We start from the raw sequence: 48,535 nt of genomic DNA, 5'->3' as shown, positions 1-48,535 counted from the left end.
CGCGCAGGCGCCCGATGTCCATGGCGGCAAGACCTATGAAGTCGCCGGCCCGCAGGTCATGTCCTTGAAGGATATCAACGCCTGGATCGCCAAGGCTATCGGCCGCGACAGGGCACTGGTGGACGTGCCCGGCCCCTTCGCCTCGCTGCTGGCCATGCTGCCCGGCGGACCCATCACCCGCGACCAGCTCGCGATGCTCGGTCGCGACAATATCGCTGCGCCGCAGGCGCAAGGTCTCGCCGCGCTCGGCGTGTCGCCCACCCCCCTCGCCGCGGTCGCGGACCGCTGGCTGGTGCGCTATCGCCGCCATGGCCGCTTTGCCGGCCGCGCGAAGGCCTGATCGACTGCGTATCGAACCTCTTTGATCGCGCCGGACCCGTTTGGGCGGGATTGGCGCGATCGTTTGTTGCGAACCCTTCCTGTCGAGGAAGCGAGAACGGGAGCACGCCTGCATGGACCATATCCTGACCGTCATCCTGCTCGGCATCGTGGAGGGGCTCACCGAATTCCTGCCTGTCTCCTCGACCGGCCACCTCATCCTGGCCAGCGAGCTGCTGGGCTATGACGCGTCCACCTGGGCGATGTTCAACGTCATCATCCAACTGGGCGCGATCCTGGCGGTTGTCGTGCTCTACTGGCGCACCTTCTGGGCGGTGGGCATGGGCCTGTTGCGGCGCGATCCCGTCAGCTGGCGCTTCCTGCGCAACCTGCTCCTCGCCTTCATCCCGGCGGCGGTGATAGGCCTTGCCCTGCACGACTATATCGAAATCCTGCTCGGCGCGCCGCACGTCGTCGCCTGGGCGCTGATCGCGGGCGGCATCGCCATCCTTCTCATCGAACGGGCGGTGAAGGACCAGCGGTTCCACGGCATCGCGGACATCCCGCTCGTCCGGGTTGCGGGGATCGGCTTCGTCCAGTGCCTGGCGATGATCCCCGGCGTCAGCCGGTCCGGCGCGACGATCATGGGCGCGCTGATGCTGGGCGTGGAACGGCGCACCGCCGCCGAATTCAGCTTCTTCCTCGCCATCCCCACCATGTTGGGCGCGACGGCGCTGGAATTGCTCAAGAAAGGCGACCAGCTGACCAGCGCCGCAGTCGGCTGGGGCAGCATCGCGCTGGGCTTCGCTGTCTCCTTTGTCGTGGCAATCGTCGTCATCAGGGCCTTTGTCGGGCTGGTGTCGCGCCATGGATTTGCGCCCTTCGCCTGGTATCGAATCATCGCCGGCGCGGCAGCGCTGATCTGGCTCGCGGCGCGATAGGTCCGACGCGGCCCGATATTGCGCAAGATTATTGCAGGGAAAATCGAATAAATTCAAAATGGCCCGTTAATTAGGTAATATATACTGTCGTTATTTGCAGAATCCGCGTGACTCCGTGGGTTTTTCTGCTATCCGCGCTCTGTCATTCAATGAGAGGCGCAGTCATGGCCGACAATCCGATGCTGAAATTCGTGGGCTTGGGCCAATCCTACCCGGACAAGCGCGCAGCCGACGATCGTGCCGACGATTTTCTCGAAATCAGCCGCACCTTCCTCGTGGAGAAGGCAGAGGAGCAGGCATCGCGCTGTTCGCAATGCGGCGTGCCCTATTGCGCCACCCATTGCCCGCTGCATAATCACATCCCCGACTGGCTGCGGCTGACCGCGGAGGGACGGCTGCGCGAAGCCTATGAGCTTTCCAACCTCACCTCCACCATGCCGGAAATCTGCGGCCGCATCTGCCCGCAGGACCGCCTGTGCGAAGGCAATTGCGTCATCGAATTTTCAGGCCACGGCGCCGTCACCATCGGCTCGGTCGAAAAATTCATCACCGATACCGCCTGGAAGGAAGGCTGGGTCGAACCGCTCGTCCCCGGCGCGGCCACTGGCCAGTCGGTCGGCGTCATTGGCGCTGGCCCCGCTGGCCTCACGACCGCTGAATATCTGCGCGCGGCGGGGCATGACGTGCACGTCTATGACCGGCACGACCGCGCCGGCGGCCTGCTGACCTACGGCATCCCCGGTTTCAAGCTGGAGAAGGACGTCGTCATGCGCCGCATCCAGCGCTTGAAGGACGGCGGCATCGTCTTCCACGAGAGCTTCGAGGTCGGCCGCGACGCCAGCCTGGAGGAACTGCGCCAGCGCCACGACGCCATCCTGATCGCCACCGGCGTCTACAAGCCCCGCGACATCAAGGCCCCCGGTGTCGGCGCGGCGGGCGTGGTCAAGGCGCTCGACTATCTCACCGCATCCAACAAGGCGGGCTTCGGCGGCGCGGTGCCCGAACATGAGGACGGCTCCCTACTCGCGACCGGCAAGAATGTGGTCGTCATCGGCGGTGGCGACACCGCCATGGACTGCGTGCGCACCGCCATCCGCCAGGGCGCGAAGTCGGTGAAGTGCCTCTACCGCCGCGACCGCGACAATATGCCGGGGTCGCAGCGCGAAGTCGCCAATGCCGAGGAGGAAGGCGTCGAGTTCGTCTGGCTCACCGCCCCCATCGCCTTTGAAGGCACGGAACATGTGACCGGCGTCAAGGTGACGAAGATGCGCCTCGGCCAGCCGGATGCGTCCGGTCGCCGCGCGCCCGAGCCGGACCCCGGCAGCGAACACACGCTGGAAGCCGATCTCGTCATCAAGGCTCTGGGCTATGATCCCGAAGACCTGCCAAAGCTGTTCGGTTCGGACGACCTGTCCGTCACCCGCTGGGGCACGTTGCGCGTCGATCACAAGACGATGATGACCAGCGTGGACGGCGTCTTTGCCGCCGGCGACATCGTGCGCGGCGCGAGCCTCGTCGTCTGGGCGATCCGCGACGGCCGCGACGTGACGGACCATATGCACCGTTATCTGCGCACCAGGGCGAAGATAGCGGCAGGCGAGAGGGTCGCGGCGTGAAGCATTTGCTCGCCATCCCGCTGCTGGCGCTGGCCGTACCCGCATTGGCACAGACACCGGCTGCCACCACCTCCGCCGCGCCTCTTGCGCCCGTTGATCCTGCCTTGCTCGCCAAGGCCCGTCCCATCGCCGCCGTCATCATTCCCGATGGCGTCATGGTCCGTATGATGGGGCCCCTGATGCAGAAGATGATCGGTCCGATGCTCGACGGCATGACGAAAATGCCGGTCCGCGATCTTCTGAAGGCGGGCGGCATGGACCCGGCCCAGTCCGATCACCTCAATCCCGCTACGATCGAGCAGGTCATGACCATCGTTGATCCTGCCTATCGCGAGAGGATGCAGATCATGATGGGAGGCATGATGCCCGCTCTCGGCCGGTTCATGGGCCGGTACGAACCCGACCTGCGCGAAGGCATGGCCGAAGCGTTCGCCAGCCGGTACACCGCCGCCGAACTCGACCAGATCGGGGCGTTCATGAGGACGCCGGCCGGTGCGCGGTTCGGCGGGGGCTTCATGGAGCTCGCGACTGACCCCCATTATATTGGGAAAGTCACCTCGATGATGCCCGCTTTGATGCAGGCCATGCCCGACATCATGAAGGAGTCGCAGGCGCAGCTCGCAAAGCTGCCCAAGCCCCGCTCCTTCAAGGACCTCACCCCAGCCGAACGCCAGCGCCTCGAAACGCTGCTCGGCGCAGACCCCAAGAAGGTCGCACAATGATGGACCACATGGAATCCGAACGCCTCCGCCTCGCTCGCGAAGGCATGTACCGCCCCGAATTCGAAGGCGACGCCTGCGGCGTGGGCCTGGTCGCCGCAACGGACGGCCGCCCGTCCCGCAGGGTCGTCGCCTCCGCCATCGATGCGCTGAAAGCCGTGTGGCATCGCGGCGCGGTGGACGCGGACGGCAAGACCGGCGACGGCGCGGGCATCCATGTCGACCTGCCGGTCCGCTTCTTCGACGACGCCATCGCCGATTCGGGCCACAAGCCGCTGCCCAACCGGCTGGCCGTCGGCATGATCTTCCTGCCGCGCACCGACCTTTCGGCCCAGGAAACCTGCCGCACCATCGTCGAGGCGGAAATCATCGACGCGGGCTACACCATTTATGGCTGGCGGCAGGTGCCGGTCGACGTGTCCGTCATCGGTGAAAAGGCACAGCGCACGCGCCCCGAAATCGAGCAGATCATGATCGCCGGCCCCATGCCGGAGGAGCGCGACGTCGCCGAATTCGAGAAGGATCTCTACCTCATCCGCCGCCGGATCGAGAAGAAGGTGATCGCCGCGCAGATCCAGGATTTCTACGTCTGCTCGCTGTCCTGCCGCTCGATCATCTACAAGGGGCTGTTCCTCGCCGAATCGCTGTCGGTCTTTTACCCCGACCTGCAGGACGAACGGTTCGAAAGCCGCGTCGCCATCTTCCACCAGCGCTATTCCACCAACACCTTCCCGCAATGGTGGCTGGCCCAGCCCTTCCGCACGCTGGCGCATAATGGCGAGATCAACACGATCCGCGGCAACAAGAACTGGATGAAGAGCCACGAGATCAAGATGGCCTCGCTGGCCTTTGGCGAACAGTCGGAGGACATCAAGCCCGTCATCCCCGCCGGCGCGTCCGACACCGCGGCGCTCGACGCCGTGTTCGAGGCGATCTGCCGTTCGGGCCGCGACGCGCCCACGGCCAAGCTCATGCTCGTTCCCGAAGCCTGGCAGTCGAACAGTGCCGACCTGCCAAGGCCCCATGCGGACATGTATGAATATCTCGCGTCGGTGATGGAGCCGTGGGACGGCCCCGCCGCGCTCGCCATGACGGACGGACGCTGGGTCGTGGCCGGCGTGGACCGCAACGCGCTGCGTCCGCTGCGCTATACGCTGACGGGCGACAATCTGCTGATCGTCGGTTCGGAAACCGGCATGGTCGTGGTTCCCGAAACCACGATCGTTAAGAAGGGCCGGATGGGTCCCGGCCAGATGATCGCCGTGGACCTCAACGAAGGCGAAATCTATGACGATCGCGCGATCAAGGACCGGATCGCTGGCGAACGTCCCTATGGCGACCTCATCAAGGACTTCCTGACCGTCAATGATCTGGCCGACGCGCCCAGCGCGTTGCCGGCTTGGGACAAGACGGAACTCACCCGCCGCCAAGTCGCCGCCAACCTGACGCTGGAGGACATGGAGCTGATCCTCAGCCCCATGGTGGAGGATGCGAAGGAAGCGGTCGGCTCCATGGGCGACGACACGCCGCTCGCCGTGATTTCCGACAAGCCGCGCACGATCAGCCATTTCTTCCGGCAGAATTTCAGCCAGGTCACGAACCCGCCGATCGATCCGTTGCGCGAACGCTATGTCATGAGCCTCAAGACGCGCTTCTCCAACCTCCACAACATCCTGGAGGAAGGGGCGCAGAACAGCCATGTGCTGGTGCTCGATTCGCCTGTCGTCACCAGCGCCGAATGGGCACGGCTCAAGGCCTATTTCGGCCCGGCCGTGGCGGAGATCGACTGCACCTTCCCGTCGAGCGGCGGGCAGGAACAGCTGCGCGCCGCGATCCGCCGCATTCGCGAGGAAGCGGAGCAGGCCGTGCGCGAAGGCCGCACTGAAATCTTCCTGACCGACGAGGGCGTCGGCCCCGATCGGGTGGCGATCCAGGGCGTGCTCGCGGCCGCCGCCGTACACACCCATCTGGTGCGCAAGGGGCTGCGTTCCTACGCCTCCATCAACATCCGCTGCTCCGAAGCGATCGACACCCATTATTTCGCGGTTCTGATCGGCGTGGGTGCGACGACGGTGAACGCCTATCTGGCCGAAGCCAGCATCGCGGATCGGCATGCACGCGGCCTGTTCGGCGACCTGTCCTTCGACCAATGCGTCGAACGCTACCGCACCGCCATCAACGAAGGCCTGCTGAAGATCATGTCCAAGATGGGCATCGCGGTCATCAGCTCCTATCGCGGCGGCTATAATTTCGAAGCGGTGGGCTTGTCCCGCGCGCTGGTGAACGATCTCTTCCCCGGCATGCCGGCGAAGATTTCGGGCGAAGGCTATGCCTCGCTCCACCACAGCGCGACGCTGCGCCACGAAGCCGCCTATGACGCCGCCGTAGTCCGCCTGCCGGTCGGCGGCTTCTACCGCCAGCGCAACGGGGGCGAAAGCCACGCCTATTCGGCGCAGCTCATGCACCTGCTCCAGACCGCCGTGGCGACCGACAGCTATTCGACCTATCTGCAATTTTCGCGCGGGGTGCGCGACCTGCCACCTGTCTATCTGCGCGACCTGATGGAGTTCAACTTCGCACGCGAGGCGGTGCCGATCGACGAGGTGGAAGCCACCACCGAAATCCGCAAGCGCTTCGTGACGCCGGGCATGAGCCTTGGCGCGCTCTCTCCCGAAGCGCACGAAACGCTCGCCATCGCGATGAACCGCATCGGCGCCAAGGCCGTGTCGGGAGAGGGCGGCGAGGACGCCAACCGCTTCAAGCCCTACGAAAATGGCGACAATGCCAATTCCGTGATCAAGCAGATCGCGTCGGGCCGCTTCGGCGTCCATGCGGAATATCTGGGGTCCGCCGAGGAGATCGAGATCAAGGTCGCGCAGGGTGCCAAGCCCGGCGAGGGCGGTCAGTTGCCCGGCTTCAAGGTGACGGAATTCATCGCGAAGCTGCGCCATTCCACGCCGGGCGTCACGCTCATTTCGCCGCCGCCGCATCACGACATCTATTCGATCGAGGATCTCGCCCAGCTCATCTACGACTGCAAGCAGATCAACCCGCGCGCGAAGGTCTGCGTGAAGCTGGTCAGCCAGGCCGGCATCGGCACCGTGGCCGCGGGCGTGGCGAAGGCGCATGCCGATGTCATCCTGGTCGCCGGCCATGTCGGCGGCACCGGCGCTTCGCCCCAGACCAGCATCAAATATGCCGGCACGCCATGGGAAATGGGCCTCAGCGAAACCAATCAGGTGCTCACCCTCAATGGCTTGCGCCACCGGGTGAAGCTGCGCACGGACGGCGGCCTCAAGACCGGGCGCGACATCGTCATCGCCGCGATCCTGGGCGCGGAGGAATATGGCATCGGGACATTGAGCCTCGTCGCCATGGGCTGCATCATGGTGCGTCAATGCCACAGCAACACCTGCCCGGTGGGCGTGTGCGTGCAGGACGAGAAGCTCCGCCAGAAGTTCACCGGCACGCCGGAGAAGGTCATCAACCTCATGACCTTCATCGCTGAGGAAGTGCGCGAGATCCTCGCTCGCCTCGGCTTCCGCAGCCTGGACGAGGTGATCGGCCGCACCGAACTCCTGAAGCAGGTCAATCGCGGGGCGGAGCATCTCGACGATCTCGACCTCAACCCCATCCTCGCCAAGGTGGACGCGCCGGACGACCAGCGCCGCTTCAGCCTGGGCGGGCGCAATCCGGTGCCCGACAGCCTGGATGCGCAGATGATGAAGGACGCGCGCGCCGTGTTCGAACGCGGCGAGAAGATGCAGCTCACCTATACGGTGCGCAACACGCACCGCGCCGTGGGCACCCGCCTGTCGGCCGCCGTCACCGAACGGTTCGGCATGTCCACGCTGGCGGACGGGCACCTGACGGTCCGGCTTCGCGGATCGGCGGGCCAGTCGCTCGGCGCGTTCCTGTGCAAGGGCATCACCCTGGAAGTGTTCGGCGACGCCAACGACTATGTGGGCAAGGGGCTGTCGGGCGGCATCATCAAGGTACGCACAACCGTCTCTTCGCCCCTGTCGTCGAAGGACAATACGATCATCGGCAACACTGTCCTCTATGGCGCGACTGCCGGCAAGCTGTTCGCGGCGGGCCAGGCGGGCGAGCGGTTCGCCGTCCGCAACTCGGGCGCGCAGGTCGTGGTCGAAGGCTGCGGCGCGAACGGGTGCGAATATATGACCGGCGGCACGGCGGTCATCCTGGGCAAGGTCGGCGCAAACTTCGGCGCAGGCATGACCGGCGGCATGGCCTTCATCCTCGACGAGGACGGCAGCTTCGCCGCGCAGGCCAATCCGGAAAGCATCGTCTGGCAACGGCTCGACAGCGCCTATTGGGAAGCACTGGTGAAGGGGCTGATCGCGGAACATGCGGTCGCGACCGACAGCCGCTGGTCGAACACCATCCTCGACGACTGGGACCGCTGGCGTCGCTACATCTGGCAGGTGTGCCCCAAGGAAATGGTGAACCGGCTGGCCCATCCCCTGAGCGACACGTCGGCAGCGACGGTCGCCGCCGAGTGAGTCAGGGCATCGCTGCTGCCGCCCTCCTGACGAGCGGCGGCGGCGATGCCGATCCGTCGCCGCCAGGCACTTTACTTTCGGGAACGGGGCGCCCAGCCACATCGCTGCCGGCGAAGCGCACGATATTGGCCGGCAGTTGCTGTATTGACGGCGGCGCGGGGGGCGCACTCTCCTCGGCCGGCTCATCGGCCAGATAATCACGCACCACCGGGTCGGCACTGTCGCGGCCGATACCATCCGGATCCCAGCCGACCATGTCCGCGCGCCATTGCCGTTCCGCAAGCGTCGGCCCGCATCCCGAGCACTTGACCTCCGCCGGTCCGCGCATGTCCTGCGCCCCATAGGGCACCGCGTCCTGCGCGACGAAATCGACCCCTGCGTCGGCCACAGGCTCGTCAGCCGGCGATTGCGCCTGCGGGCTGGTGGCGTACGTCCCCAGTCCCAAACCCATTGCAACGGCGGCCGTCATCGTCATGCCCGCCATGATCCAGTTCGATCGCGGCATCACCCTGTCTCCCAGCGCCTGCGGCCCTCTCCTGCCGCCCTGCATCATCGTCTCCGATGGATCATAACGCAAAGTACGATCGGTTGTTGCATGACCCAAAAGCCTTTGCTAAGGGCCGCCTCCTACCAAGGCACCGGCCCCGCCGGTTTCCCTGTTGATGTGCGGTCGTGGCGGAATTGGTAGACGCGCAACGTTGAGGTCGTTGTGGCCGAAAGGCCGTGGAAGTTCGAGTCTTCTCGACCGCACCATCACTCCTGACAGCATGACGAAACACGGGCCTGGCAGCTTGCTCCGGCTCGCTTGTCGGCGTCGCACAGCATAGGGCCGGCGGACCCCGAAAGTCCCGCCGGCCACTTCACAGCATCTTGCGTGATATCAGATCGTTCGCACCCAACCGGCCGGATCGGCCACCGTGCCGCGCTGGATGCCGGTCAGTTCCGCGCGCAGGCTTTCGGTCACGATGCCGCCGTCGCCATTGCCGACCGTGAAGTCGCCGCCCACGCTCTTGACCGTGCCGATCGGCGTCACCACCGCCGCGGTCCCGCAGGCGAAGGCCTCGCGCAAGCGACCGCTCGCCGCATCCTCACGCCACTGGGCAAAGCTGTAGGGTTCCTCGCGCACGTCATGCCCCTTCGCACGCGCCAGGCTGATGATCGAGTTGCGGGTGATACCGGGCAGGATGGTGCCGGTCAGCGGGGGCGTGACGATCGACCCGTCATCCATCACGAAGAAGACGTTCATGCCGCCCAGTTCCTCGACCCATTTATTTTCCGCCGCGTCGAGGAAGACGACCTGGTCGCAGCCATGGCCGATCGCCTCCTTCTGCGCCACCAGGCTGGCGGCATAGTTGCCGCCGCACTTGGCAGCGCCCGTGCCCCCCCGCGCCGCGCGGGTATAATGTTCCGATACCCACAGCGTCACCGCCTTCTTGCCACCCTTGAAATAAGCACCCGCGGGTGAGGCGATCACGCAGAAGATATATTCGTTCGACGGGCGCACGCCCAGAAACGCCTCGCTGGCGAACTGGAAGGGGCGCAGGTACAGGCTACCCTCGCCACCGGGTATCCAGCCGGCGTCGATCTTCACCAGCTCCTCGCACGCTTGCAGGAACAGCTCCTCTGGCAGCACCGGCATGGCGAGCCGCTCGGCGGACTCCGCGAAGCGCCGGGCATTTTCCTCCGGCCGGAACATGGCGATTCGCCCGTCCGCCAACCGATAGGCCTTCATGCCCTCGAAAATTTCCTGCGCATAATGGAGCACGGCGCAGGCCGGGTCCATTTCGAAGGGCTTGCGTGGCTCCACCTTATGGCTGTGCCAGCCCTGCCCCTCGGTATAGCGGATCGTCACCATATGGTCGGTGAAGAGCCGCCCGAAACCGGGGTCCTCAAGCAGTACAGCGCGCTCGTTCGCCGCGACAGCCTGGCTGTTGCGGGTGACGGTAAAGCGCGACATCTGCTCGGCTGCCATAGTGAGTCTCCTTGGTCTGGCTCGAAGGGGCCGCCTATGTCACAGAGCGGCTTGCGAAACAATGGGTCATATATGCTGACCAATTTGGCCCGGCCAGGGCCAACCGGGCGGCGCCGGCCTCTTCCCGCCCGGCTGCTCCACCGCTATCGCTCGGTTCCATGCACTTTTTTTCCGACAATATGACGCCCGTCTGTCCGCCTGTCATGGCCGCGATCGCCGCCGCCGATCCCGCCGACCATGGCTATGATGGCGACGCGTGGAGTGCCCGGATGGACGGCGTCTTTTCCGAACTGTTCGAAACGGAGGTGAAGGCGCTCTGGGTTGCGACCGGCACCGCGGCGAACTGCATCGCGCTGGCCACCCTTTGCCCCCCTTATGGCGGCATCCTCGCCCATGAAGAGGCCCATATCGTCGTAGACGAATGTGGGGCGCCCGGCTTCTTCACCCACGGCGCCACGGTGATGACCCTGCCCGGCGAAGGCGCGAAGCTGACGCCGGACGTGGTGGCCGCCCGGCTTGCGACGATCCGCGCCGATGTTCATCAATCGCCTGCCCGTGCGATCAGCATCACGCAGGCGAGCGAATATGGCCGCGTCTATATGCCTGCCGAAGTGGCCGCGCTGGGCGACATCGCCCGCGCCCACGGCCTTGGCTTCCACATGGACGGCGCGCGCTTCGCCAATGCGGTCGCGCATATCGGCTGCGCGCCCGCCGACGTCACCTGGCGCGCCGGGGTCGATGCCCTGTCCTTCGGCTGCGTCAAAAATGGCGGCATGGTGGGCGAGGCGCTGCTCTTCTTCGGCCCGCAGGCGAAGGATCGCGCGGCGGAAGCAAAGCGCTGGCGCAAGCGCTCCGGCCATCTCTTCTCGAAGGGCCGCTATCTCGCTGCCCAGATCCTTTGCCTGGTCGAGGGCGACCTCTGGCTCGCCAACGGCCGCGCCGCCAACGCCGCGGCGCAGGCGCTGGCGCAGAGCGTCCCCAACCGCCTGCTTCACCCGGTGGAGGCCAACGAACTCTTCATCCGCCTCAGCGCGCCGGAGGCCGCGCGGCTGCGGGACGCGGGTTTCGATTTCTACGACTGGGGCGAAGGCGCAGCCCGGCTTGTCACCAACTGGGCGCAGGACGCCACCAGCGTCGCTCCGCTTGCCGTCGCGTTAAGGGCGCTCGATCCATGAGCGCACCAAGGAGCAGCGTCGCCCTGCCCTTCATTCTTGTCACCCTGATCTGGAGCTCGACCTGGATCGTCATCCGCGACCAGATCGGTTCGGTTCCCGCCAGCTGGTCCGTTTGTTATCGCTTCCTGGTCGCCGGGGTCGCCATGGCGATCTTTGCAAAGATACGACGGGTGCCGCTCGGGATCGGCCCCGCCGGGCTGTTGTTCGCCGCCGCGCTCGGCGTCGCCCAGTTCGTCCTGAACTTCAACTTCGTCTATCGCGCCGAACATTTCCTGACCTCTGGCGTGGTCGCCGTCCTCTATGCGATGTTGCTCATCCCCAATTCGATTCTGGCCTGGCTGATCTTCCGGCAGCCGGTCAGTCGCGCCTTCATCGGCGGATCGGTCGTGGCGGTGTCGGGCATCGTCCTCATGCTGCTGCATGAATATCGAGCAGCGCCATTGGCCGGTCATGCGGTGCTGCTGGGCGCGGCCTTCTCGATCGCGGGACTGCTCAGCGCATCGGCCGCGAATGTCATGCAAGGCATGCAGATCGCCCGGCGGCTGCCGATGGTGGCGGTCCTGACATGGGCGATGCTGATCGGCGCGGCGCTGGATGCGGCGCTTGCCTGGGCGACGGTCGGGCCGCCCGTGTTCGACACCCGGCCCGCCTACCTGCTGGGCGTCGCCTGGCTCGGCATTGCCGGGTCGGTCGTCACCTTCCCGCTCTATTTCACGCTGATCCAGCGCATGGGCGCGGGACGCGCCGCCTATACCAGCGTGCTGATCCCGGTCATCGCCATGCTCATCTCGACGCTGGCGGAGGGCTATCGCTGGTCGCCGCTTGCCATTTCAGGCGCGCTTCTGGCGGTGGCGGGCATGGCCATCGCCCTGCGCGCGAAAGCCGCCTGACGATCCGATCTCAGCGCAGCTGATAGCGCTGCTTGGCGGCGTTCACCCGGTCGATCAGGCTGGCGATGGAGGGCGGTTGCCCCCCGGCGCGGCGGGGCGCGGACATATCGCTCATGCGGTGGCTGAGGGCAGCGAAGCTCTTGTCGAAACGGGTCATGCCCCGCTTGTCGCGATCGCTGGTTAACGCCGCGTAAACCACGCGACGAACCGCATCACAGGCACGCCCGCAACCCTTGCGCATAGGTCGGATAGCGCGGCGACCAGCCCAGCAGCCGCTTCGCTCGCCCGTTCGCGACGCGCCGGTTTTCCGCATAGAAGCCGCGCGCCATAGGCGACAGCTGTGCCTCGTCCATCGTCTGCAATCGCGGCCAGGGCAAGCCCAGCAGGTCGCACGCCGTCTCTATCACCCGGTTCTGGCCGCACGGCAAATCATCCGCCAGATTATAGATGCCCGCCGGCCCGTCGAACGAGGCGATCATGCCGGAAACGATGTCGTCCACATGCACGCGGCTGAAGACCTGGCCCGGCAGCGCGATGCGATGCGCGCGCCCTTCGCGTACCCGGTCCAGCGCCGATCGCCCCGGCCCGTAAATGCCCGGCAGCCGGAAGCGCCGCATGTCAGCGCGCAATGCGCCCCATTGCAGGTCCGCCTGCGCGCGCGCCGTCCGCCGCCCGATGCCGACCGGGCTTGCTTCATCCACCCATGCCCCTCCGGTGTCGCCATAGACGCCCGTGGACGACAGATAGCCGGTCCATAGCGCCGGCGCCGCGGCAATCGCTGCGCCATAGCGTTCAAGGACGGGATCGCCTTCCCCCTCGGGCGGCACGGACGACAGGATATGGCTCGCCCCGGCAATGGCCGCGCGCACCGCCTCGTCGTCATCGAATGCTAAGGTCTCGGGTCCAGCCGCACGCCGCACCCCGGTCACCCGCCAGCCCTCGCCCCGCAGCCGTGCTGCCAGCAGCCCGGCCGTATAGCCCATGCCAAGGATCAGCAGATGGGGCACAACCGGCGAAACGCGCGTCAGACCGTGAAGCTCTCGCCGCAGCCGCAGCTGCCCTTCGCGTTTGGATTGTTGAAGACGAAGCCGGCAGTGAAGTCGTCCTCCACCCAGTCCATCGTCGATCCCACCAGATAGAGCACCGATCCACCGTCGATGTAGAAGGTGCCGCCGGGCGTCTCGATCTTCTCGTCGAACTTGGCTTCCTGCGTCACATAGTCGACCGAATAGGCAAGGCCCGAACAGCCCCGGCGCGGCGTCGACAGCTTGACCCCGATCGCGCCTTCAGGGGCCTGTCCCATCAATTCTGCGATGCGCGCCTCCGCGCTCGGCGTCAGGATGACGGCAGCGGGCCGGGCGCGGGTCTTGGTCTCGACAGTCATCACAGCATTCCCAGTTCGAGCTTCGCCTCGTCGCTCATCTTCTGCGGGTCCCATGGCGGATCCCAGACAAGGTTGACTTCCACGTCCCCCACACCGGGCACCGCGCCGACGCGCAGTTCGACCTCGGCGGGCATCGATTCCGCGACCGGACAGTGCGGTGTCGTCAGTGTCATGGTGACGACCGCATGACCGTCATCCGTTACATCGACCCCGTAGATCAGGCCAAGATCATAGATGTTGACCGGAATTTCAGGGTCGAAAATTTCCTTCAGCGCCAGGAAACCGTCCAGATAGTCGCGCTGGCGCGGGCCGGCTTCCACCTCTTCCACGCGTGCCTTGGGCGGCGCGTCCACCGCCTCGACTTCTTCCACCATGATCTTGCGTTCCTCGGTCATCCGAAGATCTTCCTTACCCGTTCCAGTCCCGCGACCAGCGCGTCCACGTCGCCCTCGTCGCTATAAATGCCAAAGCTCGCCCGCGCGGTCGCCTCGACGCCCAAATGCCGCATCAGCGGCTGGGCGCAGTGATGGCCCGCACGGATCGCCACGCCCGTCTCGTCCAATATGGTGCCGACGTCGTGCGGATGCACCCCCTCCACTTCGAAGGAAAGAATGCCCGCGCTATCCTCCGGCCCGAAGACGCGTACGCTGTTGATCTGATCCAGCGCCGTGCGCGCCTTCCCAACCAGCGCGCATTCATGCGCGTGGATGCGGTCAAGACCTATGGCAGCCACATAATCGATGGCGGCGGAAAGACCGACGACGCCGGTGATATGCGGCGTCCCTGCCTCGAACCGGGTGGGCGCGGGGGCATAGGTCGTCTTCTCGAATGTCACCTTGTCGATCATCGATCCGCCGCCCTGATAGGGCGGCATCGCGTCGAGCAGCTCCTTGCGCGCCCACAGCACCCCGATCCCGGTGGGGCCGTAGAGCTTGTGCGCGGAAAAAACGTAGAAATCGCAGTCCAGTGCCTGCACATCCACCGCGATGCGCGGCACTGCCTGGCACCCGTCGATCAAAATCTTCGCGCCATGCCGATGGGCAATATCCGATGCACGCCGCACGTCCAGCACGCTGCCCAGCACGTTCGAGACATGGGCCAGCGCCACCAGCTTGTGCGCGGGCGTGATCATCGCCGCCATCGCATCAAGATCGATCCGCCCGTCCGCCGTCAGCGGCACCACGTCGATCGCCGCGCCCACCCGCTCGGCCACCATCTGCCACGGCACGATATTGCTGTGATGCTCAAGGCAAGAGAGAAGGATGCGGTTTCCCGCCTCCAGCTGCGTCCCCGCCCAGCACTGCGCGACGAGGTTGATCCCTTCGGTTGCGCCGCGCACATAGACGATCTCGCTGTCCGACGCTGCGCCAATGAACCCCGCCACCTTGCGCCGTGCCGCCTCATAGGCGAGCGTCATGTTCGCCGACCGCTCATAGACGCCGCGATGCACCGTCGCATAATCGGGACCATAGGCCCGCGCGATGGCGTCAATCACGGCCTGCGGCTTCTGCGCCGTCGCCGCGCTATCCAGATAATGCCAGTCGCCCACGCCGGGAAAATGGTGGCGCAGGGTCAACGCGGACGTGACGCTCATACCAGCGCCTCCAGCTTGGCCATCGCCGCCGCCTCCAGGGCGTCCTTCACGCCCTCGTCGGCAACGTCGTCGAACACCCCCGCGACGAACGCCTTCAGCAGCAAAGTCTTGGCCGTCGCCGGGTCCATGCCACGCGACGCCATGTAGAACAGCGCCGCTCTGTCCAATTCACCCACCGTCGCGCCATGGGCGCACTTCACGTCATCGGCGAAAATCTCCAGCTCCGGCTTGGCGTTCGCCGTCGCCGTGCGGTCCAGCAACATCGCCTTCACCGACTGGAACGCGTCCGTGCGCTGCGCGTCGCGCGCCACGTTGATGGAACCGAGATAGCTGCCTGTCGCATGGCTGCCCAGGATCGAGCGGATGGTCTGGCCACTGGTCGCGTCGGGTTGCGCATGAACGACCTTCGTCACGATCTCCAGCACCTGATCCCCGCCACCGATGATCGCGCCATTCAGTTCGAAATGGCTGCCCCGACCCAGCGTCACGTCGAAGGTCACGCGCCCCAGCTTGCCGCCGACATTCAGCACGTGGAAATCGCACCGCGCCCCGTCCGCGACGTCGATGACATAGTCATGCACCGCCGCTGCACCGTCGGCCGCATCCTGCAGCAAATGGTGGCGCGCAGATTGACCGGCCGCCACGTCAATGTGCGTTGCCGCGGGCGTCGGCCAGAGGGTCGCCAGCGCATCAAGGTCACTGTAGCGCCAGGCTTCGTCCTTGCGGGTCGGCAGGGTGAGAGCGTTCACGCGGCCACCACCTCGGCATAGCCTTCGCGCTCCAGTTCCAGCGCCAGTTCGGGGCCGCCCGACTTGACGATCCGGCCGCCGGCCAGGACATGGACGAAGTCCGGCTTCACATAGTCTAGCAGGCGTTGATAGTGAGTGATGAGCAGCACCGCCTTGTCGGGTCCACCCTCTTTCTGGCGCATGATGGCATTGATGCCCGAGCCCACGATCTTGAGTGCGTCGATGTCGAGGCCCGAGTCCGTCTCGTCCAATATCGCCAGCTTCGGGTCGAGAATGCCCATCTGCACCATTTCGGCCCGCTTCTTCTCGCCGCCTGAAAAGCCGACATTCACCGGGCGCTTCAGCATCTCCATGTCGAGGCCAAGCAGCCCGGCCTTCTCCTTGGCCAGCCGGATGAACTCCCCGCCATTCAACTCCGCCTCGCCCCGCGCGCGCTTCTGACTGTTGAGGGATTCGCGCAGGAACTGCAGGTTGGACACGCCCGGTATCTCGACCGGATATTGGAAGCCCAGGAACAGTCCGGCCGCTGCGCGCTCATGCGGCTCCATATCGAGCAGGTCGGCGCCCTCGAAGGTCGCAGAGCCGCCTGTCACTTCATAGCCTGGCCGCCCGCCCAGCGTGTAGGCCAGCGTTGATTTGCCCGCGCCGTTCGGCCCCATGATCGCATGGACTTCGCCCGCGTTGATGGAGAGCGACAGGCCCTTCAGGATCGCCTTGCCGTCAATCTCGTTGGACAGGTTTTCGATCGTCAGCATCATTCAACCCTTATGTGCGCGCTGGAGTGTCCGCGCGGTCCAGAAGGCCATGTCGCGCACGTCGCCCGGCGCGGGGAACAGCGTGTCGATATGGCGCTTGATGGGCATATAGGGCCACCAGTCGGCCCCGGCTTCGGGCGACCCCTTGTCGAGCAGCCCGGTCACGAATTCAGTCACCGGCCCCATGCGGGCGAGATTGGGGGCCTTCGCCTTGTGGAAAGCCTTGTCGCTCTTCAGCTTCTCGGTAAAGGCGACATCGCCCTTCTCCAGTGCGTCGCGGCATTCCGCCTGATAAGCGTCGAGATCGCCAAAATCCTTGCGCGCCCGCGCCTCAAGCTCGCCCTCTTCCAGCTCATAATCCTCGGTCAGGATACGGATCGCGGCGGTCCACGCCTGGCCATTGCCCACATCTTCCGCGAAATCCGCCAGGGCATCCTGAATATCGTCTTCGTCGCTCAAGTCTCTTTCCTCATCATTCCGTTTTCGTCACCCCGGCCTTGACCCCGCGGCCCGCTGCCCTCGAAGACAAGCGGGATGCCGGATCAGGTCCGGCCTGACGTGCAATATTATCCCACGCTGCCTTCAAGACTGATGCCCAGCAGCTTCTGCGCCTCGACCGCGAACTCCATGGGAAGTTGCTGCAGCACCTCGCGCGCGAAGCCGTTGACGATCAAGCCGACCGCCGCTTCCTGATCGAGGCCCCGCTGCATCGCGTAGAACAGCTGGTCGTCGCTGATCTTGCTGGTCGTCGCCTCATGCTCGATCTGCGCGCTCGGGTTGCGCACCTCGATATAGGGCACGGTATGCGCGCCACACTGGTCGCCCAGCAGCAAGCTGTCGCACTGGGTGAAGTTGCGCACCCCCTCCGCCCCCGGCCCGACGCGCACCAACCCGCGATATGTGTTGTTGCTCCGCCCCGCACTGATCCCCTTCGACACGATCGTCGACCGCGACCCCTTGCCGTTATGGATCATCTTCGTGCCGGTGTCGGCCTGCTGCATGTTATTGGTCAGCGCGACGGAGTAGAATTCGCCGACGCTGTTCTCGCCATTGAGCACGCAGGACGGATATTTCCAGGTGATCGCGCTGCCCGTCTCCACCTGCGTCCAGCTGACCTTGGAGTTGCGCCCCTGGCACAAGGCGCGCTTGGTCACGAAATTATAAATGCCGCCCTTGCCCTGCTCGTCGCCGGGATACCAGTTCTGGACGGTCGAATATTTGATCTCGGCGTCGTCCAGCGCGACCAGTTCCACGACGGCGGCGTGCAACTGATTCTCGTCGCGCATCGGCGCGGTGCAGCCTTCGAGGTAGGAGACATAGGCCCCTTCGTCCGCGACGATCAGCGTCCGCTCGAACTGCCCGGTATTCTCCGCATTGATGCGGAAATAGGTGGACAGCTCCATCGGGCAGCGCACGCCCTTGGGAATGTAGACGAACGTCCCATCGGAAAAGACCGCGCAGTTCAATGTCGCGAAATAATTGTCGTGCATGGGCACGACCTTGCCCAGCCATTTGCGGATCAGGTCGGGATATTCCTTCACCGCCTCGCTGATGGAGCGGAAGATGACGCCTGCTTCTTCCAGCTCCTTGCGGAAGGTCGTGGCGACCGAGACGCTGTCGAACACCGCGTCCACCGCGACCTTGCGCGCGCCCTTTACGCCGGCCAGCACTTCCTGCTCGGCGATCGGGATGCCCAGCTTCTTATAGGTGGCGAGAATCTCGGGATCGACCTCGTCAAGGCTGTTCAGCTCCGCCTTCTTCTTGGGCTCGGCATAATAATAGGCGTCCTGATAGTCGATCGGCGGCACGTTGAGCTTTGCCCAGTCGGGCGCCTCCATCTCCTTCCACATGGCGAACGCCTTCAGCCGCCAGTCGAGCAGCCATTGCGGTTCGCCCTTCTTGGCGGAAATGAAGCGGACAGTGTCCTCGTTCAGCCCCTTGGGCGCGAAATCCTGCTCGATTTCCGACGACCAGCCATGCTCGTATGTCGAGGCGCGCTGCGCCGCGTCGAAAGCTTCCTGATTACGCACTGCGGTTGCTTCGTCGGTCATGCCATTTCTCTCGTCAAACTCGCGATCGTCACCCCCGCGAGCGCGGAGCGGATCGCATTGTTCGCCACATTCATGTGCGGGCGGATACGGCAGTCCGTCTCCAGATTGCAGTCATGCGCGCCCATTTCCGTGCAGGCGGTCATGGCGATGGGGCCTTCCACCGCCTCCACCACATCGGCCAGCGTGATCGCGGCAGGCGGGCGCGACAGGCGCACGCCGCCGCCGGTTCCCCGGCTGGATTCAAGCAGCCCCGCCGCCGACAGGCGGCTTACCAGCTTCTGCGCGGTGGGCAGCGGAATACCGGTCTCGGCGCTCAGCGTCGTCGCGTTCATCTTTGCAGCACCGCAATGGCGCGCGGCCGCGCTCATCAATACCACGGCATAGTCAGCGAAACTCGACAGACGCATTGCAAACCATTCTCAAATCAGATCGATTCGATCCGATTGCGCATGTGGTCCCCTCGAGCCCCGGAATCAAGGGCCAATCCGCTGGATCAGGACAGACGGTTGAGCACGGCGACATCGCCGCCGAGCGACCGGCGCAGCAGGGTGAGCTGCGCCACCGCGCTCGGCTCGGTCTGCAGCTGAAGCGGCGTCAGGCCGATGAAATGCTTGATTTCCCGGATGAAATGCGACTGGTCGTAAAAGCCGCCCTCGTCGCACAATTGCTGCCAGCTTTCCCCGTCCAACGCGATCTTGGCCGAACAGCGCAACGCCCGATATTTGCGCGCCAGCAATTTGGGCGGCGCGCCATAATAACGGTTGGTCAGCCGGGCGAGCTGGCGCTGAGACAGGCCGGTTTCCTCAGCCAGCGCCTCGACCCGGGGCGATCCTTCCCCCATCAGCCACTGGTCCACGGCCGCCAGCAGTTTCCACACCGCCTGCTGCGGCGGCCGGATCAGCCGCTCCAGTTCGCTCCAGCACAGCTCCGCCATCGCGTCCGCATCCTCGTCCATCGCCCGCAGCCGCTCCAGCAGCGTGCGATACACCTCTCCGCGGCCGCCCATGTCGCACAGCCTGTCCGCCATCAGGCTGGCGTCGCCACCGTGCAGCGCCAGCCAGCCGGCCGGCAACAGCGACAAGCCTAGAACGCGCGATGGCCGGTCCAGCTGGAACCGTGTCGCGCCCATGGTCGGACCCAGCAGGCAGACTTCCGGCGTCGCCGCCACCCCGCCGTCCTGAAAAAAATAGTCGCCGCCACCCTCCAGCATGAAACGGAGTTGCGGCACGTCGGCTCGCGTGAAATCCGCGAAGCGGTCCGCGGATACGGTAAAGAGATAGAGTGAACCGATATAAGGCGTGAGATACGCCGGAGGCGCAACATAACGGAGCCGGACCGGCCCCTGCGCCGCGTCGACTCGATAGGATAATGGACCCTGCTCGTCCGGCAGTGCGACCCCACTGCCGGGCGTATCCCCGTTAACCATCCCCATTAATCACCCCGGCCCACTATGCGCTATCAGTCACGGCGCGCAAGAGCCCGCAAAACAAGGGATAAAAAATCTTTGGCAGGCACGGATGAAAAAAATGACCCGGCGATGTCTCGCCGGGTCAGGAAAAGGTCTCATCGGCCAAATGGCCTAGAGCCTTCGGGTCGCAAGCGCGCCTTACGCCCGACTCAGAGACATTTTATTGGACGAAACGGACATTTGACGGAGCGGACCATTAGGATGGACCCACTTTTTTATAATGATCTGTCAAACTGGGAGCCCTGTGCCTTTTGTGCAACAGCGACTCGACGTTCCTGGTCGGGACTGGCATAGGCACGCCATGTCCTACCGCCTGCTTCGCCCGCTGCTCTTTGCGCTGGATGCCGAACGCGCGCATCATCTGTCGATCGCCGCGCTCCGCTTACTGCCAACCCGTGCGGCACTGCCACAGGACCCGATGCTGGAAAGCAGCGTCGCGGGAATCCGCTTCCCCAACCCGGTCGGACTCGCCGCCGGCTATGACAAGGACGGGCGCATCGCGCACAAGATGCACGGCCTGGGCTTCGGCTTCGCGGAGCTTGGCACGCTGACGCCGCTGGCGCAGCCGGGCAATCCCCAACCGCGCCTGTTCCGGCTGGTGGCGGACCGCGCCGTCATCAACCGGTTCGGCTTCAACAATGGCGGGCAGGGCGCCGCGGCGGATCGCATCGCCCGCTATCGACGGCCCAAGGGCGACGGCCCGATCATCGGCGTCAATATCGGCGCGAACAAGGATGCGACGGCGGCCGGGCGTGGCATCGCCGATTATGTCACGGGTGTCCGGGTGATGACCCCGCTCGCCGATTATCTCACCGTCAACATCTCCTCGCCCAACACGCCGGGCCTGCGTGCGCTCCAGGGGCGGGCCGCGCTCGACGATCTGCTCGGCGCGGTGATGGCGGCGCGGGGGGGGGATACGACCCCTGTCTTCCTCAAGGTCGCGCCAGACCTGGAACCCGTCGATGTGCAGGATATTGCCGCCGCCTGTCTCGACCACCGGGTCGACGCGCTGATCGTTTCCAACACCACGATCACGCGGCCCGCGCTGCGTTCACCTCACGCTGGGGAAGCGGGCGGCCTCTCCGGCGCGCCGCTCACCGACCTCTCGCACCAGCGGCTCACGGACTTTCGTCGCTTGCTGGGCACGCAGTTGCCGCTGATCGGCGTCGGCGGGATCGCTACCGCGGAACAGGCCTATGCCCGCATCCGCGCCGGCGCGTCGCTGGTCCAGCTTTACAGCGCCATGGTCTATGAAGGCCCCTATCTGGCGAAGCGCATCAATGCGGGGCTTAAACGGCTCCTGCAGCGCGACGGCATCGCCAATGTCGCGCAAGCGGTCGGCATCGACGCCTGACGCCTCTTCATGGCAAACAGGTTGCAGAGCGGAACCTTATAGCTATCGTGCCACCGATGACGTCCCGCTTCCTGAGCCTTCTGGCCCCCTTCGCTCTTGTCGCCCTCCTTCCCCAGCCGGCGACTGCCCGCACGCCGGTCTCCGCCAATGCCACCGTGTCCGCGGCCGATCCGCGCGCAGCGCAGGCGGGTCAGGAAATTCTGCGCAAGGGCGGTAACGCCACGGACGCCGCCATCGCCATGATGCTGACGCTGGGCGTGGTGGAACCGCACAACAGCGGCATCGGCGGCGGCGGCTTCATTCTGCACCATGACGGCCGCACCGGCGCGCTCGACACGATCGACGGGCGGGAAACCGCGCCCGCCGCCGCCCGGCCCGACCGGTTCATGAAGGACGGCAAGCCGCTTTCCTTCCGTGACGCCTGGCCCGGCGGCTATTCGGTCGGCGTGCCGGGCAACCTGCGCATGGCATGGGACGCGCACCGGCAATGGGGCAAGCTCCCCTGGGCCGACCTGTTTCAACCCGCGATCCGCTACGCGCAGGACGGTTTCCAGCTGGGCGAGCGCACCGCGACCGCCCTGCGCGCTACCCAGTCTGTCTGGGCCGACTTCCCCGAAATCCAGAAGCTCTTCTGGGTAAACGGCGCGCCGCCGCCGGTCGGCACAACACTGAAAAATCCGCCACTCGCCGCTCTTTACAAGCGAATCGCCGCCGAAGGGCCGGACGCCTTCTACACTGGTGAGAACGCCAAATTACTGAGCGCAGCCGTCACCAATGCGCCCAAAAACCCCGTGCCGATGACGGAGGCCGACATCGCCGGCTACAAGGCGATCCCGCGCCAGCCGATCTGTGGCAAATATCGCGTGTGGAAAATCTGCGGCATGGCCCCCGCCTCGGCTGGCGGCATAACCGTGCTGGAAATATTGGGCATGGTCGAACGCTTCCCGCTGAAACAATGGGGCAAGGACGATCCGCGCAGTTGGCACGTCATCGGCGAAGCGATGCAACTCGCCTATGCCGACCGCGAAACCTGGCTGGGCGATCCGGCCTTCGTCTCCGTGCCGGCCAAAGGTATGATCTCCCCCGCTTATCTAAAGCAACGCTCGGCCCTCATCCGCGTGAACAAGGCGCTGAACGACTACAGGCCCGGCACGCCCCCGGGCGCGCAGCCACGCACTGCCGCAAAGCCGCAGCCCGAAGAAGGCACCAGCCATTTCGTCGCCGTGGACCGCAACGGCGACATCGTCGCCTGGACCTCCACGATCGAAAGCTTCTTCGGCAGCCAGCTGATCGCCAACGGCGTGATCCTCAACAACGAACTCACCGATTTCAGCTTCACGCCCGAACGCAGTGGCGCGCCCGTCGCCAATCGGGTCGAGCCGGGCAAGCGCCCGCTTTCCTCCATGTCGCCGACCATCGTCTATGACGCCAAGGGCGTGCCCGTCTTCACCGTTGGCGCGGCGGGCGGCAAGACCATCATCATGCAGGTAGCAAAGGCGCTGATCGCCCATTTCGACTGGGGCCTGTCCGCGCAGGAATCCATCGCCCAAGGCCTCCTGTTCTTCAACGGCGACGGTCTCGTGCTCGAACAGGGCACATCGCTCGAAGCGATGAAGGCCCCGCTCGAAAAGCTCGGCCACCGCGTCAGCATCTCCCGCCTCGGTCTCAAGGCCAATGCCGCCGAACGCCTGCCCGACGGCCGGTGGCAGGGCGCCGCCGATCCTCGCAGCCCTGGCGTGTCCCTGCAGGAATGAGCCAACCCTGCTTCCGTTAATCCTGGGCGAGCAAAGGGCTTGGGTCAGTGCGAACGGCGACAGGTCGAATTCACCCCTTCAAATCCAACCCGGCCAGGTTGAACGTGAACGGCGCGGTCTTTTCCTTGCCGTCCACCACCAGATCGACCTTCAGCGTCTTCGCGCCTTTGATCGCGGCATAGGCCCCCTGCGACGGCGCGATGGTGATGCCATCGTCATTGGTCGCAACCCGGCCTTGCCATTCCTCCACCTCGCCCCCATCCACGCTGGCCCGCACGCGGCAATCGGACAGGTCGCAGGTGAAAGGCGCGCCGACCAGCTTCACGGTCACATCCGCCGTCCCGTTCTTGAGCGGCTGGACCAGCAGCACCGAAAAAGTGTCGGGCGCGGTCATCGTCTGCACCGTGTTGGTGCTGCCGATATAGGCGACCTTCGCGCCCTTCGCGCCGCCGCCTTCGCCACCTTCATATTTCCACGTCTGGCCGATCTGCTCGCGCTGGGTCGGCCCCTCGTCCTTCTTGCCCGAACAGGCCGCCAGCGTCAGCGCAACTGCCGCGATCGTCAGGATGGCGCGCATCGCCCGTCTCCTTGCCATTGATTACGCAAGGACAATGTTCGACGACTGGATAGGTTGCCTTCAACCGTACCGCGCGGCGGTCTCGCGAATGAGGGCGATCATGTTGGGAATGCCCTGCGTCCGATTGGAACTGAGCTGGTTCTTGAGGTCGAAGGGCGCAAGCGCGCCTTCTATGTCCGCCCCGACGATCTCCGCCGGACTTTTGTCCTGCACCGTCAGCAGGACCAGCGCGATGATGCCCTTCGTGATCGCGGCATTGCTGTCCGCCAGGAAATGCAACCGCCCCGGCTCGGGCGCGGTCGGATAGACCCACACCGCCGCTGAACAGCCCCGCACCAAAGTCGCGTCGGTCTTCAATGCGTCCGGCATCGGCTCCAGCCTGCGCCCCAGGTCGATCAGCAGCCGGTAGCGGTCGTCCGCGTCCAGAAATTCATATTCGTCCTGCAGGTCGGCGAGAGAAGGCAACTCGGTCATGTCCGCCATATAGGGCGAAATGTGACGCGCGAAAGCCGATTCCAGCCCTACCCATCATCTGCTCCCGCGAACACAGCAACCGAGTCCCGCCGCAAAGGCGCGCTCCTTCATCCTAGCTTGCAACTCTTCGCGGACGCCAACCCCCTCAGATAGCCGCGCCGCGCGATTCCCGCCGTCACCGCCGCTTGCAGTCGGCGCTCGGCCGGGGCCGCGCCGCTGATCTCGCGCACCAGCCCGCGGAAGGGGATCAGCGAGTTGACCACCGTCTTGCCGACCGCCTCCGCGATCTTGCCACTGCGGTTCTCATTGGCTTCTTTCCCGACGGTGAAGTCCTCGCCCAGCACGGCGTTCAGTTCCTTTATCGACGCGGTCAGCCCCTTGCAGGTCCGCGACGGCGGCGGGGCATAGGGATTCTCCACCGCTTTCATCAGAATCGGCGGAATTTCGGCCTTGTCGATGCCGACATCCTTGGCCGGCTGAGTGGCGATCTTGCCTGCCTTGTCGAGCGTGCCGTCCCGCCGTCCCTCTTCCTTCTTTTGCTCCTGCTTGTCCTGCGCCTGCGCGGCGGCGGGAAGCAGCAGCATCAGCGACAGCGTGGCGGCCATGGCGATTGTCTTCATGTCATCATTCTCCCTGCCCGCCAAACCGATGGCCGGCGCAACGGTTCCCGCTGCGAAACGATCATGCCGGGGGGCAGACAGCCGCACGCCGCCGCGCTACCACGACCGTCCCTCTCAGGAGCCTCCATCTTGCCCGAATCCAGCAACCGCCTCTCCATCGCCTCGCCCGCCCTTTCGGCCAGCATCGCGCCCGAAGGCGCGGAACTCTGGTCGCTCACCGATGCGGACGGACGCAACCTCATGACCGACGCCGATCCGCGCTGGTGGACCGGCCATGCGCCGCTTCTCTTCCCCTTCGTCGGCCGCTCGCGCGGCGACGTCTATCGCCTCGACGGGCGCGACTATTCCATGCCGCAGCACGGCTTCGCCCGCCGCAAATGCTTCGCCCTCGTCCACCAGTCCGAAGCCCGCGTCACCCTCCGCCTCCAAGCCGACGACGAAACCCGCGCCGTCTACCCCTTCGACTTCCGCCTCGACATGGATTTCGCGCTCGACGATGCGACACTCCGCATGACCGCCACGGTCAGCAACAGGGGCGAAGCGAACATGCCCTTCGCTTTCGGCTACCACCCCGCCTTCGCCTGGCCGCTTCCCTATGGCGGCGGCGTGGAGGACCATCGCATCGTCTTTGAAAAACCCGAACCCGCGCCGATCCGCAAGGTTGGCCACGAACCTGGCCTCATCGCCCGCGAATCTTTTCCCTCGCCGGTCGAAGGCGACACGCTCGCCCCGACCCACGCCATGTTCGCGGGCGACGCCCTCATCTGGGACGATCTCGCCAGCCGATCGCTGACCTGGGGGGTGCCGGGCAAGCCGCACCTCAAAATCGACTTTCCCGACACGCCCTGGCTCGGCCTGTGGCAAAAGCCCGGCGCCCATTATCTCTGCGTCGAGCCCTGGGCCGGCATGGCCGATCCGGTGGGGTTCACTGGCGATGTCTGGAACAAGCCCGGCATCATGGCCCTTCGCCCCGGCGACAGCCGCAGCTTCCGCATGGACGTGACGCTGGTCGGCGTGTAACGGGCTGTCAAAATTCCGTTCGGGCTGAGCCTGTCGAAGCCAGCGCGTTACGCCCTTCGACAGGCTCAGCCCGAAGGGCCGTTTGCAAGAGCCTCTGACAATGACCATCCCTTCCCGCCGCACCTTCGCCATCATCTCGCACCCGGATGCGGGCAAGACCACGCTCACCGAAAAGCTGCTGCTCGAAGGCGGCGCGATCCATCTTGCGGGCGAGGTCAAGGCGCGCGGGGCCAACCGCCGTGCCCGCTCCGACTGGATGAAGATCGAGCAGCAGCGCGGCATTTCCGTCACATCCTCGGTCATGACGTTCGAGCGCACGCGCGACGGCGAAACCATCACCTTCAACCTGCTCGACACGCCGGGCCACGAGGATTTTTCCGAGGACACCTACCGCACGCTGACCGCCGTCGACTCCGCCGTCATGGTGATCGACGCCGCCAAGGGGATCGAACCGCAGACCCGCAAGCTGTTCGAAGTCTGCCGCCTGCGCAACGTCCCCATCATCACTTTCGTCAACAAGGTCGATCGCGAAGGCCGTGAAATCTTCGGCCTGCTCGACGAGGTTGCCGACCAGCTCCAGCTCGACGTCTGCCCGATGAGCTGGCCCGCCGGCATGGGCGGCGAGTTTGAGGGCATCTATGATTTCGCCACGAACCGCCTGCGCCAGCCGACCGGCCCCTCGCGCGAGTTTGAGGGCAAGGAAGCGCATCTTTCCGGCCTTGCCGATCCGCAGCTTGCCGACCTGCTCTCGCCCCAGGCGCTCGACCGCCTGCGCGAAGAGGCCGAACTGGCACAGGGCGGCTACGCCGAATTCGACCTCGCCCGCTACCGCGCCGGCGATCTCACCCCGGTCTATTTCGGATCGGCGCTCAAGCTCTTCGGCGTGACCGAACTGATCGACGCGCTGGCCGCCCATGCCCCGCCGCCCCGGCCACAACCCGCCGAACCGGCCGCCGTCGAACCCGACCAGAACGAAGTCACCGGCTTCATCTTCAAGGTGCAGGCGAACATGGACCCCATGCACCGCGACCGCATCGCCTTCATGCGCCTCGTTTCGGGCAAGTTCCGCCGCGGCATGAAGCTGACACCGTCAGGCTCGGGCAAGCCGCTCGCGGTCCATTCGCCCATCCTCTTCTTCGCGCAGGACCGCGAACTGGCGGATGAGGCTTTCCCCGGCGACATCATCGGCATCCCCAATCATGGCGCGCTGCGCGTGGGCGACACGCTTTCGGAAAAGCCGGGCCTGCGCTTTACCGGCCTGCCCAATTTCGCGCCCGAAATCCTGCGCCGGGTGGCTTTGAAAGACCCCACCAAGACCAAGCAATTGCGCAAGGCGCTGGATGACCTTTCGGAAGAGGGCGTGATCCAGGTTTTTTACCCCGAAATCGGAAGCCAGTGGATCGTCGGCGTCGTCGGCCAGCTCCAGCTTGAAGTGCTGATTTCGCGGCTGGAAGCCGAATATAAGGTCACCGCCGGCCTCGAACCCTCGCCCTTCGACACCGCTCGCTGGATCAGTGGCGATGAGGCCGCGATCAAGGATCTGGTCGCCTATAATGGCGCGAACATGGCCAAGGACCGCGACGGCAATCTCGTCTTCATGGCCCGCAGCGCCTGGGACATCGGCTACCAGCAGGAACGCCATCCCAAGGTGAAGTTCAGCGCCACGCGGGAACGCTAGGTAAGCTGGGGGAATCCATATTCGGTCCTAGGCCCAGAATGTCGCCAGCCGCCGCACCCACTCCTGCGCCGCTGCATGGTCCGGTTCCTCATTGGCGTCGCCATAGCCGAACCATTCGTCCTGCCCTACCTCCTGCACGACGATGCCGTCGCGCCGCGCCAGCATCGACAGCGATCCGTAATAGACGCCATAGGTGACGCCCGGCTGAGGGATCAGCCAGGCGATCTGCCCGCGCACGGGCACGATGCTCTCGTCGCGCCAAAGGGCGCGCGCGCCATAGCCGGTGCAATGGATGATGGCCGGCTGCTTCAGCTTGGCGACGTCGCCCGGCGCATGGAATTCCATCGGGACGATCGATCCGCCTGAAAGTCTGAAATCGGTCGTCAACTGGCGCGTCAGGTCGGCGACGTTGAAGGTCAGCGAACTGTTGCGCCGCGCATAGGCCGCGCGAAAAGGATGCGTGCCGGGCGCAAGATCGACGCTGCGCGGCATGATGTCGGCCAGCCGGCTTTCCAGATGGAGGAAATCGTCGGGCCGCTCCATAGTGGGAGCGGACACACGCCGGGGGCCGAAGGGCGTGTCGGACAAGGCATAGCGATCCGTCCATTCGACCGGATCGCCCGCCATCCCCAGCAGGCTCTGGAAATAGGAAAAGGACGCGCGCGCCATCGCCTCCCACCGGTCGCCGAAACCCGGATCCACCGCCTTCTCCATCGCGACCCGGCTGTCTGGGGACCAGGTGCCGGTCGCGCGCGCCGAGCGGACGAAGGGGAATTGCTCCTTCGCATAGATGGTGACCCGCGCGCCCGCGCGCTGCGCCGTCAGCGCGGCGGTCAGCCCCAGCGCGCCCGCGCCGATCACCGCCACGTCGCGCACCCCGTCGGCCAGCGCCAGCGCGACCGCCGCCTCTGCCGACCCCCAACTCAGCGACCAGCCGCTGCCGCCATGACCATAATTGTGGACGACGCGCTTGCGGCCGACCTGCTCTACCTCGATGCGTGGCCCTGTGGCGCGGAAGGGACGCAGGCACACGGTGGTGCGGAAGATGCGGTCCGGCGTCGCGCGCACCGGCTCCACGCCCGCGAACGGATCGAACGCCGCGCCGGCCTTGGCTGCAAGGGGCAGCGCCGCTGCCATGCCTGCGGCCCTGCCCATGAATGCCCGTCTGTCCATCCGCGCCTCCCGCTTCGTTCGCCCTGTCCAACGAAGCAAGGCATCGGGACCGCAACCGGCCCGTCGCATCCCGAGCGCACGCCACCGTCGAGCGCGACGGGTTCGGCAATCGCTGACCGGCCTCTCCTCATCCGCATCGCTGTCTCACTGCGCCACCCAGTCCCGCCGCAACGCCTTGCCCGCAAGCGCCATGAACAGCCCTGCCAGCAGATAGAATCCCAGCGCCGCGACGATCGCGTAGCGCAGCGCTTCCGTCCCGAACTGCGGCGTCAGCGCGTCCGACAGGCTGCCCACCGCCCAGCTCCCCAGGCCGAGGCCCACGAGATTGTTGATGAGGAGGAAGCACGCCGCCGCGCTCGCGCGCATGTGCGCGGGCACCAGATGCTGCACGGCGGTCAGCACCGGCCCCAGCCAGACATAGACCAGCGCCTGCGGGATCAGGAACAGGAGGAAAGCGAAAGTGACGCTGGAGGAGAGCACGCCAACGACGAACAGCGGCATCCCCACGACATAGCTGACCGCCGGCACCCAGGCATAATAGGCCCGGTCGCCATTCCCCATCCGGTCGCCCAGCCATCCGCCCAGCAGCACGCCGGCGACCCCGCCGATCAGCAGCAATCCGCCCAGAAACTGTCCCGCGCCGACAAGATCGAGACCGAAGCTGCGCATGAGGAGGCTCGGCAACCAGAAGGCGACGCCATACCCGCACATCGAACTGCACGCCGCGCCCAGCGCCAGCAGCCAGAAGCTGCGCTTGGCGGCAAGGATGCCGAACACGGCCGACACCGGCACGGCTTGCGCGTCCTTCGCCGGCCGCGCCGGCTCCCGCACGACGAGGCGAAAGACCGGCGCGATCAGCAGGCCGAGCAGCCCCACCAGAATGAAGGCCGTCCGCCACTCCACGGTCTGCGCGATATAGCCGCCCAGCAGAACGCCGCCTGCCGATCCCAGCGGGATGCCAAGCGAATAGACGGATAGCGCCCGCGCCCGCTGATGCGCCGGAAAATAATCGGAGATGACGGCATAGGAGGGCGCGACGCCGCCCGCCTCGCCCACGCCCACGCCGATGCGGAACAGGAACAGCTGCGCGAAGCTGCCCGCCACGCCGCACAAGGCGGTGAAGCCGCTCCACACGGCCAGGCTGACGGTGATGACCCACGTCCGGCTGGTCCGGTCGGCCAGCAGCGCCAGCGGGATCGCCAGCGTCGAATAGAGCAGCGCGAAGGCGATGCCCCCCAGCGCGCCGAGCTGCGTATCGCTCAGCCCCAGCTCCGCCTTGATCGGTCCGGCCAGGATGCCCAGGATCTGCCGGTCGAGAAAGTTGAACGTATAGACCAGCAGCAGCATCGCCAGCACCAGCCTGGAATAGCCGGGGCCGTAGCGGGGGGAGGTTTCGCTTGTCATGGGCAGCCCCTTAGCCATCCGTTCGTTTCGCGCGAAGTCGGGAAACGCTTCCCGGCATGGCCTGCCCCGAGCGGCGTCGATGGGCCCGAAGCGAACGGATGACGGGGTTCATCTCAAAACTTCACCGTTCCGGTCACGAACACCTGTCGCGGATTGCCGTAGAAGGCGGTCAGCGTCCCTTCCCGCCCGAGCGAGGGCGTCGGGAAACCGGCGGCATTGTTGATGATAGCGCCCGTCACCGGGTTCGCCGCGACGAAAGTATAGCCCGACGTCTTATATTCCTTGTCCAGGATATTCTTGCCGTGGACGCCGAGCGACCAGCGGTCGTTGGGGGCGGTATAGACGATGCTCGCGTCCCACAGAGCATAGCCCTTTTGATCGATATAGGGATTGGGGATCTCGAACTGGTAGGTTTTCGACCGCCAGGACACGGTCGTCCCGGCATAGAGGCTGCCGTCCCCCACCGGCGTCGAGTAGGAGAATGTCCCGCTCGCGGTCCATTTGGGGGTGTTCTGCACCTTGCGGAAGGCCGCGACATCGGTCGGCACCCCGCCGATATTGGTGATATATTCGCGATACTCCGCGTCGATATAGCCCACCGCGGTCTGCAGGTTCAGCCGGTCGCCCGGCGTCATCATGTCGCGGCCCAGCCGCGCATTGCTCTCGAACTCCAGCCCCTTGAACCGCGCCTTGCCCGCATTGGACACAATGCCGCAGAAGGAAGGGATCGGGCGCGGCGGCGTGCCGCCGACGACGGTGCAGGCGACCGATCCCGGAATCTGCACATCCTTGTAATCGGCGTAGAAGCCCGCCAGCGCGACATAGAGCGCGCCGTCCATCAGATTGCCTTTATAACCGACTTCGTAACTGTCCACTTCTTCGGGACGGAAGGCCAGGAAGGATGCGACCTCGCTGTCCTGCCGTATGCCATCGCCGTTCAGATCCGGCGCGTTGGTGCCCACCCCGCGCGGGTCGAAACCACCGCCCTTGAAGCCCTTGGAATAGCTGGCATAGATATTGTGATCCGGCGTCGGCTTGTAGCTGACCGAAAAGCGCGGCGTGAATTTCCTGTACTTGGCCGTGCCCCGGAAATCGGTGCTCGGCGCGCCGAAGGGCAGGCCCGCGCCGCCGAATACGGGCGACCCGCCGCCCAGATAATTCTGGCGCAGAATATCTGCCGTCCGCTCGTCCCACGTATAGCGGCCGCCTGCCGACACGCTGAACTGCGGGCTGAAATCATAGGTGAAGTCGCCGAAGATCGCGTAGGTTTCCGTGTCAACGTCCGCCTGGGTGAAGGCGGTCAGGCCGGCCAGCGTCGTGAAGATGCGCGTGTCGAACTGCGTGTCCGCGCTTGCGTCCAGATAATAGAAGCCGATCATGCCCTTCAACGGCCCGGCATCGACCTGCAACTGCACTTCCTGGCTCAGCTGCTCGTTGCGATAATAGGCCGGCACGTCGACATCGACCGCAGGCAGCGCGTCGAAATCGATGGGCGAGGCGCTGTCGTCCTTGCGCCAGGCGCTGATCGACTTGAGCGTGAAGGTGTCGTTCAGTTCGGCGGTGATGTTCATCGACAGGCCGTAGGACTTCACCTCCTGCTGCGGATCGCGCAGCCCCCCGCGCGTGTCGAACACGTCGCTCAGCACCGGCGCGCCAGAAGCCTGTCCAGGGATCAGGCGATGGCCGCCGCGCGCATTGCTCTTGTCCTTCGTATAGTCGCCCGTAATCCGCATCAGCACCGGCTCGCCATAGCCGCCCATCTCGAACGTGCCGCGCGCCGCCCAAATATCCTTGTTATAATTGTCCTGACCCGTGGTCAGATTCGTGCCGAAGCCGCCACGCGACAGCCGGGCGAGCGCCCCGCCCACGCGCACGATGTCGCCCAGTGGCGCGGAAACGGTAACGATGCCGTCCGCCTGGTCATAGCTGCCATAGGTGCCCTTCAGCCGCAGCGAAAAATCCTGCGGCAGCATCTTCGTCACATATTTGACCGCGCCGCCGATCGTGTTGCGGCCATAAAGCGTGCCCTGCGGCCCGCGCAGCACCTCGATCCGCTCCACGTCGTATATGTCGAGCAGCGCGCCCTGCGGACGATTGAGATACACATCGTCCAGATAGATGCCGACGCCCTGCTCGAAGCCGGAGACCGGATCCTGCTGCCCGACGCCGCGGATGAAGGCCGTCAGCGTCGAATTGGTCCCGCGCGAAGCTTCCAGCGTGGTGTTGGGCGTGACATTGGCAAGGTCGGTGATGTCGATCGCCCCGCCACGCTCCAGTGCTTCGCCCGAAAAAGCGCTGACGGCAATCGGCACGCTCACCAGTGTCTCCTCGCGCCGGCGCGCGGTGACGACGATCGCGGCACTGTCCTCCTCGGCAGCGGCCTGCGGCGGCGCATTGTCCTGAGCGAAGGCGGGCACTGCCATCATGCCGCCCCAGGCGGCGGAGGCGAGAGCAAGGGTGCGAATGGTCTGACGAGCCTTCATCGGATCGGTCCTCTCCTGAAAAATCCTGCGTCCGGTCTGCCGGATCGCCTCGATCGGCCTATTCGATAATGAAAGTTGAACCGGGTTTCAACTTGAAATAAGAGAGCGCGTGACGACGGCGCACGAACGCTGCAAGAAGAACACAGCATCAGGGAGTGGAGATGGCCGACGCGCCGCCCGACAAGGATGACAAGACCCCCCGCACCGCCCGCGGCGAGCGGACCCGCCGCGCGTTGCTGTCGGCCGCCGCGCAGGAGTTCGGGGAGAAGGGTTTCCACGAAGGATCGATCAGCGGCATCACCCGCCGCGCGGGCTGCGCTCTGGGCAGCTTCTATACCTATTTCGCCAGCAAGGACGATATTTTCCGCGCGCTCGTCAACGACATGTCGGGACAGGTGCGCGATTATGTTTCCCCCCGAATCGCGCAGGCGCGCGACGGGATCGAGGCGGAGCGTATCGGCCTGCTGAGCTTTCTGGAGTTCGCCCGTGACCACAAGGAAATCTATCGCATCATCGACGAAGCCGAGTTCGTCGATCAGGCCGCCTATCGCGCCCATTATGAAAATACCGCGAACCGTATGGAATCGCGCCTGCGCCGCGCCGCCGATCGGGGCGAGATCACAGGCGCGGTCGATGAAGTCCATGCCTGGGCGATCATGGGGATGAACGTGTTTCTGGGTCTTCGCTATGGCGTATGGGACGACAGCCGCCCGGCCGAGGAGATCGCCAGCATCGCCAACGCGCTGATCGAGCGGGGCATAGGCCGCCGCTGACCAGCGCCCGCCCACCCATAGCGCAGCGCCTTGCGGACCAATGCCTGTCCGTTGGATAATCCATTCACAACCAATTCAACCGGCACGCGTTAGACGCCCGATATCATATCGAAGGAGACAGGCGATGACGGGCATCCGACATCGGTTACTGGGGATGATCGGTCTTGCAGGCGCGCTGGCGCTCGGTGGCTGCTATGACGATGGCTACGGCTATGGCGGCGTGAGTGTCGGCAGCGGCTATTATGGCGGCGGCTATTATGATCCCTATTGGAACGGCGGCTTCTATCCCGGCGGCTATGGCTGGTATGACGGCTTCTACTATCCCGGCAACGGCTATTATGTCTATGACCGGGGCGGCCGGCGCCAGCGCTGGTCGGACGCGCAGCGCCGCTATTGGGAAGGCCGTCGCGGCAATCGGCCGGGCAACTGGCAGGGTCGCCCGCCGCGCGGTCCCGACGGCAACTGGCAAGGCCGCCCGCCGCGCGGCCCGGACGGCGCGCCCGACCGCGGACGCTGGCAGGGCAATGGCGGCCCGCGCCCCGACGCGCAGCCGGGCATAGCCGCGCCGCAGCAGCCACAGACACAGGCTGGCCAGCCACGACCGCAGCGAAGCTGGGGTTCCCGCCCCGCGCGGCGCTTCGGCGGCGACCGGCCCATGCGTGGCGGCGGCGGCCGTGACGTCGCGCCCAGGGTTCAGCCCAACTGATGCGGTGGTCGGCCAGGACCGCCTTGATGCTGCCTCTCCTGTTCGTCGCCGCCTGCGACGGACGGGAGGAAAGCGCGATCGACAATCTTGCCAACGGGGCCAGCCAGACTCAGGTCGAAAACAACGTCCGGGCCGAGGCGATGGCGCTCATGGAACCGCTGGACCCACCTGCTCCCGGTACGCCGGGCGGCCTGCCCATCGATCCCGAACCGATCGTGGAAGGATCGATCGATCCGAACAGCGCGCAGGGCGCGGCGCAGGTCGTTCAGGGCTATTATGGCCTGCTGGAGGAAAAGCGCTTCATCGACGCGCAGGATCTGTGGAACCAGTCCGGCGCGATCGGCTCGCAGGATGACGCCCATTTCGAGGCGCGCTTCCGCGGCTTCAGCGAAATCCACGCCAATGTCGGCGCACCGGCCGAGGCCGAAGGCGCTGCGGGATCCCTCTATGTAACCGTGCCGGTGCAGGTCTACGGCCGGATCGCGGCCAACGGCAAACCCTTTTCCATCCTGCGCCAGGTCACGCTGCGCCGCGTCAACGACGTGCCGGGGTCCACGGCGGAACAGCGCCGCTGGCATATCGAAAGCATCGGCCCCTACACGCCGCCCGAAACGCCTGCCGCCGACAATGGAGCGGAACCGGCGCGCGCCATTTCCATGACGGACGGCATGGCGGGCAAGAAGCGTTAGGGCATCGCCTCGTTCGCCTTTTCCGTCACCCCGGACCAGCCCCGGGGTGACGGACGACATTCATTCAGGATATGGGTCGCTGAACCGCACGCCGCGTCAGGCGACCGTCGCCTTCACGATCTTGCCGGGCGTGCGCGGCGGCTCGCCCTTGGGCAGCGCGTCGACATGCTCCATGCCCGACGTCACTTCGCCCCAGACGGTATATTGGCCGTCGAGGAAGGTCGCATCGTCGAAGCAGATGAAGAACTGGCTGTTGGCGCTGTTGGGATTGCTGGCGCGCGCCATGGAGCAGACGCCGCGCACATGCGGTTCGCGGCTGAATTCGGCCTTCAGGTCCGGCTTGTCGGGGTGGCCGCCCATGCCGGTGCCAGTCGGGTCGCCGCCCTGCGCCATGAATCCGGGTATGACGCGGTGGAACACGACGCCGTCGTAAAAGCCTTCCTTGGCATTTTCCACGATGCGCGCGACGTGGCCGGGTGCCAGGTCGGGGCGCAGTTTGATGACGACGTCGCCGCCGCTGTCGAGGGTGAGGGTAAGCGTGTCGTCGGCCATGAAAAATCCTCTCTGTGCCGGGGAAGGGTTGGACGCTCCATATAGGGGCTCGGGCCCGTGAGCAAAGAAACTTGTGGAGAAGGGCCGCCGCTTCGTCTCGCCCATTGCAATTGGGTCTCCCATCAGCGAAAGCAGCGCAATGTTACAGGAACCGGACAGTAGGGGGCGCGATGAGCGAGCGCGGCGACTTCGCCGACCCCTTCGGTCATGGGGACGACACTGACGACACGCTGATCGAGGCGGCCGAGGCCAGCCACGATGAGGACGACCGGCTGAAGCCCGAATTTCTGACCGCCGTGCTCGACGCGGTGGAGGAAGGCGACAGTGAAAAGGCGCGCGACCTCGTCTCGCCGCTCCATCCCGCGGACATCGCCGACCTGCTGGAACTGATCCCGTCCGAACGCCGGGCAGAGGTGGCGGCCGCGCTCGGCGACCTCGTCGGCGCGGAGGTGCTGTCCGAACTCAACGACTATGTCCGCGACGACCTGATCGGCGCGCTGGCGCCCGAACAGCTGGCCGAATTCGCCGCCGAACTCGACACCGACGACGCGGTCGCCATCATCGAGGATATGGAGGAGGCCGACCAGCAGGCGGTCCTCGACGCGATGGAGCCGGAAGACCGCGCCGCCATCGAAAGCGCGCTCGCCTATCCCGAGGAATCCGCCGGCCGCCTGATGCAGCGCGACCTGGTCGCCGTGCCCGAACATATGACGGTCGGGCAGGTGATCGACTATCTGCGCGACAATGACGACCTCACCCGCGACTTCTGGGAAATCTTCGTCGTCGACGCCGCGCACAAGCCGATCGGGACCTGCCAACTCAGTTGGGTGCTCACCTGCCCGCGCGGCGTCGCCATGGCGGACCTCATGAAGCGGGAACAGACGCTGATCCCGGTCGACATGGATCAGGAGGAGGTGGCGCTCCGTTTCCAGAAATATGCGCTGATCTCCGCCGCCGTCGTCGATCCCGCCGGCCGGCTCGTCGGCATGATCACGGTGGACGACATCGTCCACATCATTTCGGAGGAAGCGGGCGAGGACATCCTTCGCCTGTCCGGCGCGGGCGAAGGCGACATCAACGAACCGGTGGTGGACAGCTATCGCGCGCGCGTGCGCTGGCTGCTCACCAACCTGCTGACGGCGCTGGTCGCCTCCACGATCATCGGCATTTTCGAAGGCACGATCCAGAAGATGGTGGCGCTCGCCACGCTGATGCCGATCGTCGCGGGCGTGGGCGGCAACGCCGGCAGCCAGACGATGGCCGTCACCGTCCGCGCGCTCGCCACCAACCAGATCACCGGGTCGAATGCGCGGCGCACCATCATCCGCGAAATCCGGGTGGCGTTGCTCAACGGCGCGACGGTCGCGGTGGTGCTGGGCCTTGGCGTCTCGCTCGTGTTCCAGAACCCGCATCTGGGCGGCGTCATCGCGGCGGCGATGATGACCAACATCGTGACGGCGGGCCTTGCCGGCGCGGCGGTGCCGCTCGCCTTCGACCGGCTCAATCTCGATCCCGCCGTCGCCTCGTCCATCTTCGTGACGATGATCACCGATTCCATGGGCTTCTTCGCCTTTCTCGGCCTCGCCACGGCGGCGGGATTGACGGGGTGAAACAAGCCCCCATTTGAAAGGACGTGCTCCTTTGGCAGCAGGAACAATGCGTCTGGACTCTCAATCATCATGCCGCTGCACATGACCAAGATCGCCTTTGGCGCGGAAAGCCCCGCCACGCTGCGCGCCTGGCTCGAAAGCCAGCCGGGGGAGGCGCGTACATCCACCCGCTACCTGCCCAAGCGCGTGGCGGAGATGGCGGGCGGCTCGCTCTTCTGGATACACCAGCACCGCATCGTCGGCCGCAGCCCGATCATCGGCTTCGAGGAAACGGGCACCGGCCTCCACTGGATCCGGCTGGAGCCGCGCCTGATCGCCGTCCAGGCCAAGCCCAAGCGCGCCCATCAGGGCTGGCGTTATCTGGAGGAGGCCGACGCGCCGCGCGACCTGGGCGACGGCGAAGCCGACGATCTCGACGCCATGCCCCCTGCGATGCTGGGCGAACTGGCGCGGCTGGGACTGGTCTGATCCCCCTGCCCCGTGCGACAATCTGCCCCGGCGCTACCCGCTGTTGCGCAGCGCCGTCGCGATCGCGTTGATCGACAGTTCGATCCCTTCCTTGATCCGCGCATCCTCCTCGCCCGCGCGGTGGCGCTTCAACAGCTCCACCTGCAACAGGTTCAGCGGCTCGATATAGGGCAGCCGCAGCCGGATCGACGAGTCCAGCGCCGGGCTCTTTTCCAGCAGGCGCGACTGGCCAGTTGCCGCCAGCAGCCCGTCATGCGTACGCGCCCATCCATCACGGATGCGCCCAAAAATCTCGTCGGCCTTGCCCTGATCCTCCACCAGCGGCAGGTAGCGCGCGGCGATGCCCAGGTCCGATTTCGCCAGCACCATCTCCAGATTGGCGAGCGCCGACTTCAGGAACGCCCAGTGCTGCGCCATGTCGGCCAGCAATGCCTTGTCCTCGAACGCGGTCAGCGCATGACCCACGCCATACCAGCCCGGCAGCATCACCCGCGCCTGCGCCCAGCTGAATACCCAGGGGATGGCGCGCAGATCCTCGATCGCATTGCTCTTGGTCCGGCTCGCCGGCCGCGAACCGATCTTGAGGCCGGCAATTTCCTGTATCGGGGTCAACTGGCGGAAGAATTCCTTGAACCCCTCGGTGCCGTAGACCAGGTCGCGATAAGCGGAAAAGGCGCTCTTCGACAGCGTGTCCATCGCCCCGCCAAAGCGCTCGGCATCGCGCGCCGAAATCGGGTCCGGCTCCAGGCTGGCGAGCAGCGTGGCGCTGGTCATCGCTTCCAGGTTGGTCATGGCGACGTCGCGCGTGCCGAACTTGGCGGCGATCACTTCGCCCTGTTCGGTGATGCGGATACGCCCCTGCACGCTGCCCCTGGGCTGCGCCTGGATTGCCTTGAACGCCGACCCGCCGCCGCGCCCGACCGCGCCGCCGCGCCCGTGGAACAGCTGCATCGCGGCGCCTGCCTCGGCAAAGACCGGCTCCAGCGCCTGGCTCGCCTTGTAGAGGCTCCAGGTCGATGTGATGTAGCCGCCATCCTTGTTGCTGTCGGAATAGCCGATCATCACTTCCTGATGGCCCCGCGCCTTCACGACGCCGACGATCTCGGGCAGGCCGAAATAGGCGGTCATGATGCTGGGCGCGGCCTCAAGGTCCGCGATCGTCTCGAACAGCGGGATCGCCATGATGGCGGCCTGCGGCGGCGCGCCGTCCACCCCCGCGCGCCACAGCCCGGCCTCCTTCAGCAGGATGTTGACCTCCAGCAGGTCGGACACGCTCTCCGCCTTGGAAATGATATAGTGGGTGATGCAGGCGGGCCCGTAGGTGCGGTGCGCCTCCGCCGCCGCATGGACGATCGCGAGTTCCGACGCCGTCTCTTCCGAATAATCGGAAAAGGGTGCGCCCAGCGGCCGGTTGTTCGCCAGCTCCCGCCGCAGCAATGCGATGCGCGCATATTCATCCAGCGCCAGATAGTCCGCCTCGACCCCCGCCTGTTTCAGCAGTTCGGCGACCACCCGCTCGTGCACCGCGCTGTTCTGCCGCATGTCGAGCGTGGCGAGGTGAAATCCGAATGTCTCGACCGCGCGGATCAGCCGCCCCAGCGCCCCGCCGGTCGCCAGCGCCCCGTCGCCCTCGCTCGCCAGCCCCTGCGCCACGATGACGAGGTCGCGGCGCAGATCCTGCGGGCTGACATAGGCCTCGCCCTTCAACATCGCTGGTCGCGCCGGTTGCCCGCCGGTGAGCGCGACGCAGGTCGCAGCCAGCCGCGCATAGATGCCGCTGATCGCCCGACGATAGGGCTCGTCCCTGCGGCTCGGCGACGCGTCGCCGCTCGCCTCGGCCAGGTCCAGCACCGCCTGAGGCACATGGGCCAGTTCGGTGGACAGCGACAGTTCCGCTCCCAGCGCGTGCAGCGCGTCCAGATAATAGGCGATCGCCGCGCCGCATCCCTTCTTCAGCGCCAGTTCCAGCTGTTCGGCCTGGACGAAGGGATTGCCGTCGCGGTCGCCGCCGATCCAGTTGCCCACGCGCAGGAAGCTTTGCGGCCGCGCGCCCAGCACCCGCTCCCATCGCGCATAAAGCGCCGGCAGCACCGGCAGGAAGATGTCGCGGAAATAAGCGAGCACATTCTCGATCTCGTCAGCGACGAACAGCTTTTCCCGCCGCAGCGGGCGCGTCTGCCACAACAGCGCGATCTGGCGGAAGATCGCCTCGTCCAGATTTTCGCCCTCGTCCGTCTCGATCCGCCCCGCATCCTTGAGCAGCATCAGCTCGGCGATCCGGTTCTTGTGGTCGATCATGCTCTTGCGCCGCACCTCGGTCGGGTGAGCGGTCATCACCGGCACGATCAGAGCGTTGGACAGCAGTTCCAGCACCGCGTCGCGCCCGACCCCCTCCTTTTCCAGCCGTTCGATCACCGACGCCACGTCCGCCCCCGGCTCGGCCGCCACCCCCTGCCGGTCCTCCGCCAGGTTGGCGAGCATCGAAAACAGCATGAAGCCGCGCGTGAAGGCCAGAGTATCATCCAGATTGAGCGCCTCCAGCCCCGTATCCGTCAGATCCGCGCCCTGCACCCCCCGCGCCCGGTCGACCGAGGCCGAGCGGATATATTCGGTCTGCTTGTAGAGCTTTTCCCCGCCATAGGCGCGGATGACATCGCCCAGCAGCCGCCCGAGATAGCGGATATCGGGATTCTGCGTGATCGCCGGAGCGGATGGATTGGATGCCGGAGTCGCCATGACTTGATGCTGCAACGCAGCAGGGTTTGCGTCAAGCTAATCCGCTCTCCGGCGCACAGCCGGAAGCAGCAGAAATCCGTCATGGCAAACGTTTGCGCATGAATCCCCGTCCCAGCGGGCTTGCGCCGCCCGCGTTGGCCCGGCAAAAGCCCGGCGTGACCGCCAGCATCAGCATAGGAACCGACAGCCACGGCAAGGACGTGACTGTAGACGTGGAGGAATTGCTCGCCACCCGCTTGCTCGTTCAGGGCAATTCGGGCTCCGGCAAGTCGCACCTCCTGCGCCGCCTGCTGGAGGAAAGCGCCGCCATGGTGCAGCAGGTGGTGATCGACCCGGAAGGCGATTTCGTCACGCTGGCGGATGAATATGGCCATGTCGTCATCGACGCAGGCGACCATAATGAACGCGACATCGTGCGCATGGCCAGCCGCATCCGCGAACATCGCGCCTCGGTGGTGCTCAGCCTCGATGCCCTGGAACTGGAAGCGCAGATGAAATGCGCCGCCACCTTCCTCTCCACCCTGTTCGACGCGCCGCGCGACCACTGGTATCCCGCGCTCGTCGTGGTGGACGAAGCGCAGATGTTCGCGCCCGTCGCCGCCGGCGACGTATCGGACGAGGCGCGCCGGCTCAGCCTTGCCGCCATGACCAACCTCATGTGCCGGGGCCGCAAGCGCGGCCTTGCCGGCGTCATCGCCACCCAGCGGCTCGCCAAGCTGGCCAAGAATGTCGCGGCGGAAGCGTCCAACTTCCTGATGGGCCGCACCTTCCTCGACATCGACATGGCGCGCGCGGCCGACCTGCTCGGCATGGAACGGCGGCAGGCGGAGCAGATTCGCGACCTGGAGCGCGGCCGCTTCCTGGGGCTGGGGCCCGCCATCGCCCGCCGCCCGGTCAATGTGAAGATCGGCGCTGTAAAAACCGGCACGCGTGGCGGATCGCACAAGCTGATGCCGCCGCCCGTCACCACCGGCGAGGATTTTCAGGAACTGCTGTTTGCAAGGCAGGAGGAGGAGGCACTGTCCCCGCCCCCGCCGCGCGCGGATCCGCCGCCCCGGCCGGCCGAGGACATCATGCGCCAGCTCGCCGACGCGCCCCAGGCGAAACCCGCCGCGCCCGAACTCGACTTCGGCCAGAACGAACCCATCGTCATCGCGGTACTGGAGGAGATCGTCGCTGATCTGGGGGACGCCGCGCCGTCGGTCGCCAGCCTCTATCAGGATTTCGGCGTCCGCTGCCGGATGCGCGGCCTCAAACAATCGCCGCTCGACCTCCCCGCCTTCCGCAAACGCTTCGCCATGGCGCAGGCGGGCATGGCCGACGCCGACGATCCCCGCTGGCAGGATGCGATCGCCGCCTCGGCGCCCGTGCCGGAGGATATGCTCGCCCCCTTCCTGCTCATCGCCCGTGCCGCCCTAGACGGCCGCCCCTGCCCCGACGACGCCGCACTCGCCCGCGCCTACGGCACCAGTTCGCCCGGCCGCGTCCGCCGCCTCATCGACTATATGGAAAAGCTGGGCGTCATCGTCGCCCGCACCGATTTTTCGGGCAAGCGTTCCATCGGCATCCCTGGCCTCGGCCTCTCCACGGCTGCCGCGGAAGGATGAGCGCGCCCGCCATCCTCTTCGTCTGCCTGGGCAATATCTGCCGCTCGCCGCTGGCCGAAGCGGCGTTGCGGGCGGAAGCGGAACGGGCCGGCCTTGCCCTCACCGTCGATTCCGCCGGTACCGGCGATTGGCATGTCGGCCGCCCGCCCGATGCCCGTGCCCAGCGGCAGGCGCTGCGCACGGGCATCGACATTTCCCATTATCGCGGGCGGCAGGTGAATGCCGGAGATTTCCGCCGTTTCACGCATATCTACGCGCTCGATGCCGACAATCTGCGCAATCTGCGCCGCCTCCGCCCGGCGGATGGCACCGCCCATCTTGGCTTGTTGATGGACCTCGTTCCCGGCCGCGAAGGGACCGGCGTCGCCGATCCCTATTTTGGCGACGAAGCGGGCTTCGCCACGACCTGGGACGATGTCAGCCGCGCAGCGTGTGCCATCGTGGCCGGGCTCCTCCGACGCTGATCCATATCAGGACAGCCGCATCTTGACGCGGGCGGCAAGCGCTGTAGCTTCGTTACCTTAATTCTCAGCCGGCTGGAGCGCGTTCGATGTGCCATGCCCCGAAGCTGATTGCCGCGGCGCCCGATGCCGGACCTCCCCCGTCCGGCCGCCTGCCCCCATGCCTTTCGCCCGTCCGTCATTCCCTGCGGAGCGCGCGATGATTCCATAACAGAAGGGGGAGAGGAACAAGCATGGACATCGTCATCATCGCGATAGGGTGCGGCCTGCTGGCCGTGCTCTACGGACTATTCACAAGTCGTCAGGTGCTGAGCGCATCGCCCGGCAACGAAACTATGCAGGCGATCGCGGGCGCGATCCAGGAAGGGGCGAAGGCCTATCTCGCTCGCCAATATACCACCATCGCCATCGTCGGCGTGGTGGTGGCCATCCTCGTCGCCCTGTTCCTCGGCCTTACGTCGGCCATCGGTTTCCTGATCGGTGCGATCCTGTCCGGCGCGGCGGGCTTCATCGGCATGAACATCTCGGTGCGCGCCAATGTGCGCACGGCCGAAGCCTGTCGCGGCACGCTGCAAAGCGGCCTCACCGTCGCGTTCAGGGCAGGCGCGATCACCGGCATGCTGGTCGCCGGCCTCGCCCTGCTCGCGATCAGCGTTTTCTTCTGGTATCTCGTCGGCCCGGCCGGCCACGCGCCCGACGACAGGCTGGTCATCGACAGCCTCGTCGCGCTGGCCTTCGGGGCCAGCCTCATCTCCATCTTCGCGCGCCTTGGCGGCGGCATCTTCACCAAGGCGGCGGATGTCGGCGCGGACCTCGTCGGCAAGGTGGAGGCCGGCATCCCGGAGGACGATCCGCGCAATCCCGCCGTGATCGCGGACAATGTCGGCGACAATGTCGGCGACTGCGCGGGCATGGCGGCCGACCTGTTCGAAACCTATGTGGTGACGGTGGGCGCGACCATGGTGTTGACCGCGCTGCTCGTCACCGGCGTCGACAATGGCTTCCTGCTGCGGCTCATGGCGCTCCCGCTTTCGGTCGGCGGCATCTGCATCATCACCTCGATCATCGGCACCTACATGGTCCGGCTCGGCGCCAGCCAGTCGATCATGGGCGCGCTCTACAAGGGCTTCTGGACCACGGCGGTCCTGTCGATCCCGGCCATCTATTATGTGACAGCGCAGGTGCTGGGCGACATGAACGCGGTCTTCGGCGCGGACCTGGACGGCGTGGGCGGCTATACCGGCATGGCGCTATTCTGGTCGATGATGGTCGGGCTTGCCGTCACGGGCCTCATCGTCTGGATCACCGAATATTATACCGGCACCAACTATCGCCCGGTCCGCTCAATCGCAAAAGCGTCCGAAACCGGACATGGCACCAACGTCATCCAGGGGCTTGCCATCAGCCTTGAATCGACCGCGCTTCCCACGCTCGTCATCGTGGTGGGCATCATCGTCGCTTTCAAGCTCGCCGGCCTCATCGGCATTGCCTTCGCGGCGACGGCTATGCTGGCGCTCGCTGGCATGGTCGTGGCGCTGGACGCCTATGGTCCGGTCACAGACAATGCCGGCGGCATCGCGGAAATGAGCCATCTGGACGACAGTGTCCGGGTCAAGACCGACGCGCTGGACGCAGTGGGCAACACCACCAAGGCGGTGACGAAGGGCTATGCCATCGGATCGGCGGGCCTTGCTGCGCTGGTGCTGTTCGGCGCCTATACGGAAGACCTCAAATTCTACAATTCGGCGCTCGGCCTCACCGCGCCGGTCGATTTCAGTCTGTCCAACCCCTATGTCATCGTCGGCCTGCTGCTGGGCGCGCTGCTGCCCTATCTGTTCGGCGCGATGGGGATGACCGCAGTCGGCCGCGCAGCCGGCGACGTGGTGAAGGACGTGCGCGACCAGTTCGCCGCCAACAAGGGCATCATGGAGGGAACATCGCGACCCAACTATGCCCGCACGGTCGATCTCGTCACCCGCGCAGCCATCAAGGAAATGATCGTGCCCAGCCTGCTGCCGGTACTGGCGCCGATCGTCGTCTATTTCGCGATTGCGGCGGTCGCCGGGACCGACAATGGCTTTGCGGCGCTGGGCGCGCTGTTGCTGGGCGTCATCGTTTCCGGGCTGTTCGTCGCCCTGTCGATGACCTCGGGCGGTGGCGCGTGGGACAATGCCAAGAAATATATCGAGGACGGCCACCATGGCGGCAAGGGCAGCGAAGCCCATAAAGCCGCGGTGACCGGCGACACTGTGGGCGATCCCTACAAGGATACCGCAGGGCCAGCGGTCAATCCGATGATCAAGATCACCAATATCGTCGCGTTGCTGCTGCTGGCCGCGCTGGCGCATGGCGGCTGACGACTGGCCTTTCAAAGCGCGAAAGGCCCGGCCGGTGCATCCGGCCGGGCCTTTTGCTGCGCGTCATGCCCCGCCTCAGCGCTGGGCCAGGACAACCGCAGACTTGTGGTGGATGGTGAGGCCTTCCTGTGCCCATTCCGCCTTGGTGCGGCACTCCGATACCGGCGTCAGCATTCCAGTGACGTTCCAGCGGAAGCAATAGCGGTCGGTCTTCGCGTTGTAGGTGACCTTGGCGGTTTGGAAACGGCCTTCCGCCTGCGCGAAAGCGGGGGTGGCGGCGGCCGAAACGGCGACAGTGGCGACAGCGACGGCGGCGGCGAAAGCGATGGTCTTCATGATGATGTCCTTCCCTGATTGGTCTTGCGTGGCCCGTCATGGGCACATCCCAAGCACTGCAGAGGCCGTGCCAACTCATAAAAAACGGCAGAAATCCGCCAAATCGAGACGCTAATTACCAGGAACGATGGAAATATATCCTGAATATCCGCAATTATTTCCATATGTTTGGATTATATTCGCACTTTGCCGAAGAAAGGGCGTTAACCTTTTTTCAACCGCCGCCGCGCACCTTCTTTCATCGCGGATGGAGGGGGTGATCCGCGGCAAGGCCAAGGCAGCGGATAGACATATGACCCCCCAGGACAAGCTCACCGACGAAGCCGGTCGCATCGCCGCATTGCGCCGCTACGACATTCTCGACACGCCGGCCGATAGCGCCTTCGACCGAATCACCGATCTTGTGCGCACGCTTGTGAAGGTGCCCATCTCCACCGTTTCTCTCATTGACTCGAACCGGCAATGGCTGAAGTCGCATCCCGGCCTTGCCGTCACGGAAACGCCGCGCAGCGTCGCCTTCTGCGATCATGCCATCCGCCAGCATCACCCCCTCGTCATCACCGATGCCCAGGCGGATCCACGCTTCTGCAACAATCCGCTGGTGACCGGGGATCCCGGCATCCGCAGCTATGCCGGCGTCCCGCTGCGCACGTCCGACGGCTATAATGTGGGATCGCTCTGCGCCATCGATACACGCGTTCGCGACTTCGCGCCCGACCAGCTCGCCGCGCTTCATGGCCTCGCTCCCATCGTCGTGGAGCAGATGGAACTGCGCCTGCTGGCGGAGCGTGACGCGCTTTCCGGCGCGCTCACCCGCCGCGCCTTTGTCGCCGCCGTCGACCGCCAGATCGCTCTCTATCTGCGACATGACCGCCCGGCCGCGCTGCTGCTGCTCGATATCGACCATTTCAAGGCGGTGAACGACACCCATGGTCATCCAGCCGGCGACATGGTGATAGAGGCGGTGGCCGATCTCTGCCGCACCCTCTCCCGCCCCAGCGACGCCTTCGGCCGGCTCGGCGGGGAGGAATTCGGCCTGCTGTTGCCGGAAACGGGAGAGACGGAAGCCGTGCTGGCGGCCCAGCGCTTTTGCGACGCCATCGCCGCGCTCACCATCCCGCACGATCCGCCTTTGCGCGTCACCGCCAGCTTCGGAGTCGCCGCCATCGATCCCCATCGCGTTACCAGCGGCAGCTGGATCGGCGCGGCGGACGCCGCCCTCTATGCCGCCAAGCGCGGGGGCCGCAATCGCGCGATGCTGGCGCCGCGGGTCTCGCTACGCGCCGCCTGAGGCGGGCAACACGCTGTTCGAACGTCCATTTTGCGGGTGACGAGACTGTGGCAACACACTAGATTTGCAGAGTCTAACGCAAGTTTCGGGGGAAGAATGGGGCGGATAACGGGGGTTCTGGCGATGGTCGCCAGCCTGTGGGGGTCAGTGACTCTGGCGCAGACGGCTGAGCAGCAGCAGCAGCCGGCCAAGCAATGGACGGTTCAGGATTTCGCGGCACTGCCCATGATGAACGCGCCGGGGCTCTCGCCCAACGGCAGGCACATCGCCAGCCGCATCGCAATCGGCGGCGAACAGAAGTTGATCATCGCCGACATTTTCGACAAAGGCGACAAGAATGTGCGGACGATACCCCTGGGCGACAACGACCTCAACTGGTGGAAGTGGGTCAATGACGACTGGCTGGTGATCGGCTTTGGGGCCGAAAGCAATGTCGAAGGTTCGCCCTGGTATCTTACCCGCGTCGTCGGCGTGAAGGCCGATGGCACCAAGATCAACCTGATCGCCAAGAATGTAGCGGCACAGAATGCCGGTGATGTGATCTGGATGGCGCGCGACGGCAGTCCCCGCATCCTTCTGTCCTACCAAAGCTCCATCTATTATTCCGACCGCGGCTTCTGGCCGCAGGTGGATGAGGTCGATGTCAGCACCGGCCGGCGACACAATGTCGTCGCGTCACGGGAGTTCGTGCGCAGCTGGTATGCCGACGCTGCAGGAACCGTCCGCATGGGCATTGGCTATAATGACAAAAGTCGCATGGCAAAGCTGCTCTATCGCCCTGATGCGACGACCGCCTTCCGCGTCGTGGACCGAGCAAACCGGCGCAAGGATGAGTCGCTGATCGCACCGCTCCTGTTTACGGCCGATACGACACGCGCCGTCGCCAGCGACAGTCGCGATGGTACCGACGCGCTCTACGAACTCAATCTCGACACTCTGGAACTGGGCAAGAAGCTGTTCGACGCGCCCGGTTTCGACATTGACGGGATAGAGGAGGATGCAGCCGGCACGGGCCTGGCCGGCGTATATTATACCGGCGACGCGCCCTCGGTGCACTGGTTCGACGCCAACCTCGCCAAGATCCAGGCCGACGTGGACAAGGCCGTGGGCGACCGCCGTGCCCGCATCGTGTCCACCAGCCGGGATGGGCAGCGCCTCATCATCCATGTCGGCACACCCGACCAGCCTGGTACCTATTATTTCTACGACACGTCAGTCGGCGTCATGAGGATTTTTACGGCCAAGACCCGCCTCTCACCGGTCAAGACCATCCGTTACAAGGCACGCGACGGACTGGAGATCGCCGCGATCCTCACCCTTCCAGCCGGGCGCGAGGCAAAAAACCTGCCCCTCATCCTGATGCCGCATGGCGGTCCCTTCGCCCGCGATACGGAGGGATGGGACTGGTGGGTGCAATTTCTCGCCTGGCGCGGATATGCCGTGCTTCAGCCCAATTATCGGGGCTCTTCGGGCTATGGCGTCGCTTTCGCGGAAAAGGGCGAAGGGCAATGGGGCCTGGCCATGCAGGACGACCTGAACGACGCGGTCGACTGGGCGGTGAGGGAAGGTATCGCCGATCCGAAGCGTGTGTGCATGGTAGGTGCCTCCTACGGGGGCTATGCTGCGATGCGCGCGGCCGAGCGTGACGGATCGAAATATCGTTGCGCAGTGTCTTATGCCGGTGTTTCGGATCTCGGCGCGATGGTGCAGTATGACTCGAATTTCCTCGACAGCGGCACGCGCAAGGACTGGATGAAGGAGCAAGCGCCGAATTTCGCCGCCGTCTCGCCTATCAACTTCGCCGCCCGCTTTTCTACACCCATTCTGCTGATGCACGGCAAAAAGGACCGTCGCGTGCAAGTCAACCAGTCGCGCAATATGGCGGACCGGCTGAAATCGGCGGGCAAGGTCGCTGGGCGCGACTATATCTATGTCGAACAGCCGCTTGGCGACCATCATTTTTCTCGGGAGGCAGACCGGCTGGCATTTCTTCAACAGCTCGACACCTTTCTTCAGACGCATAACCCGTCCTGACGGGCCAGCCTGATCGGCGGATAGCTGGATGTCCTATCCCGCCGCCGGCGCCCATATGCGGATCATGCCGACGGAAAAGGGATCGCCAGGGCTCGGAACGGTGTAGGAAATTCAATGCCCGTCCCCCGCAACTTTATGACGATTTGTACGGGAAATATGCGAAGTTAACCCGGCTTATTCACCGGCGGGGGTCTGAAGGTTGGCGGGAGTGGCATAAGCCTCT

General features: G+C 65.4%; 42 protein-coding genes, 1 tRNA gene and 1 pseudogene. 22 read left to right on the top strand and 22 right to left on the bottom strand.

All coding sequences use genetic code 11. The features are described 5' to 3' along the window. From AX724_RS21180 to gltB, 5 genes and pseudogenes are all read left to right on the top strand, one after another. Positions 1 to 340 (top strand): annotated as a pseudogene (locus tag AX724_RS21180) (complex I NDUFA9 subunit family protein); the annotation flags it as partial. A gap of 112 nt (positions 341 to 452) precedes the next feature. Next, positions 453 to 1,259 carry an undecaprenyl-diphosphate phosphatase gene (locus AX724_RS21175; RefSeq protein WP_066770880.1) on the top strand — a complete coding sequence of 269 codons (807 nt, stop codon included), beginning with the start codon at positions 453 to 455 and terminating at the stop codon, positions 1,257 to 1,259. A 164-nt stretch (positions 1,260 to 1,423) separates the two neighbouring features. Continuing rightward, a complete protein-coding gene (locus AX724_RS21170; protein WP_066770878.1) occupies positions 1,424 to 2,875 on the top strand; it encodes an NAD(P)-dependent oxidoreductase in 1,452 nt (483 codons plus the stop codon). Further along, positions 2,872 to 3,597 carry a DUF2059 domain-containing protein gene (locus AX724_RS21165; protein ID WP_231736787.1) on the top strand — a complete coding sequence of 242 codons (726 nt, stop codon included), beginning with the start codon at positions 2,872 to 2,874 and terminating at the stop codon, positions 3,595 to 3,597. Before AX724_RS21170 ends, AX724_RS21165 begins: the two co-directional genes overlap by 4 nt. Next, on the top strand, positions 3,597 to 8,117 hold the full coding sequence (gene gltB / locus AX724_RS21160) for a glutamate synthase large subunit (RefSeq protein WP_066770897.1): 4,521 nt from the start codon (positions 3,597 to 3,599) through the stop codon (positions 8,115 to 8,117). The genes AX724_RS21165 and gltB overlap by 1 nt, the downstream gene beginning before the upstream one ends. 1 nt (position 8,118) lies before the next feature. Here the strand turns inward: gltB and AX724_RS21155 are convergent, their stop codons facing one another. Continuing rightward, positions 8,119 to 8,622, bottom strand: coding sequence for a hypothetical protein (locus tag AX724_RS21155; protein ID WP_066770876.1), 504 nt, complete (start codon positions 8,620 to 8,622; stop codon positions 8,119 to 8,121). 161 nt (positions 8,623 to 8,783) lie between these two features. Between AX724_RS21155 and AX724_RS21150 the strand changes: the two genes are divergently transcribed. Next, positions 8,784 to 8,870 (top strand) — tRNA-Leu (locus AX724_RS21150). Between the two features lie 127 nt (positions 8,871 to 8,997). Here AX724_RS21150 and AX724_RS21145 read toward each other — a convergent pair. After that, positions 8,998 to 10,089 (bottom strand): branched-chain amino acid aminotransferase, encoded by a 1,092-nt coding sequence (locus tag AX724_RS21145; RefSeq protein ID WP_066770873.1) that lies wholly within the window; start codon positions 10,087 to 10,089, stop codon positions 8,998 to 9,000. Positions 10,090 to 10,247: 158 nt separating this feature from the next. Between AX724_RS21145 and AX724_RS21140 the strand changes: the two genes are divergently transcribed. Together AX724_RS21140 and AX724_RS21135 are read left to right on the top strand one after the other, a co-directional pair. Further along, positions 10,248 to 11,264: a threonine aldolase family protein gene (locus AX724_RS21140; RefSeq protein WP_066770895.1), complete on the top strand. Its 1,017-nt coding sequence runs from the start codon at positions 10,248 to 10,250 to the stop codon at positions 11,262 to 11,264. Next, positions 11,261 to 12,154, top strand: a complete 894-nt coding sequence (locus AX724_RS21135; RefSeq protein WP_066770871.1) for a DMT family transporter — start codon at positions 11,261 to 11,263, stop codon at positions 12,152 to 12,154. The genes AX724_RS21140 and AX724_RS21135 overlap by 4 nt, the downstream gene beginning before the upstream one ends. A 10-nt stretch (positions 12,155 to 12,164) precedes the next feature. Here AX724_RS21135 and AX724_RS24270 read toward each other — a convergent pair whose 3' ends face one another. From AX724_RS24270 to AX724_RS21080, 11 genes are all read right to left on the bottom strand, one after another. Further along, entirely contained in the window at positions 12,165 to 12,311 is a 147-nt protein-coding gene (locus AX724_RS24270; protein WP_197421661.1) for a hypothetical protein, read from the bottom strand. 55 nt (positions 12,312 to 12,366) lie between these two features. Then, positions 12,367 to 13,161: an NAD(P)-dependent oxidoreductase gene (locus AX724_RS21125; protein WP_066770860.1), complete on the bottom strand. Its 795-nt coding sequence runs from the start codon at positions 13,159 to 13,161 to the stop codon at positions 12,367 to 12,369. A 17-nt stretch (positions 13,162 to 13,178) separates the two neighbouring features. After that, a complete protein-coding gene (locus tag AX724_RS21120; protein WP_066770858.1) occupies positions 13,179 to 13,538 on the bottom strand; it encodes a HesB/IscA family protein in 360 nt (119 codons plus the stop codon). Next, positions 13,538 to 13,933 carry an SUF system Fe-S cluster assembly protein gene (locus AX724_RS21115; RefSeq protein ID WP_066770856.1) on the bottom strand — a complete coding sequence of 132 codons (396 nt, stop codon included), beginning with the start codon at positions 13,931 to 13,933 and terminating at the stop codon, positions 13,538 to 13,540. Before AX724_RS21115 ends, AX724_RS21120 begins: the two co-directional genes overlap by 1 nt. After that, complete coding sequence (locus AX724_RS21110; protein WP_066770853.1) at positions 13,930 to 15,132, bottom strand: cysteine desulfurase; 1,203 nt, start codon at positions 15,130 to 15,132, stop codon at positions 13,930 to 13,932. Before AX724_RS21110 ends, AX724_RS21115 begins: the two co-directional genes overlap by 4 nt. Further along, on the bottom strand, positions 15,129 to 15,881 hold the full coding sequence (locus tag AX724_RS21105; protein WP_066770850.1) for a SufD family Fe-S cluster assembly protein: 753 nt from the start codon (positions 15,879 to 15,881) through the stop codon (positions 15,129 to 15,131). Before AX724_RS21105 ends, AX724_RS21110 begins: the two co-directional genes overlap by 4 nt. Next, positions 15,878 to 16,636, bottom strand: a complete 759-nt coding sequence (gene sufC / locus AX724_RS21100; protein ID WP_066770892.1) for a Fe-S cluster assembly ATPase SufC — start codon at positions 16,634 to 16,636, stop codon at positions 15,878 to 15,880. Before sufC ends, AX724_RS21105 begins: the two co-directional genes overlap by 4 nt. Before the next feature lie 3 nt (positions 16,637 to 16,639). Then, entirely contained in the window at positions 16,640 to 17,095 is a 456-nt protein-coding gene (locus AX724_RS21095; protein WP_066770847.1) for a hypothetical protein, read from the bottom strand. A 107-nt stretch (positions 17,096 to 17,202) separates the two neighbouring features. Next, a complete protein-coding gene (gene sufB, locus AX724_RS21090) occupies positions 17,203 to 18,687 on the bottom strand; it encodes a Fe-S cluster assembly protein SufB (RefSeq protein WP_066770844.1) in 1,485 nt (494 codons plus the stop codon). Next, a complete protein-coding gene (locus AX724_RS21085; protein WP_066770841.1) occupies positions 18,684 to 19,094 on the bottom strand; it encodes an RrF2 family transcriptional regulator in 411 nt (136 codons plus the stop codon). The genes sufB and AX724_RS21085 overlap by 4 nt, the downstream gene beginning before the upstream one ends. Before the next feature lie 86 nt (positions 19,095 to 19,180). Further along, positions 19,181 to 20,119: a helix-turn-helix domain-containing protein gene (locus AX724_RS21080; protein WP_066770838.1), complete on the bottom strand. Its 939-nt coding sequence runs from the start codon at positions 20,117 to 20,119 to the stop codon at positions 19,181 to 19,183. 337 nt (positions 20,120 to 20,456) lie between these two features. Between AX724_RS21080 and AX724_RS21075 the strand changes: the two genes are divergently transcribed. Together AX724_RS21075 and ggt are read left to right on the top strand one after the other, a co-directional pair. Next, complete coding sequence (locus AX724_RS21075; protein WP_066770836.1) at positions 20,457 to 21,509, top strand: quinone-dependent dihydroorotate dehydrogenase; 1,053 nt, start codon at positions 20,457 to 20,459, stop codon at positions 21,507 to 21,509. Positions 21,510 to 21,565: 56 nt separating this feature from the next. Beyond that, positions 21,566 to 23,263, top strand: a complete 1,698-nt coding sequence (ggt, locus tag AX724_RS21070) for a gamma-glutamyltransferase (RefSeq protein ID WP_066770834.1) — start codon at positions 21,566 to 21,568, stop codon at positions 23,261 to 23,263. 70 nt (positions 23,264 to 23,333) lie between these two features. Here ggt and AX724_RS21065 read toward each other — a convergent pair whose 3' ends face one another. The 3 genes from AX724_RS21065 to AX724_RS21055 form a co-directional block, all read right to left on the bottom strand. After that, positions 23,334 to 23,840, bottom strand: a complete 507-nt coding sequence (locus AX724_RS21065; RefSeq protein ID WP_066770832.1) for a hypothetical protein — start codon at positions 23,838 to 23,840, stop codon at positions 23,334 to 23,336. 60 nt (positions 23,841 to 23,900) lie between these two features. Continuing rightward, positions 23,901 to 24,314 (bottom strand): SufE family protein, encoded by a 414-nt coding sequence (locus AX724_RS21060; RefSeq protein WP_443018776.1) that lies wholly within the window; start codon positions 24,312 to 24,314, stop codon positions 23,901 to 23,903. A gap of 107 nt (positions 24,315 to 24,421) precedes the next feature. Beyond that, complete coding sequence (locus AX724_RS21055; protein WP_066770825.1) at positions 24,422 to 24,934, bottom strand: hypothetical protein; 513 nt, start codon at positions 24,932 to 24,934, stop codon at positions 24,422 to 24,424. A gap of 129 nt (positions 24,935 to 25,063) precedes the next feature. Between AX724_RS21055 and AX724_RS21050 the strand changes: the two genes are divergently transcribed. Together AX724_RS21050 and AX724_RS21045 are read left to right on the top strand one after the other, a co-directional pair. Continuing rightward, positions 25,064 to 25,954 carry an aldose 1-epimerase family protein gene (locus AX724_RS21050; protein WP_066770823.1) on the top strand — a complete coding sequence of 297 codons (891 nt, stop codon included), beginning with the start codon at positions 25,064 to 25,066 and terminating at the stop codon, positions 25,952 to 25,954. 100 nt (positions 25,955 to 26,054) lie between these two features. Beyond that, positions 26,055 to 27,632, top strand: coding sequence for a peptide chain release factor 3 (locus tag AX724_RS21045; protein ID WP_066770821.1), 1,578 nt, complete (start codon positions 26,055 to 26,057; stop codon positions 27,630 to 27,632). Positions 27,633 to 27,659: 27 nt separating this feature from the next. On the opposite strand, the gene AX724_RS21040 is transcribed toward AX724_RS21045, so the two are convergent. The 3 genes from AX724_RS21040 to AX724_RS21030 all read right to left on the bottom strand — a co-directional run bounded on the left by AX724_RS21040 (position 27,660) and on the right by AX724_RS21030 (position 32,692). Further along, entirely contained in the window at positions 27,660 to 28,805 is a 1,146-nt protein-coding gene (locus AX724_RS21040; RefSeq protein WP_066770818.1) for an FAD-dependent oxidoreductase, read from the bottom strand. A gap of 144 nt (positions 28,806 to 28,949) precedes the next feature. Beyond that, positions 28,950 to 30,209 carry a spinster family MFS transporter gene (locus AX724_RS21035; RefSeq protein ID WP_066770815.1) on the bottom strand — a complete coding sequence of 420 codons (1,260 nt, stop codon included), beginning with the start codon at positions 30,207 to 30,209 and terminating at the stop codon, positions 28,950 to 28,952. A 113-nt stretch (positions 30,210 to 30,322) separates the two neighbouring features. Next, entirely contained in the window at positions 30,323 to 32,692 is a 2,370-nt protein-coding gene (locus tag AX724_RS21030; RefSeq protein ID WP_066770812.1) for a TonB-dependent receptor, read from the bottom strand. Between the two features lie 161 nt (positions 32,693 to 32,853). Between AX724_RS21030 and AX724_RS21025 the strand changes: the two genes are divergently transcribed. From AX724_RS21025 to AX724_RS21015, 3 genes are all read left to right on the top strand, one after another. Further along, the gene (locus AX724_RS21025) at positions 32,854 to 33,465 is read left to right on the top strand and encodes a TetR/AcrR family transcriptional regulator (RefSeq protein ID WP_066770804.1); all 612 of its coding nucleotides are present in this window, start codon (positions 32,854 to 32,856) and stop codon (positions 33,463 to 33,465) included. Positions 33,466 to 33,589: 124 nt separating this feature from the next. Beyond that, a complete protein-coding gene (locus tag AX724_RS24660; RefSeq protein WP_066770801.1) occupies positions 33,590 to 34,171 on the top strand; it encodes a hypothetical protein in 582 nt (193 codons plus the stop codon). After that, complete coding sequence (locus AX724_RS21015) at positions 34,171 to 34,860, top strand: hypothetical protein (protein ID WP_066770799.1); 690 nt, start codon at positions 34,171 to 34,173, stop codon at positions 34,858 to 34,860. Before AX724_RS24660 ends, AX724_RS21015 begins: the two co-directional genes overlap by 1 nt. A 96-nt stretch (positions 34,861 to 34,956) precedes the next feature. Here AX724_RS21015 and AX724_RS21010 read toward each other — a convergent pair whose 3' ends face one another. After that, a complete protein-coding gene (locus AX724_RS21010) occupies positions 34,957 to 35,412 on the bottom strand; it encodes a peptidylprolyl isomerase (protein WP_066770797.1) in 456 nt (151 codons plus the stop codon). 170 nt (positions 35,413 to 35,582) lie between these two features. Between AX724_RS21010 and mgtE the strand changes: the two genes are divergently transcribed. Then, on the top strand, positions 35,583 to 37,022 hold the full coding sequence (gene mgtE / locus AX724_RS21005) for a magnesium transporter (protein ID WP_066770794.1): 1,440 nt from the start codon (positions 35,583 to 35,585) through the stop codon (positions 37,020 to 37,022). 69 nt (positions 37,023 to 37,091) lie between these two features. Beyond that, positions 37,092 to 37,490 carry a DUF1489 family protein gene (locus AX724_RS21000; RefSeq protein WP_066770792.1) on the top strand — a complete coding sequence of 133 codons (399 nt, stop codon included), beginning with the start codon at positions 37,092 to 37,094 and terminating at the stop codon, positions 37,488 to 37,490. Between the two features lie 33 nt (positions 37,491 to 37,523). On the opposite strand, the gene ppc is transcribed toward AX724_RS21000, so the two are convergent. Beyond that, positions 37,524 to 40,226 (bottom strand): phosphoenolpyruvate carboxylase, encoded by a 2,703-nt coding sequence (gene ppc, locus AX724_RS20995; RefSeq protein ID WP_066770790.1) that lies wholly within the window; start codon positions 40,224 to 40,226, stop codon positions 37,524 to 37,526. 155 nt (positions 40,227 to 40,381) lie between these two features. On the opposite strand from ppc, the gene AX724_RS20990 reads away from it, so the two are divergent. From AX724_RS20990 to AX724_RS20980, 3 genes are all read left to right on the top strand, one after another. After that, a complete protein-coding gene (locus tag AX724_RS20990; RefSeq protein WP_066770887.1) occupies positions 40,382 to 41,833 on the top strand; it encodes an ATP-binding protein in 1,452 nt (483 codons plus the stop codon). Then, positions 41,830 to 42,297, top strand: coding sequence for a low molecular weight protein-tyrosine-phosphatase (locus AX724_RS20985; protein WP_066770788.1), 468 nt, complete (start codon positions 41,830 to 41,832; stop codon positions 42,295 to 42,297). Before AX724_RS20990 ends, AX724_RS20985 begins: the two co-directional genes overlap by 4 nt. 230 nt (positions 42,298 to 42,527) lie before the next feature. Next, positions 42,528 to 44,651 (top strand): sodium-translocating pyrophosphatase, encoded by a 2,124-nt coding sequence (locus AX724_RS20980; protein ID WP_066770786.1) that lies wholly within the window; start codon positions 42,528 to 42,530, stop codon positions 44,649 to 44,651. Positions 44,652 to 44,726: 75 nt separating this feature from the next. Here AX724_RS20980 and AX724_RS20975 read toward each other — a convergent pair whose 3' ends face one another. After that, positions 44,727 to 44,987, bottom strand: a complete 261-nt coding sequence (locus AX724_RS20975) for a hypothetical protein (protein WP_066770784.1) — start codon at positions 44,985 to 44,987, stop codon at positions 44,727 to 44,729. Positions 44,988 to 45,279: 292 nt separating this feature from the next. On the opposite strand from AX724_RS20975, the gene AX724_RS20970 reads away from it, so the two are divergent. Together AX724_RS20970 and AX724_RS20965 are read left to right on the top strand one after the other, a co-directional pair. After that, a complete protein-coding gene (locus AX724_RS20970; RefSeq protein ID WP_066770885.1) occupies positions 45,280 to 46,278 on the top strand; it encodes a sensor domain-containing diguanylate cyclase in 999 nt (332 codons plus the stop codon). A gap of 96 nt (positions 46,279 to 46,374) precedes the next feature. Next, on the top strand, positions 46,375 to 48,312 hold the full coding sequence (locus AX724_RS20965) for an alpha/beta hydrolase family protein (protein WP_082733633.1): 1,938 nt from the start codon (positions 46,375 to 46,377) through the stop codon (positions 48,310 to 48,312). Positions 48,313 to 48,535: the final 223 nt, after the last annotated feature.

It is taken from the genome of Sphingobium sp. CCH11-B1 (genome assembly GCF_001556865.1).
Taxonomy (GTDB): Bacteria; Pseudomonadota; Alphaproteobacteria; order Sphingomonadales; family Sphingomonadaceae; genus Sphingobium.
Note: the sequence above shows the minus strand (reverse complement) of the source record. Positions and strands in the feature narration are given on the sequence as shown.

Bases quoted from the DNA above. Each gene is read 5' to 3' on its own strand.
- AX724_RS21040 (WP_066770818.1), bottom strand. From the start codon at position 28,805: ATGGACAGACGGGCATTCATGGGCAGGGCCGCAGGCATGGCAGCGGCG.
- AX724_RS21145 (WP_066770873.1), bottom strand. From the start codon at position 10,089: ATGGCAGCCGAGCAGATGTCGCGCTTTACCGTCACCCGCAACAGCCAG.
- AX724_RS21035 (WP_066770815.1), bottom strand. From the start codon at position 30,209: ATGACAAGCGAAACCTCCCCCCGCTACGGCCCCGGCTATTCCAGGCTG.
- AX724_RS21155 (WP_066770876.1), bottom strand. From the start codon at position 8,622: ATGCCGCGATCGAACTGGATCATGGCGGGCATGACGATGACGGCCGCC.
- AX724_RS21010 (WP_066770797.1), bottom strand. From the start codon at position 35,412: ATGGCCGACGACACGCTTACCCTCACCCTCGACAGCGGCGGCGACGTC.
- AX724_RS21065 (WP_066770832.1), bottom strand. From the start codon at position 23,840: ATGCGCGCCATCCTGACGATCGCGGCAGTTGCGCTGACGCTGGCGGCC.
- AX724_RS21025 (WP_066770804.1), top strand. From the start codon at position 32,854: ATGGCCGACGCGCCGCCCGACAAGGATGACAAGACCCCCCGCACCGCC.
- AX724_RS21000 (WP_066770792.1), top strand. From the start codon at position 37,092: ATGCCGCTGCACATGACCAAGATCGCCTTTGGCGCGGAAAGCCCCGCC.
- ggt (WP_066770834.1), top strand. From the start codon at position 21,566: ATGACGTCCCGCTTCCTGAGCCTTCTGGCCCCCTTCGCTCTTGTCGCC.
- AX724_RS21110 (WP_066770853.1), bottom strand. From the start codon at position 15,132: ATGAGCGTCACGTCCGCGTTGACCCTGCGCCACCATTTTCCCGGCGTG.
- sufC (WP_066770892.1), bottom strand. From the start codon at position 16,636: ATGCTGACGATCGAAAACCTGTCCAACGAGATTGACGGCAAGGCGATC.
- AX724_RS21045 (WP_066770821.1), top strand. From the start codon at position 26,055: ATGACCATCCCTTCCCGCCGCACCTTCGCCATCATCTCGCACCCGGAT.
- AX724_RS21075 (WP_066770836.1), top strand. From the start codon at position 20,457: ATGTCCTACCGCCTGCTTCGCCCGCTGCTCTTTGCGCTGGATGCCGAA.
- AX724_RS20975 (WP_066770784.1), bottom strand. From the start codon at position 44,987: ATGAAGACCATCGCTTTCGCCGCCGCCGTCGCTGTCGCCACTGTCGCC.
- AX724_RS21030 (WP_066770812.1), bottom strand. From the start codon at position 32,692: ATGAAGGCTCGTCAGACCATTCGCACCCTTGCTCTCGCCTCCGCCGCC.
- AX724_RS21085 (WP_066770841.1), bottom strand. From the start codon at position 19,094: ATGCGTCTGTCGAGTTTCGCTGACTATGCCGTGGTATTGATGAGCGCG.
- mgtE (WP_066770794.1), top strand. From the start codon at position 35,583: ATGAGCGAGCGCGGCGACTTCGCCGACCCCTTCGGTCATGGGGACGAC.
- gltB (WP_066770897.1), top strand. From the start codon at position 3,597: ATGGACCACATGGAATCCGAACGCCTCCGCCTCGCTCGCGAAGGCATG.
- AX724_RS21115 (WP_066770856.1), bottom strand. From the start codon at position 13,933: ATGACCGAGGAACGCAAGATCATGGTGGAAGAAGTCGAGGCGGTGGAC.
- AX724_RS20980 (WP_066770786.1), top strand. From the start codon at position 42,528: ATGGACATCGTCATCATCGCGATAGGGTGCGGCCTGCTGGCCGTGCTC.
- AX724_RS21060 (WP_443018776.1), bottom strand. From the start codon at position 24,314: ATGACCGAGTTGCCTTCTCTCGCCGACCTGCAGGACGAATATGAATTT.
- AX724_RS20965 (WP_082733633.1), top strand. From the start codon at position 46,375: ATGGGGCGGATAACGGGGGTTCTGGCGATGGTCGCCAGCCTGTGGGGG.
- sufB (WP_066770844.1), bottom strand. From the start codon at position 18,687: ATGACCGACGAAGCAACCGCAGTGCGTAATCAGGAAGCTTTCGACGCG.
- AX724_RS21015 (WP_066770799.1), top strand. From the start codon at position 34,171: ATGCGGTGGTCGGCCAGGACCGCCTTGATGCTGCCTCTCCTGTTCGTC.
- ppc (WP_066770790.1), bottom strand. From the start codon at position 40,226: ATGGCGACTCCGGCATCCAATCCATCCGCTCCGGCGATCACGCAGAAT.
- AX724_RS21140 (WP_066770895.1), top strand. From the start codon at position 10,248: ATGCACTTTTTTTCCGACAATATGACGCCCGTCTGTCCGCCTGTCATG.
- AX724_RS20985 (WP_066770788.1), top strand. From the start codon at position 41,830: ATGAGCGCGCCCGCCATCCTCTTCGTCTGCCTGGGCAATATCTGCCGC.
- AX724_RS21170 (WP_066770878.1), top strand. From the start codon at position 1,424: ATGGCCGACAATCCGATGCTGAAATTCGTGGGCTTGGGCCAATCCTAC.
- AX724_RS21135 (WP_066770871.1), top strand. From the start codon at position 11,261: ATGAGCGCACCAAGGAGCAGCGTCGCCCTGCCCTTCATTCTTGTCACC.
- AX724_RS20970 (WP_066770885.1), top strand. From the start codon at position 45,280: ATGACCCCCCAGGACAAGCTCACCGACGAAGCCGGTCGCATCGCCGCA.
- AX724_RS21120 (WP_066770858.1), bottom strand. From the start codon at position 13,538: ATGACTGTCGAGACCAAGACCCGCGCCCGGCCCGCTGCCGTCATCCTG.
- AX724_RS24270 (WP_197421661.1), bottom strand. From the start codon at position 12,311: ATGACCCGTTTCGACAAGAGCTTCGCTGCCCTCAGCCACCGCATGAGC.
- AX724_RS21055 (WP_066770825.1), bottom strand. From the start codon at position 24,934: ATGAAGACAATCGCCATGGCCGCCACGCTGTCGCTGATGCTGCTGCTT.
- AX724_RS21080 (WP_066770838.1), bottom strand. From the start codon at position 20,119: ATGGGGATGGTTAACGGGGATACGCCCGGCAGTGGGGTCGCACTGCCG.
- AX724_RS21175 (WP_066770880.1), top strand. From the start codon at position 453: ATGGACCATATCCTGACCGTCATCCTGCTCGGCATCGTGGAGGGGCTC.
- AX724_RS24660 (WP_066770801.1), top strand. From the start codon at position 33,590: ATGACGGGCATCCGACATCGGTTACTGGGGATGATCGGTCTTGCAGGC.